The sequence below is a fragment of the Methanolobus sp. genome, assembly GCF_016278385.1.
Taxonomy (GTDB): domain Archaea; phylum Halobacteriota; class Methanosarcinia; order Methanosarcinales; family Methanosarcinaceae; genus Methanolobus.
Genome location: NZ_JADQBY010000019.1, coordinates 57,672 through 109,650 on the forward strand (window position 1 = coordinate 57,672; position 51,979 = coordinate 109,650).

Annotated in this window: 58 protein-coding genes and 3 tRNA genes (1 of these 61 running past the window's edge); 30 read left to right on the forward strand and 31 right to left on the reverse strand. The window is 39.8% G+C overall.

The window, feature by feature from the left end:
* The 3 genes from QZZ23_RS08455 to QZZ23_RS08465 form a co-directional block, all read right to left on the reverse strand.
* Positions 1 to 332 carry the 5' portion of a DUF4870 domain-containing protein gene (locus tag QZZ23_RS08455; protein WP_292468856.1) on the reverse strand. 19 nt of this gene lie to the left of the window's left edge, so the window shows 332 of its 351 coding nt (coding positions 1-332); its start codon is at positions 330 to 332; its stop codon lies beyond the left edge, outside the window.
* A 393-nt stretch (positions 333 to 725) separates the two neighbouring features.
* Positions 726 to 1,262 (reverse strand): hypothetical protein, encoded by a 537-nt coding sequence (locus QZZ23_RS08460; RefSeq protein WP_292468859.1) that lies wholly within the window; start codon positions 1,260 to 1,262, stop codon positions 726 to 728.
* Positions 1,263 to 1,389: 127 nt separating this feature from the next.
* On the reverse strand, positions 1,390 to 1,854 hold the full coding sequence (locus QZZ23_RS08465) for a type IV pilin N-terminal domain-containing protein (RefSeq protein WP_292468989.1): 465 nt from the start codon (positions 1,852 to 1,854) through the stop codon (positions 1,390 to 1,392).
* 91 nt (positions 1,855 to 1,945) lie between these two features.
* Here QZZ23_RS08465 and QZZ23_RS08470 point away from each other — a divergent pair, with 91 nt between their 5' ends.
* From QZZ23_RS08470 to QZZ23_RS08500, 7 genes are all read left to right on the forward strand, one after another.
* The gene (locus QZZ23_RS08470; protein ID WP_292468862.1) at positions 1,946 to 2,794 is read left to right on the forward strand and encodes a site-specific integrase; all 849 of its coding nucleotides are present in this window, start codon (positions 1,946 to 1,948) and stop codon (positions 2,792 to 2,794) included.
* Between the two features lie 294 nt (positions 2,795 to 3,088).
* A complete protein-coding gene (locus QZZ23_RS08475; RefSeq protein ID WP_292468864.1) occupies positions 3,089 to 3,295 on the forward strand; it encodes a hypothetical protein in 207 nt (68 codons plus the stop codon).
* A 45-nt stretch (positions 3,296 to 3,340) separates the two neighbouring features.
* Positions 3,341 to 3,553, forward strand: a complete 213-nt coding sequence (locus tag QZZ23_RS08480) for a hypothetical protein (RefSeq protein WP_292468866.1) — start codon at positions 3,341 to 3,343, stop codon at positions 3,551 to 3,553.
* 63 nt (positions 3,554 to 3,616) lie between these two features.
* Positions 3,617 to 5,452 carry a phage/plasmid primase, P4 family gene (locus tag QZZ23_RS08485; protein WP_292468868.1) on the forward strand — a complete coding sequence of 612 codons (1,836 nt, stop codon included), beginning with the start codon at positions 3,617 to 3,619 and terminating at the stop codon, positions 5,450 to 5,452.
* A 1,352-nt stretch (positions 5,453 to 6,804) separates the two neighbouring features.
* Positions 6,805 to 7,020 (forward strand): hypothetical protein, encoded by a 216-nt coding sequence (locus QZZ23_RS08490; RefSeq protein WP_292468871.1) that lies wholly within the window; start codon positions 6,805 to 6,807, stop codon positions 7,018 to 7,020.
* Position 7,021: 1 nt separating this feature from the next.
* Positions 7,022 to 7,840: a hypothetical protein gene (locus QZZ23_RS08495; RefSeq protein WP_292468874.1), complete on the forward strand. Its 819-nt coding sequence runs from the start codon at positions 7,022 to 7,024 to the stop codon at positions 7,838 to 7,840.
* Complete coding sequence (locus QZZ23_RS08500; RefSeq protein WP_292468876.1) at positions 7,837 to 8,064, forward strand: helix-turn-helix domain-containing protein; 228 nt, start codon at positions 7,837 to 7,839, stop codon at positions 8,062 to 8,064. The genes QZZ23_RS08495 and QZZ23_RS08500 overlap by 4 nt, the downstream gene beginning before the upstream one ends.
* Positions 8,065 to 8,107: 43 nt before the next feature.
* Here QZZ23_RS08500 and QZZ23_RS08505 read toward each other — a convergent pair whose 3' ends face one another.
* Complete coding sequence (locus tag QZZ23_RS08505) at positions 8,108 to 8,323, reverse strand: hypothetical protein (protein ID WP_292468879.1); 216 nt, start codon at positions 8,321 to 8,323, stop codon at positions 8,108 to 8,110.
* A gap of 49 nt (positions 8,324 to 8,372) precedes the next feature.
* Between QZZ23_RS08505 and QZZ23_RS08510 the strand changes: the two genes are divergently transcribed.
* Entirely contained in the window at positions 8,373 to 9,296 is a 924-nt protein-coding gene (locus QZZ23_RS08510) for a hypothetical protein (RefSeq protein WP_292468881.1), read from the forward strand.
* A 98-nt stretch (positions 9,297 to 9,394) separates the two neighbouring features.
* Here the strand turns inward: QZZ23_RS08510 and QZZ23_RS08515 are convergent, their stop codons facing one another.
* Together QZZ23_RS08515 and QZZ23_RS08520 are read right to left on the reverse strand one after the other, a co-directional pair.
* A complete protein-coding gene (locus QZZ23_RS08515; RefSeq protein WP_292468883.1) occupies positions 9,395 to 9,676 on the reverse strand; it encodes a hypothetical protein in 282 nt (93 codons plus the stop codon).
* A 127-nt stretch (positions 9,677 to 9,803) separates the two neighbouring features.
* Positions 9,804 to 10,526: a hypothetical protein gene (locus QZZ23_RS08520; protein ID WP_292468885.1), complete on the reverse strand. Its 723-nt coding sequence runs from the start codon at positions 10,524 to 10,526 to the stop codon at positions 9,804 to 9,806.
* A 268-nt stretch (positions 10,527 to 10,794) separates the two neighbouring features.
* Between QZZ23_RS08520 and QZZ23_RS08525 the strand changes: the two genes are divergently transcribed.
* Genes QZZ23_RS08525 through QZZ23_RS08535 form a run of 3 tightly spaced genes read left to right on the forward strand, consistent with a single transcriptional unit; the run spans position 10,795 to position 12,045 of the window.
* Positions 10,795 to 11,361, forward strand: coding sequence for a tyrosine-type recombinase/integrase (locus QZZ23_RS08525; protein WP_292468887.1), 567 nt, complete (start codon positions 10,795 to 10,797; stop codon positions 11,359 to 11,361).
* Between the two features lie 8 nt (positions 11,362 to 11,369).
* Positions 11,370 to 11,852, forward strand: a complete 483-nt coding sequence (locus QZZ23_RS08530) for a hypothetical protein (RefSeq protein ID WP_292468889.1) — start codon at positions 11,370 to 11,372, stop codon at positions 11,850 to 11,852.
* Entirely contained in the window at positions 11,833 to 12,045 is a 213-nt protein-coding gene (locus QZZ23_RS08535) for a hypothetical protein (RefSeq protein WP_292468892.1), read from the forward strand. Before QZZ23_RS08530 ends, QZZ23_RS08535 begins: the two co-directional genes overlap by 20 nt.
* A gap of 405 nt (positions 12,046 to 12,450) precedes the next feature.
* On the opposite strand, the gene QZZ23_RS08540 is transcribed toward QZZ23_RS08535, so the two are convergent.
* Positions 12,451 to 12,738: a hypothetical protein gene (locus QZZ23_RS08540; RefSeq protein ID WP_292468894.1), complete on the reverse strand. Its 288-nt coding sequence runs from the start codon at positions 12,736 to 12,738 to the stop codon at positions 12,451 to 12,453.
* A gap of 46 nt (positions 12,739 to 12,784) precedes the next feature.
* Positions 12,785 to 13,411, reverse strand: coding sequence for a Mov34/MPN/PAD-1 family protein (locus QZZ23_RS08545; RefSeq protein ID WP_292468896.1), 627 nt, complete (start codon positions 13,409 to 13,411; stop codon positions 12,785 to 12,787).
* 434 nt (positions 13,412 to 13,845) lie between these two features.
* Between QZZ23_RS08545 and QZZ23_RS08550 the strand changes: the two genes are divergently transcribed.
* Together QZZ23_RS08550 and QZZ23_RS08555 are read left to right on the forward strand one after the other, a co-directional pair.
* Positions 13,846 to 14,403, forward strand: a complete 558-nt coding sequence (locus QZZ23_RS08550; RefSeq protein ID WP_292468897.1) for a hypothetical protein — start codon at positions 13,846 to 13,848, stop codon at positions 14,401 to 14,403.
* A 102-nt stretch (positions 14,404 to 14,505) separates the two neighbouring features.
* Positions 14,506 to 15,156 carry an endonuclease/exonuclease/phosphatase family protein gene (locus QZZ23_RS08555; RefSeq protein ID WP_292468899.1) on the forward strand — a complete coding sequence of 217 codons (651 nt, stop codon included), beginning with the start codon at positions 14,506 to 14,508 and terminating at the stop codon, positions 15,154 to 15,156.
* 39 nt (positions 15,157 to 15,195) lie between these two features.
* Here QZZ23_RS08555 and QZZ23_RS08560 read toward each other — a convergent pair whose 3' ends face one another.
* The 3 genes from QZZ23_RS08560 to QZZ23_RS08570 form a co-directional block, all read right to left on the reverse strand.
* Positions 15,196 to 15,405 (reverse strand): hypothetical protein, encoded by a 210-nt coding sequence (locus QZZ23_RS08560; RefSeq protein ID WP_292468902.1) that lies wholly within the window; start codon positions 15,403 to 15,405, stop codon positions 15,196 to 15,198.
* Between the two features lie 719 nt (positions 15,406 to 16,124).
* Positions 16,125 to 16,616: a type IV pilin gene (locus QZZ23_RS08565; protein ID WP_292468904.1), complete on the reverse strand. Its 492-nt coding sequence runs from the start codon at positions 16,614 to 16,616 to the stop codon at positions 16,125 to 16,127.
* A gap of 25 nt (positions 16,617 to 16,641) precedes the next feature.
* Positions 16,642 to 16,848: a DUF5371 family protein gene (locus QZZ23_RS08570; RefSeq protein WP_292468906.1), complete on the reverse strand. Its 207-nt coding sequence runs from the start codon at positions 16,846 to 16,848 to the stop codon at positions 16,642 to 16,644.
* A gap of 437 nt (positions 16,849 to 17,285) precedes the next feature.
* On the opposite strand from QZZ23_RS08570, the gene QZZ23_RS08575 reads away from it, so the two are divergent.
* From QZZ23_RS08575 to QZZ23_RS08585, 3 genes are read left to right on the forward strand one after another with little or no spacing between them, the layout of a single operon-like run.
* Positions 17,286 to 17,564: an ACT domain-containing protein gene (locus QZZ23_RS08575; RefSeq protein WP_292468909.1), complete on the forward strand. Its 279-nt coding sequence runs from the start codon at positions 17,286 to 17,288 to the stop codon at positions 17,562 to 17,564.
* Positions 17,565 to 17,575: 11 nt separating this feature from the next.
* Positions 17,576 to 18,937 (forward strand): PFL family protein, encoded by a 1,362-nt coding sequence (locus tag QZZ23_RS08580; protein ID WP_292468912.1) that lies wholly within the window; start codon positions 17,576 to 17,578, stop codon positions 18,935 to 18,937.
* A gap of 29 nt (positions 18,938 to 18,966) precedes the next feature.
* Positions 18,967 to 19,500, forward strand: a complete 534-nt coding sequence (locus tag QZZ23_RS08585) for a shikimate kinase (RefSeq protein ID WP_292468915.1) — start codon at positions 18,967 to 18,969, stop codon at positions 19,498 to 19,500.
* 14 nt (positions 19,501 to 19,514) lie between these two features.
* Here the strand turns inward: QZZ23_RS08585 and QZZ23_RS08590 are convergent, their stop codons facing one another.
* The 4 genes from QZZ23_RS08590 to QZZ23_RS08605 all read right to left on the reverse strand — a co-directional run bounded on the left by QZZ23_RS08590 (position 19,515) and on the right by QZZ23_RS08605 (position 23,421).
* Complete coding sequence (locus QZZ23_RS08590; protein WP_292468918.1) at positions 19,515 to 20,312, reverse strand: class I SAM-dependent methyltransferase; 798 nt, start codon at positions 20,310 to 20,312, stop codon at positions 19,515 to 19,517.
* Positions 20,313 to 20,396: 84 nt separating this feature from the next.
* Positions 20,397 to 21,149 (reverse strand): ABC transporter ATP-binding protein, encoded by a 753-nt coding sequence (locus QZZ23_RS08595; protein WP_292468921.1) that lies wholly within the window; start codon positions 21,147 to 21,149, stop codon positions 20,397 to 20,399.
* Complete coding sequence (locus QZZ23_RS08600; RefSeq protein ID WP_292468924.1) at positions 21,146 to 22,216, reverse strand: iron ABC transporter permease; 1,071 nt, start codon at positions 22,214 to 22,216, stop codon at positions 21,146 to 21,148. Before QZZ23_RS08600 ends, QZZ23_RS08595 begins: the two co-directional genes overlap by 4 nt.
* A gap of 32 nt (positions 22,217 to 22,248) precedes the next feature.
* Positions 22,249 to 23,421 carry an iron ABC transporter substrate-binding protein gene (locus QZZ23_RS08605; RefSeq protein ID WP_292468926.1) on the reverse strand — a complete coding sequence of 391 codons (1,173 nt, stop codon included), beginning with the start codon at positions 23,419 to 23,421 and terminating at the stop codon, positions 22,249 to 22,251.
* Positions 23,422 to 23,692: 271 nt separating this feature from the next.
* Between QZZ23_RS08605 and QZZ23_RS08610 the strand changes: the two genes are divergently transcribed.
* From QZZ23_RS08610 to QZZ23_RS08620, 3 genes are all read left to right on the forward strand, one after another.
* Positions 23,693 to 23,878: a hypothetical protein gene (locus QZZ23_RS08610; protein ID WP_292468929.1), complete on the forward strand. Its 186-nt coding sequence runs from the start codon at positions 23,693 to 23,695 to the stop codon at positions 23,876 to 23,878.
* A complete protein-coding gene (locus QZZ23_RS08615; protein WP_292468991.1) occupies positions 23,875 to 24,981 on the forward strand; it encodes an S-layer protein domain-containing protein in 1,107 nt (368 codons plus the stop codon). The genes QZZ23_RS08610 and QZZ23_RS08615 overlap by 4 nt, the downstream gene beginning before the upstream one ends.
* Before the next feature lie 231 nt (positions 24,982 to 25,212).
* Positions 25,213 to 25,416 carry a hypothetical protein gene (locus QZZ23_RS08620; protein WP_292468932.1) on the forward strand — a complete coding sequence of 68 codons (204 nt, stop codon included), beginning with the start codon at positions 25,213 to 25,215 and terminating at the stop codon, positions 25,414 to 25,416.
* 71 nt (positions 25,417 to 25,487) lie between these two features.
* On the opposite strand, the gene QZZ23_RS08625 is transcribed toward QZZ23_RS08620, so the two are convergent.
* The 7 genes from QZZ23_RS08625 to QZZ23_RS08655 all read right to left on the reverse strand — a co-directional run bounded on the left by QZZ23_RS08625 (position 25,488) and on the right by QZZ23_RS08655 (position 33,126).
* Positions 25,488 to 26,138: an FmdE family protein gene (locus tag QZZ23_RS08625; RefSeq protein ID WP_292468934.1), complete on the reverse strand. Its 651-nt coding sequence runs from the start codon at positions 26,136 to 26,138 to the stop codon at positions 25,488 to 25,490.
* A 412-nt stretch (positions 26,139 to 26,550) separates the two neighbouring features.
* Positions 26,551 to 27,510: a glycosyltransferase family A protein gene (locus QZZ23_RS08630; RefSeq protein ID WP_292468937.1), complete on the reverse strand. Its 960-nt coding sequence runs from the start codon at positions 27,508 to 27,510 to the stop codon at positions 26,551 to 26,553.
* Positions 27,507 to 28,970 carry a lipopolysaccharide biosynthesis protein gene (locus QZZ23_RS08635; protein WP_292468939.1) on the reverse strand — a complete coding sequence of 488 codons (1,464 nt, stop codon included), beginning with the start codon at positions 28,968 to 28,970 and terminating at the stop codon, positions 27,507 to 27,509. The genes QZZ23_RS08630 and QZZ23_RS08635 overlap by 4 nt, the downstream gene beginning before the upstream one ends.
* 220 nt (positions 28,971 to 29,190) lie before the next feature.
* Entirely contained in the window at positions 29,191 to 30,045 is an 855-nt protein-coding gene (locus QZZ23_RS08640; RefSeq protein ID WP_292468941.1) for a hypothetical protein, read from the reverse strand.
* 227 nt (positions 30,046 to 30,272) lie between these two features.
* Complete coding sequence (gene aat / locus QZZ23_RS08645) at positions 30,273 to 31,154, reverse strand: leucyl/phenylalanyl-tRNA--protein transferase (protein WP_292468943.1); 882 nt, start codon at positions 31,152 to 31,154, stop codon at positions 30,273 to 30,275.
* A gap of 589 nt (positions 31,155 to 31,743) precedes the next feature.
* A tRNA-Glu gene (locus QZZ23_RS08650) sits at positions 31,744 to 31,818 on the reverse strand.
* Positions 31,819 to 31,902: 84 nt separating this feature from the next.
* Positions 31,903 to 33,126: a proteasome-activating nucleotidase gene (locus QZZ23_RS08655; protein ID WP_292468945.1), complete on the reverse strand. Its 1,224-nt coding sequence runs from the start codon at positions 33,124 to 33,126 to the stop codon at positions 31,903 to 31,905.
* A gap of 614 nt (positions 33,127 to 33,740) precedes the next feature.
* Here QZZ23_RS08655 and QZZ23_RS08660 point away from each other — a divergent pair.
* Positions 33,741 to 34,667: a hypothetical protein gene (locus tag QZZ23_RS08660; protein WP_292468947.1), complete on the forward strand. Its 927-nt coding sequence runs from the start codon at positions 33,741 to 33,743 to the stop codon at positions 34,665 to 34,667.
* A 288-nt stretch (positions 34,668 to 34,955) separates the two neighbouring features.
* Entirely contained in the window at positions 34,956 to 36,938 is a 1,983-nt protein-coding gene (gene uvrB / locus QZZ23_RS08665) for an excinuclease ABC subunit UvrB (RefSeq protein WP_292468949.1), read from the forward strand.
* Positions 36,939 to 36,948: 10 nt separating this feature from the next.
* Here the strand turns inward: uvrB and QZZ23_RS08670 are convergent, their stop codons facing one another.
* A complete protein-coding gene (locus QZZ23_RS08670; RefSeq protein WP_292468951.1) occupies positions 36,949 to 37,149 on the reverse strand; it encodes a hypothetical protein in 201 nt (66 codons plus the stop codon).
* Positions 37,150 to 37,253: 104 nt separating this feature from the next.
* On the opposite strand from QZZ23_RS08670, the gene QZZ23_RS08675 reads away from it, so the two are divergent.
* Positions 37,254 to 37,325, forward strand: a tRNA-Gly gene (locus QZZ23_RS08675).
* Between the two features lie 287 nt (positions 37,326 to 37,612).
* On the opposite strand, the gene QZZ23_RS08680 is transcribed toward QZZ23_RS08675, so the two are convergent.
* Positions 37,613 to 38,092, reverse strand: coding sequence for a hypothetical protein (locus QZZ23_RS08680; RefSeq protein WP_292468953.1), 480 nt, complete (start codon positions 38,090 to 38,092; stop codon positions 37,613 to 37,615).
* Positions 38,093 to 38,466: 374 nt separating this feature from the next.
* Positions 38,467 to 39,099 carry a hypothetical protein gene (locus QZZ23_RS08685; RefSeq protein ID WP_292468955.1) on the reverse strand — a complete coding sequence of 211 codons (633 nt, stop codon included), beginning with the start codon at positions 39,097 to 39,099 and terminating at the stop codon, positions 38,467 to 38,469.
* Positions 39,100 to 39,328: 229 nt separating this feature from the next.
* Between QZZ23_RS08685 and QZZ23_RS08690 the strand changes: the two genes are divergently transcribed.
* Positions 39,329 to 40,078 (forward strand): SIMPL domain-containing protein, encoded by a 750-nt coding sequence (locus QZZ23_RS08690; RefSeq protein WP_292468956.1) that lies wholly within the window; start codon positions 39,329 to 39,331, stop codon positions 40,076 to 40,078.
* A gap of 150 nt (positions 40,079 to 40,228) precedes the next feature.
* Entirely contained in the window at positions 40,229 to 40,822 is a 594-nt protein-coding gene (locus tag QZZ23_RS08695; RefSeq protein ID WP_292468958.1) for a DedA family protein, read from the forward strand.
* A gap of 36 nt (positions 40,823 to 40,858) precedes the next feature.
* On the opposite strand, the gene QZZ23_RS08700 is transcribed toward QZZ23_RS08695, so the two are convergent.
* The 4 genes from QZZ23_RS08700 to QZZ23_RS08715 all read right to left on the reverse strand — a co-directional run bounded on the left by QZZ23_RS08700 (position 40,859) and on the right by QZZ23_RS08715 (position 45,021).
* The gene (locus QZZ23_RS08700) at positions 40,859 to 42,133 is read right to left on the reverse strand and encodes a hypothetical protein (protein WP_292468960.1); all 1,275 of its coding nucleotides are present in this window, start codon (positions 42,131 to 42,133) and stop codon (positions 40,859 to 40,861) included.
* 201 nt (positions 42,134 to 42,334) lie between these two features.
* Positions 42,335 to 43,471 (reverse strand): UDP-N-acetylglucosamine--N-acetylmuramyl-(pentapeptide) pyrophosphoryl-undecaprenol N-acetylglucosamine transferase, encoded by a 1,137-nt coding sequence (locus QZZ23_RS08705; RefSeq protein ID WP_292468963.1) that lies wholly within the window; start codon positions 43,469 to 43,471, stop codon positions 42,335 to 42,337.
* A gap of 84 nt (positions 43,472 to 43,555) precedes the next feature.
* On the reverse strand, positions 43,556 to 44,692 hold the full coding sequence (locus tag QZZ23_RS08710) for a glycosyltransferase family protein (RefSeq protein WP_292468966.1): 1,137 nt from the start codon (positions 44,690 to 44,692) through the stop codon (positions 43,556 to 43,558).
* 140 nt (positions 44,693 to 44,832) lie between these two features.
* The gene (locus QZZ23_RS08715) at positions 44,833 to 45,021 is read right to left on the reverse strand and encodes an HAD hydrolase-like protein (protein WP_292468968.1); all 189 of its coding nucleotides are present in this window, start codon (positions 45,019 to 45,021) and stop codon (positions 44,833 to 44,835) included.
* Positions 45,022 to 45,141: 120 nt separating this feature from the next.
* On the opposite strand from QZZ23_RS08715, the gene QZZ23_RS08720 reads away from it, so the two are divergent.
* The 6 genes from QZZ23_RS08720 (at position 45,142) to QZZ23_RS08745 (ending at position 49,820) form a co-directional block, all read left to right on the forward strand.
* Complete coding sequence (locus QZZ23_RS08720; RefSeq protein ID WP_292468971.1) at positions 45,142 to 45,726, forward strand: heme-binding protein; 585 nt, start codon at positions 45,142 to 45,144, stop codon at positions 45,724 to 45,726.
* Positions 45,727 to 47,103: a deoxyribodipyrimidine photo-lyase gene (locus QZZ23_RS08725; RefSeq protein ID WP_292468973.1), complete on the forward strand. Its 1,377-nt coding sequence runs from the start codon at positions 45,727 to 45,729 to the stop codon at positions 47,101 to 47,103.
* A 67-nt stretch (positions 47,104 to 47,170) separates the two neighbouring features.
* Positions 47,171 to 47,620 carry a MarR family transcriptional regulator gene (locus tag QZZ23_RS08730; RefSeq protein ID WP_292468976.1) on the forward strand — a complete coding sequence of 150 codons (450 nt, stop codon included), beginning with the start codon at positions 47,171 to 47,173 and terminating at the stop codon, positions 47,618 to 47,620.
* Positions 47,610 to 48,980, forward strand: a complete 1,371-nt coding sequence (locus tag QZZ23_RS08735) for an MATE family efflux transporter (protein WP_292468977.1) — start codon at positions 47,610 to 47,612, stop codon at positions 48,978 to 48,980. Before QZZ23_RS08730 ends, QZZ23_RS08735 begins: the two co-directional genes overlap by 11 nt.
* A gap of 60 nt (positions 48,981 to 49,040) precedes the next feature.
* Positions 49,041 to 49,128 (forward strand) — tRNA-Leu (locus QZZ23_RS08740).
* A gap of 95 nt (positions 49,129 to 49,223) precedes the next feature.
* A complete protein-coding gene (locus QZZ23_RS08745) occupies positions 49,224 to 49,820 on the forward strand; it encodes a flavodoxin family protein (RefSeq protein WP_292468979.1) in 597 nt (198 codons plus the stop codon).
* Positions 49,821 to 49,868: 48 nt separating this feature from the next.
* Here the strand turns inward: QZZ23_RS08745 and QZZ23_RS08750 are convergent, their stop codons facing one another.
* Positions 49,869 to 51,062, reverse strand: coding sequence for a C39 family peptidase (locus QZZ23_RS08750; protein ID WP_292468981.1), 1,194 nt, complete (start codon positions 51,060 to 51,062; stop codon positions 49,869 to 49,871).
* A gap of 571 nt (positions 51,063 to 51,633) precedes the next feature.
* Positions 51,634 to 51,765 carry a hypothetical protein gene (locus QZZ23_RS08755; protein ID WP_292468984.1) on the reverse strand — a complete coding sequence of 44 codons (132 nt, stop codon included), beginning with the start codon at positions 51,763 to 51,765 and terminating at the stop codon, positions 51,634 to 51,636.
* Positions 51,766 to 51,979 lie beyond the last annotated feature (214 nt).

Below are 51,979 nucleotides of genomic sequence, written 5' to 3' on the forward strand. Positions count from 1 at the left end.
TGGTCAGCATACTCTGCAATTACTGGGAGCCTGTACATTTCACCTTTATAGGCTTTGTACATAAGGAAAAACCATAGTACTAATGAAACTAAGGTTATAAGCAATGATATTAACGCAAAGATAAATCCAATATAGTCTATGGAAGTAAGGAATCCTATAATAAAGTTCAAAACAAACAAACCTACATACAAAACAGTAGACTGGGCTGCATGGAAACGTACGAATTTGTTGTCTTTCTCAATGATCAATAGAATTATGCCGGAAATCCAGCCAAGTAAATAGGCTAATAATCCAGCTATATTTTCACTGACACCTAATTTTGTTTCGCTCATAATGACTCTCCTATAAATATCTATATTTATACTCTTGTCTTAGATACAAACGGTGCGATGGAAGTATGGATATAAAACCAAATATGGTTAATAAAACCAACAATGAATGCCACTTGTTTACCTTTAATGTCTTCAAGTAGTATAAAAATTCATAATCCAACACACCACATCCAGACTATAATTGTTTAATATATCTCTTTGAAATAATTAATTACAAAAGTAGTGGTCCCCTATATTATATAACAGTTTCTATAAAAAAGGTAGGGGCAGTGATATTGAAATGTTTAAATATCACGGCATTTCTGTTATTTTGGTCACTGGAATTATTCAACGTTTTCTAATTAAAAAAGAGAGCTGCAAACAAATGTTTACAGCTTTGATATTTGCTCTGTTTTATTCTGCAAGTTCGAGTGTTGCATACGCGAGAAGTACTGTGGCAATAGGTGCTGTCACTAGCATACCGATTCCCAGCAGTAATGCCCCTATCATGAAAAGGACAAGCATTATCACATATACTATTATACTTTCAACAGGCTTGGCCTTGATAATTTCAATGCTCTCTGTTATTGCCTCAATACCGCCGTATCCCTTTATTACAAGCAGGGGCAACGCAAACATGAACAATATTCCTACTATTGTTGAGAGTATGGATGCTATCTGTCCAAGTATTCCGGCGATGACCATGTAGATCAGCATATACACCCAGCTTCTGATGAAATCATCCTTGTTGAACCCTACAAAGACATCGCTGATCTCTATTTGCTCTCCTCTTGCTCCCTTTACAGTCATGGATGTAAATCCATAGGCTAGAGGTGCAATGGTAACTATAAATATTGAACCAAAAACGGTTATCAATAAACCAACAATAAATGTTACAAGATTATCTTTTACAACATTCCATGAATTCTTTAATAAAACTTCATAATCCAATATACCACACCCTGAATATAATTACTTATAAGAATGTGTGGTTCTGTATCGTATATAAGTTTATCTGAAAAGTCATGATTGGAAAAGAAAAAAAGAATGACGCCAAAAGCGTCATTTAAGTTTGAAATTAGAATCTAACGTCCATATCGCCAATCATCTGCTGGCTTGCAATATCAATTATCTTTACATTGATTGTTTCGCCAGATACGGCAATAGGTGTGTTATCTGTCTGTGTCATATTACTATTATCGACGAGTACCTGACCAGTTGCGTCTTCATAGTAAACGTACAGTGAATCTCCAGCGTCGAACTTAGCATCCTCTACAGATAAGTCTGTAAACAATGCAGATCCTTCTGTAGTTGCATTACCTGAAACTGTAACTCTTGTTGTAGTGCTGGAAAATACTATCTGATCTCCGCCCTGATGCTCAAGCTTTACGACATCAGTACTTGAGACGTCTGCTGCTGATGCTCTGATACTTGCCTGTGGTGCCTGTTCAGGCGGACCCATGCCGAATACGAATGCAGCGATAACTGCAGCAAGGATTACAGTGATTGCGACCATCAGGATTACACCGATGACCGGGGATATTACGGTGTAATAAGGCTTATTTTGCTGATTAAAGGTAGTTTAGACTCTATTTAGCTTATTAGGTACCTCTTATTTAATAGAGGTGTATATAATGGTATCGGAAGCAATGAAAAATCTCAGTACATTTGTCAGTTATGAGGACTTCCTTAAGCTGGAAAAGACTGCAAAAGAGTATGAAGTACGTGCTATTAGGAAGAAAGCAAGAAAGGGTGAATACTCTTTGTTTGTAAGGATGTTATTCTTTACAGGTGCTCGTATATCTGAGGTCGTGGGTAGTAATAGGAGAGTGTACACACAATGTCTTTTCCCCGGTTTCAAGAAAAGGAAGGGTAACTGTCCCAAGTGGGCTGCACAAAGGGACGATAAGGTCTGTATTGAAGCTGGCTGCAAATCTCTGACATCATATGTGCAAAAAGCCCATCATGGAATACGTGTCAAAGATATTGTCTTTAACGACAGGATTATCGCTGTATACGGTAAGAATGTCAAGTCTGATGAACTCAAAGCAAGGACTGTCATCATTGATTCTGAGACACTTGAGATGCTCCGGGAGCACATTGAAAGGTATTCATTGAGACCGAATGATAAAATTATTAGTCTGAATGAAAATGGTGCTAAGACACTGGTAAATAAACTCCGTGATATCACTGAACTGCACTGGTTGACTGCACATAAGTTCAGGCATGGACACGCCGTCTATTGCATTCAGCATGGTATGGATATTCGTACTTTACAACAGCAGCTTGGTCACTCTGATTTGGGTACTACTGCTGTGTATCTTCAGTTTGCTGTTAATGAGCGGAAAAAGGCGTACGATAAGGTCTTCTCTAAAAAGCCGGACCATGTCAAGGTGCAATGTCCTTCTTGTGGGTTCAACTTCCGTCTATGCAAAAATCACGAAATGGAATTAGAGGACCGGCTGAGTACAATGTTCCAATAGGATATGATTGACCATCATCCCCTCCAACCTTTCTTTTTTCCACCACCCCCCTATCACACCTGTTCTCTCATCGCAAACCTTCACCCACTCCGCCATGTGCTACGCAAACATTTAAACAGTGCTATAATAACAAGTAAACTTGTTTAGTTACAGATTGCGATTTTTGCTATATGCAATGACAGTGCCGAAAATTAAGTGGTATGTTGATATTGGTTTTTTTGTTACCTAAAGTTTAATTGTCAGACAATTTATATTGTTTTAGCGTGTAGTAGTACCAAATACGGAGTGAAAATCATGACAGTAGAAAAGAAGTCAGTATCATTTCAGGAAGATTTGTTCGAAGAAATGGAGTCAAGACGTGCTGAATTCGATATGAGTCGAAGCGGTTACATTGATTCCGTTCTCCGTGTGCACTTTGGACTTGACAGCACTGAAAAACAGACCAAAGTCACAGTGCATGAAAATGTATTCTCCGATGCAGAAATAACTTCTGCACTATGAGATGATGCGAGAACAGGCACAAGCTTCGCTCTGAGAGGCTGATACATGCCCGACAAAAACGAAATCATCCTGACACTGGACCCTGAGCTACTGCCTTATATTGACGTTCTCAGAGGCTATCAGAGCCGTTCTACGTACATCAAGAAGGTGCTCAGGGACCACATTAAGGGTTCAGACGTTCAGTTCGGAATAGTGGACGACACGCAGGAACAGAATGTATTCTCAGAGCATGATGATGATTTCTGTGTATTACAGTAATTGAAAATATTACATCAGGGCTGAGGTCCAAGTCAGCCCCAAGAAAAAGTTAACGTGATTTAAATGAACAAAGACATCAGTATTAAAATAGATTCCGGTACACCTTCCGAGGATACCGCAGAACAGAACAACGCAATCACTGATTTTGCAGAGCTTAATTCAGCCCTTGTTGAAAAGACCTATGAGACATCCAACTCTGACCTGTCATTCACCTTTAAGGAAGTGCTTAAGGGTGGAATGTACAAGATAACCGTGAAGGCTCTGTACAAACAGGTTGTAGTCACTGACAGGGACTTCGATTATGATATCATCCTGAAGGCTGACCACAGGTTCAAAAAGGAGTTCATCAACCAGATTGAACATGACACCGGCAAAGCAATCAAGAAAAACGATGTAAATAACCTGCTTAATGAAGCCGTCCTCAAGTTCAAGGATGAGCCTGACTTCAAGGCTCACCATGAAGCGTACCAGTGTCTTGAAAACTTGCGTATACAGGAACTCAAGAACAGGACATCATCATTCCTTAAGGTCGATGAGATGGGTCGTGCGTATGGGATATTCGTACACAACCTTGCAACATCATTGATGAAAGAGTACACTTTCCTGACACTTGATGACACACATGAGGTCTTATACTACGAAGATGGAAAGTACAGGCATGGTGGCGAAAATCTTATCCGACTACTTGTCCAGAGAGAGCTTCTGAATGAGAGCACTGAGAAGTATCAGAGGGAAGTACTGAACTACATCAAGCATGAGACCCTGATTGAACGTAAGCACTTCAATCTACCATGCAGGATAATCAACTTCAAAAATGGTCTCTATGAAGTTGAAACACGTACATTCCATAAACACACACCTGAGCACCTGAGCACCATGCAACTTAACGTGGACTATGACCCTGATGCTAAGTGTCCAAAGATAGAGAAGTTCATGTCAGAAATCCTACCTAAAGATGTTGACCGGGATGGTACTCTTGAGTTCACTGGATATGGTATGATTAATGAGAACAACATGCGTAAAGCCTTCATGGGTCTTGGAAATGGTAAGAACGGTAAAACCCAATTTTTCAAACTTGTCATGAAGCTCTTTGAAGGTCAGTTCAGCATGGAAGCCATACAGGACTTGGAGAAGGATAAGTTCGCTGCACATAACACATGTTGGAAGATGCTTAACATCATGCCTGACCTTCCATCAGAACCACTTGATGACAGCAAGGCTTACAAGACCATTGTTGGTAATGACGGTTTCATCAAGGGTGAAGCCAAGTACATGCCCGGATATCTTTTCAGACCAACCATCAGGATGATGTTCATGGCTAATCAGGCTCCTTGGGCGCACTTTGAGAACAATGATGCTTACTATGACCGCTGGCTCTTAGTTGAGTTCAAGCAGCGTTTCGAAGGTCAGAGCGATAACAAGAACCTGTTCAATGAGATATCCACTGATGAAGAGATGGAAGGTTTTGCACAACTGCTCATCAAACACCTTCACAACTTGCTGGAGCGTGGCGAATATGCCAATGAGAAAGATTTACAGGAGACCAAGAAGATATACTTAATACGTGCTGACCATGTAAGAGCATTCGTCATGGACCGTCTTGAAGAGGATGATGAAGGTGGTAGGTCAAGCACTGTCAAAGACGTGTACGACTGCTACAAGCAATGGTGTTCAGAAAACGACATTGCAGGTGTAAAGAGCGGTCCAGAACTCAAGAAAAGGTTTAAGAAGCTCTATGGATGGGAGTTCAAGCAGTTATGGGATAGTGTTAATAATGGCAAGGTCTGCTGGGTAGGTATCAGAATCAAGGGTGAACAGGGAAATTCTGGTTCATCATTCACACCATCATTCCCAAGAACACCTTCTCCACCTAAGATAGCATTACCACCTGTGAACTGACCCCACCCAAGATTTTACTTTTGGTGAAATTTCAAGACCCCTTGAAGGCTCACCCAAGTTTTTACTATTTTTTACCAAGAAAAAAAACTCGGCTTTTTCGTTATCCTGTTCCACTTTTGCTTGAAAACCCAAAGAAAAAACATATGTTCAAAAACCTTATTTTATATAGGGATTTTTTTTTCAGAAAAAAATTTCCCTATACTGGAGTACACTTTTTTTTTGTAAAATTTTCTTGGGGTTTTTCGTCAAACAATGATAATGCTATCGAATAAACAGAGTTTTTTTTCTTGGTGAAAACTTGGGTTTCGAGTCTCTGCATAACGAAAATTAAAATCTTGGTTCCAGTGGAAATATAGGTAATAATCTTGGGTTAAGATTGAAGTCCGTTTTAGAGCAGGTTTAAGCACTTGACGAGCTTCACAGATGGTATGACACTACTGAACCTGAGAACTCATTGTGACGGGAGTGTACACAGGCAAATTATGGATAATAAACCATGTATCAAAAGCAATACTGTATTCAGTCCTGAAACACACCTGAAACCCTGATACGAAGAAGATAATCCACCCATCTATCAATCAGCCTGTTCTTAAAACCCAGATACCTTGCAGGGACTCAAAAACACCTTCAACGTATAGCACTTTTTGAAACCGTGACAGCTTGAGCGGAAGCCCGAGCGAGTACCTGTAGCGCCATTGGAAACCACATCCCACTACCACTGAAATGCGTAACAGTGGACATGATTGTCACTCATGCCGAGTGCATGCAATGGACCTGAAATCACCGGAACGCCGTTTGATAATGGCGCCGGGAAAGAGCACCTTCTCAGAATCGCAAACACGTTCAGCCATGTTGCTTTCAATCCCTTAGTGGTATTCGTAATTTCACTATCGAGGGAATGTTTTTATGGATGAGAATCAATCTCATTTTGGCATCAACACCAACGGGCGGTCTAACCTTGCCGCCAAGGACGACATCTTCGAGCTTTTCATGTCGTCCGACCCCCACTGGCACAGGTCCATTGTCAACCTGTGCCGACCTCAATTATCGAATACCGTGAACTATAACCATATGTGATAACAATGACCCAGAAAGTGAAAACCCAAGTCTTGCAATCTCTTTTCTCTCACCAACCACAAACGGCATCAGAGTTATACCGGGAATCTAATCATCACTCATATCAAGGGTTCCACTCGGCTCTTCACCGCCTTGTGATTCTAGGACACCTTAACGTGGACCGGACACATACCCCTCGCCTTTTCACGTTGACCCTGAAGGGTGAACATGAAGCTCTTTCAATCCCGGCATGATGTGGTAAAAATGTTTTTATTATCTTATAATAACTTTCTATTATGTCAAAATTCTATGATTCTATGCTCAAGCACCTTGCAGACAATGGTCCACTAACTCTCAATCAACTCTTTCTTTTTTCGAAACGTCCAAGCATCATAGGGGTGAAAATCGCTATGAACAGCTACACTAAGTCCAAAATGGTGACTTATGATGATGGAACCTATGAAATCACTCAGAAGGGTGTCGAATACCTTGAATCACTGGAAGGTGACTGATATGGCACAGTACAAGGCAGTAGTCCTGTCACACCTTGAAGAACATGGTCCTGCATCCATAGAAGACCTTTTCACAATCACTGGGCATTATGATATTCGGATTTTCCGTAATATAATATATGCTAGTCGGAAGAGCTGCTGCATTGTGTCCGAGGGTAAACCGGCACAATATTCCATCACCGATAGTGGTATCGAATGGCTTGATGAATGGGAAGCACTGCAACAACGGAAAGCAGAAAAAGAAGCAAACCGTAGGGTGTTCTATCCCATTAAGGACGTGGTCCTTCCGGCACTACTTGAGAAATCGATGACGGTAGAAGCTCTCTTTGCAATTTCATCTCACCCGGATTTTTCGAGATTCCGAGGCGGTCTAACAAGATTAGAACAGCGTGGATTCCTGACCATCGACAGAACATCTGTACCGTGGTTGTATTCCCTTTCCGATACTGACCGTGCCAGAGCACATGCACTGGACAGTGGAAAAGGCATTCGTGAGGGTGTTGAAAAGAAACAGAAGATATTCTCAAATTATGGAAAAGGTGCTGATGGTACTAAGAAGACCGTCAAGGTCAATGTAACAGTTCGGAAAGTGCCAACACCTGTGAAAGTCGAACCTGAAAAAGTGAAAGTACCTGTGGCACTGGAAGCACAACTTAGACGGAAATTACAGAGTGGACCGTTGACCCTTGATGACATCAGACTCATGACACGAGAACACGATTATTTCACAATCCGGGACCATCTTCAGGGTTTCATCCGAGAAGGGACCGTTGTATTTGATATCGAAGCAGGTCCGGCATATCTGATGGTGACACAATGACCCGACCCATAGAAGAACGTGTATTAAGCATCATGTTGGACCGGGACGGTATGACCCTTGAGGAACTCCGTGCTGAACTTGACCATGATACAGCAATCCCCTATATCATTGAGCATTTCATCAGACTTGGATATGTGAGACGTGAAGAGGATACCTATTCCATGACCAAAACGGGACGAATCTGCATAGAATCCGTGAATCAAGCCTCCAAGGTATCTCGATAATATTATACATCGATTTTAAGCCCTTATTTTCTTTCAAGAGGTGTTATGACTCGGGGACAGTCCTGAAATGCTTGCTATGGACGAATTTGGACGGGTCCCTGAAGCCATCCATGACCTGATATCCTGACCATTCCATCAGTGACATTTCCCCATCCTGACAACGTTCACCACTTTCCACCTGTCCTATTCTGCAATACTTGATGACCGCAAAGGGATAGCAGTGGACTTGATGCAAAGCAAACATATTTATCCATTTCAAGACAATTTGAAACCACTCAACACCTATGCTGTTGATTAAGAGGGTTCAGATGAAGAAATTCAATGATTGCCAGTTGAAAGGATTGATATTGCAGTGTCTAATTGATGGTCCGAAAACATCGGAGCAGATTAATTCAGTCATCAATCTTCCAAACAATTATGACAAGCACAATCTGCACGCTGAATTATACGTCCTCAAACGCAGGGGCTACTTATCGAGAAATTCTGAAACCCGAAGCTATAGCCTCAATAAGAAAGGAGTCGTACACGCTCAGAATCCTTATCTTTCTATCATCAAACGCAGAGAATCGATAGCATCGAAGGTATCCGCAATCCTTGAGAATGAAGAGAGCTTCAAAGCAGCGGTAGATGAAGCTGTATCCCGGAAATCAGGCGGTACTATATCCAGTGGTTCAGGTGGTGTGATATCATCACCCACAAGCTCAGTGAATGACAGCAAGGTCATGGAAGAGCTTCAGAAGAAGGACCAATATATCACGAAGCTGGAAAAGTACATCCACCATCTACAAAAAACAACGCAATCGCAATCTACAGTACCACAACAACAATCACAACAGCAACCTGAACGTGTCCAACAACAGACCAAGACCACTGACCCAGAGAAAGCGAAATCAGAAGCACGACGGATTAAAAAACGCAAGCAATTGGCTCATGCATACTACTCGAAAGGCGTTTATTTAGACAGCCGCTTCTTTTCGCTATGGGGTGAAGTCGCACCCCATAAAATCAAGTTCAAGAGGTATACTTCATCTGATGGCACTGTCACTCCTGACTCAATCGAGATAATGAGCAGTAAGTCAAATTCCGAGATACGAAGGGGGCATGCACATAAAAAACCAATAAGTGAAGCCTTACTGAGGCGTTGTATGTTCCATATCGTGAAGATAGATGATACAGGAATCGACATCATAGGACATGGCTTACCTGACAATCGTGCTCGCTTGCGCTACTAGGGACATGAGTGTATGGGATAATATTCCCTTCACTATCCATCCAAGAAGCTGACAGTATTCATTCAACAATGAAAATCAATGCCTGTGTATGGAAAACTTTAATCTATCACAGCGAGCAATTTCACTGTAACAAATTTACCCTTATTCTTTTCCCACCATTTTTGGCTCTTGCTTGGTATTGTGTATGACAAGGTTATATCAGGATTTCCACCCTGCTCTGAGTGATAGAACGTTTGTTCGCCAAGTCCTTCAATGTCCACCTTAATAGCTGATTTACCTTCAATAAGAGGACGGAAGCTGCAATTATTATACCAAAATTGGTTATCTCTAATCTTATAGTTATTGTCTAATGCAATAGGTTTCTGTTCTTTGTCAGACATCTTGTATCTCCAAGGCAATGGGTTTGTAGCAGTTTTTATGAACTCTATTCATTATAAGCGTGAACTATCCATATTATTAAGTACTAAATCAAAAAAGAAAGTAAAAAATGGCTTTACGCCATTCACATCATGCTTTGGTAAGTGTAGCCCCCTGCACTTTTACTGAAAAGTCAGTGCTCTTGATTTCCACATATCCTTGATTTTGGAAAATTTCATTTGCAATTACATCATCCAGTTCCATAGATACGTCTGATTGTCTTTCTACATATCCCATATCCATAGTAGTGTCAGTAACTTCAACCTTGTAAGTTCCAGGTGCTATGTCAACCCCTACAAGGTATATGCCATCTTCAAACGTATCTCTGATATTCGTTTCTATGGTGTCTTCAGGATAAAGTGTCGCACCTTGAATCTTAACATAAGCATCACTAGCTTTTATTCTTACATAGCCCGAATTTTTTATGATACCATTTGCAATAATGGAGTCTAACTCCATACTAGCATCCCTTGACCTGTCAATATAAGCCATGTTCAGAAAAGACTTCTTTACTATAACTTTGTACAAACCCGGCTGAATGTCGGACCCGACCTTATATGTTCCTGAATGTATCGCATTAGATACTGATTCTTCAGGTTCTGGTGTAGAATCTTCAACATCAGCAGGTGTTACTGTATTTTGAACATCAGCATTATTTGTGCTAGTATCATCAGACCCTAGCCCGAACACAAAAGCAGCCAAAAACATACTTGCTATTAGTAATACACCAACAATTCCAACCAATTTTAATATTTTTTTAATAATATTACCACCTCTATCAATATACTCTAAAACAATTGATAATGTTGTCATAGGTGTGATTAAATTTAACAATATCGATTTGGTATCCCGATTTCATCAAATGATATCTTTTACAGGGATTATAATTTAAGCTGGACTTGTATCTATCTGAAGACTGGAAAACTCGAATTCATCAATACAACAAAAGGTATCTATTGTTGTATTTTTAAAACAATGATGAATTACCCACTATTTAGAAACACAGAGACCTTGAAGGGATTGAAATTTAAATTAAAGCCATTAGGAAACGTTTTTATTGAAATGGTTGCATTTTATAACTATGAAATATAGTAAAGTTTGGCTAACGCCTGATGAGGTGAAAGCACTTTTCGCAATCCCGGAATTACCGGAATCTTATGAAACATGGCTATACATGCTTTATTTTCCAGGACTTCGTGTGACAGAGGCGACATACGTGAGATTAATGGATTTGGATGAGAAAGCTGAATGCATCAACATATACAAAGGAAAGGGTCGCAATGGTGAACTCCAAAGGGTTCCGTGTGAGCCTCACGTACTCCGACGGATTAAGAGGTATTGCGAACATCACAACTTGAAACCAAAGGACTATGTTATGTTCTCGAACAAGGGCGAACGGGTCCATAGGTCTCATGTGTATCGAGTAGTGAACCAACTATGCAAGCAAGCCAAAATAGACAAGCGCATAGGAACCCACACTTTCCGTAGAAGTCGTGCTGAGCATTTGCTTGATAATGGATTGGAATTGACCTATGTCTCGAAATTCTTGCGACATAAGAACCTGAGTACCACGATGGCTTATTTAGATATCAGTGTTTCAGATATCCAACGTGAACTTGAGAAAATCGAAATGCCTGTTATTGTGTGAGGCGGTCCATGAGTGACCTTGAAGACATTGAGAAATCGTTGACCTCTTCAGAACAAGCTGCTGAAGACCTCTTATTCTATTGGTCAGAAATTTCTTGGTACGAGAGGGATTTGGTAATTTCGTCAATCATGTATCTTTTCCAACATGACCTATCTGATATCCCTGACAATATGAAAAACCGAATAGACACAATACTTGAACAGGTCATGGAATTCCAGATGCTCAATGCGCAGTCCAGACCATCCCGAATCCGATTATTATTCGATAGAAAGAATAAACTTCGCTATGATGGTCAGGAACGACCTAATCACATGGTTATGATGCAGGTCATAGAGACCCTTTCACATGCTCAACAATGTGAATTAGCGTCATATATTGGCATATCTGACCACTCGGATGTACTTGAATCACTAAGATGTGCCGGAAATGACACTCCACAGCAGGTGCGTTTCTATGCCTTACGTGGACGAGTTGGAAAGCTCTATATGTAATTCCACCGGTGAAGGTCAAATACCCGGACCCCTTGAGGCTAAATACAAACAGGGGTCATTGCCTCCGCTCCCACACCTGAAGGTGCTCTCCGTTCCAGTCATTGACGACAGTAGGTCGTCACTTCTTTCTCTTACACGTGTAGGTACAAATTTATTCTTGAATACAGCTATTCTCGAACAATATGTTATATAATCGAATAATAGTTCTAACGTTTGCTGATGGCGATTATCCGGGTTCCAGAATAGAAACCAGTATCATTATACATGAAATAAGACCACGGAACCGGACAGGACGGCAATGACACATGTCTTACTAAGTACCACACACAGAACCCCGGAAATATACGAATACCAATTAGCAGTATTAATTTATTTCTTAAGTATAAGTTTGCCGTGGTCCTGAGTATAGAACCAGATGATTATCATTCATGAAACCCGTCCATATCCTGCCTGAGACGGGAGATATTGGTCTGACCTTATACATTGGTCCAATGTCAATATATGTCCCCAGAAGCGAAATATGAAAATCAATAAGAAGTCAAAAGTCAGGTTAAAGTTTGGTGGTTGATGTAGATAATTAATTCAAGAATAAAAACGTTTATTCATTTTCCAGTTTTATTCTATCAATCAAAGTAATAGCTTCAGCTTCTGCTTTTCTAAATTCTAATTCATCCATCTCTATTTCTATATTTCTTAACTCTTCTTTTGCATAATTTCTTTTGCTTTTAATCTGGGAAATATATTTTTTTATTAGTCCAGGTGTCATATACTTAGTGTACTCCGCATATATTTCATCTTGTAGCTGCTTGATTTTTATCGTATTACTAGATTCTGCACTGATTTTTAGAATTAAACTAAGAATTAACCTTTCATTTTTTGTTAGCATATACAATCCCTACCTTTGTCATTCTTTCAATAATGGCATATAAAACTCATTCAGATATCCAAATCCAAGCTGATGGAAATTTTTTAGTTTTAAGTTCAAATATAGCAGGTTGCCTATTTGGATAATACCCTTCATCAAGTAGTTCAACAGGTTGTATCCAGTGTCCTTTTATATTAATATTCCAACCATTGTGTCCATGTTTTATTTTACCGGTTATTGAATAATCATCCGTTTTAAAAGAAAATGTGGGATTAAAATTATACTTGTAATCAATTTTTGAAATACCTATTATCATTTCAAGCCGCCAATCAAAGCTTGAAATGTCTTGTGAATCAAGGGTTATATGTTCCAATATAGAACATAAAATATCATCATCAGAAGGTGTGGGCGAGTCATTAGGATGGCTATGATAACATCCCACTACATTAAGTCCAAGCGAATTTATAACCTCTTTAGACAATTCAAATTTATCTGGATGATTGTTATAATGGACAGTATCATGTCCACGTTCAGCAGTCAATAACGGTGTTGCAAATAATTGTAATCCATTCCCTCTTAGTTCTCCACCAAGTAAACCCATGCATTCGTCATTATAACATTCCATAGAAGAAGACAGAACACTTATCAGCCATGCAAAATCAATGAAAATAGGTTTTTCATATATTAGTTTCATGATTCAATGTTGCTAGTGACTCTATATAAAAATATGAGATTTGGTTTTGTGAATATTCTTCTTCATCTTTATACGTTGGATAGGTTAAACTATGGTATGCTTGCAAAACAAACTGGGTTGAAATGGCGGCTTCTATGAAGAAATATTATCTCCGTTTATATAGTGTCCCATCCAAGAACTTCAGTTCGTTTTCGCCCAATGATAGAATTTTATAAATATTCTTCCTTTCCATGTAGCATCAACGCTCGTAGACGTTGTGAATGCTGTGGACTCAACTTCTTTGATTGCGTTGCAACAAGTCATTAGGGTGATGAATTACTTTTAAAAGCATGTGGTATTGAAAGATTATATGTGCATGAATTTATACTATAATATCAGCAAAAAATATACTAAATAGTTTAAACTCTTTTTACTGAATAAAATGGGTGAAATCAATGGTATCAAATAACAAACCAAAACTTAAGCAGATGTGGATTATCAGAGGAAGTATTGGAGAAAAAGGTCTGCAAGAAAATGCATTCTTAAATGAAGGTGTCGTTGCCATTGGATGGAACAGATATGGAGATTTATCCCGGTTTAAAGGCAATAAATTGGCTTTAAAAGAATATATGAGAGCTATTAATCCTGAATATGATGAACGTACTATCGGACAGGACGCTGGAACCATATCAAGGTTTATTGATAGTGTGGGAATAGGTGACTTTGTAGTATTACCTCAGCATGAAGAGCCGTTTGTTCATTTAGGTAGAATAACAAGTGAATACATGTTTTTAACAGATGGCATTGACTATGAAGGCAATCTTGACGAAGGGACCACACTGAAGAATATTCGTAAAGTCAAATGGATTAAGAAAATTCCAAGAGATAGGATTGAACCTTCACTTTATAAGTATCTGAATGTCAAACACACCCTATATTCAGTAAATGAAGACTTAAACAGGCACATTCAGAAGTTATCCCATGCTGAAATAAAGCAATTAATCGAAAATTAATACATTAATGAGAGTTTTGTGAATATGAAGTTCATCACTTGGAATTGTTGTAGAGCTTTCAAAAATAAACATGTTCATCTTCTATCTCATAACCCTGATTTATTGGTCATACCTGAATGCGAGAAACCCGAGAAAATTAAAAAGGAATTTTATCATCAATCTGTGTGGGTAGGGGATAATGAGAATAAAGGCTTAGGGATATTCAGTCTTAATAACATCGATATTCAAATACATGAATCATATTGTAATGAATACAGGTATGTTGTTCCTGTCGTGGTTAGCAATCCTGAGAGCAATAATAGTATAAACCTTATCGCCATCTGGTCACAAAACAACAAAGAAGACCGCAACAGGCGATATATTGGAGAGGTTTATAGTGCATTGAGCTACTATGAAAACCTGCTTAAATCCCCTGTAATAATCGCAGGGGATTTCAATTGGAACATAAGGATGGACTGTGATGCTGATGCTCCTTTAAGAGGCACATTTGCGAACGTCCGGGATTTACTTGAACAGCATAACATCCATAGCATGTATCATTCTTACAACAATCTGGACTTTGGTGCTGAAAAAAAAGACCCTACATTCTTTCTCACATTTAATGAACAGAAACCATATCACACTGATTACATGTTTGCATCAGCAGACATAATTGATAATATGAAATCCTTTTCAGTTGGCAAATATGCTTACTGGCGACCTCTCAAGAGTGACCATATGCCCCTTATAGCAGAACTTGATAATGTCATATAAGCTGCTTGTGTTTAAAGCAACCATTTCACGAATGAGTCCTTAGTGATATCGGTTACAAAGGTCCGTACATTCCTGCTCTATCAATCTACACACGTCCTTCTTATCACACTTACTGCATTTCCCGGTCTTCTGGACGGATGTGACCGGAACACTGGACCTGATTCTAGCATGTTGCTTCCTTTTCTCCCGTGTAGACTTCCTCAGCCTGTGCTTGTAGTTATCTGAGAATATCAGTTCATTTGAGTTCATGAATAGTAGTTGTACTTGGGAATATAAGGGAATCAGCCATGCAGAGTGAAAGTGATGTATAGTCCAGATGGTGGGAGTTCACTTTAGATGCAAAGAAGGTCTTCATAAATGACCTGTGTGGAACTTTCTTGACCGTAGCATTGACCCGTCTGGAAGACTTCGGCTCTCAAAACAAATATTCAGTTTTAATATATTTATCCCATTTGGACTCGTGCTACACCGGATGATGTTGTTGAATCCGGGCGAGTCAGTAGACGGCATTGCCTCAGGTCCACATGGTCCACGGGTGGTGTCTGTGTGGATGAGGTGGACTCAGGCTGATAGAGTGGAAGGATACTGAGGGTGTGGACCGTGTGGACTGAAACACAGAGGTATCAGAAAAGCGGTATCATGATTGCGAAAGTGAATTTAATATATTTTCAATATTTACAGGACCATCTATACACATATTATTAGTCACAATTCAATTGTGTATAAAAACTCGCATACCTTGAGGGGAAGATTTTTACCCATTGAAACCAGCTCTTCAATTATCACGGTTCAACTAAGATTGTCGTGATTCAGTTAGAGGTGGATAATAAGCAAATAATCTTTGAATTACCTAAAACATAGCGTCTGTCGATGCTATGGTATACGCAAAATAAGGCAAAATCCGTATTTACAAGGTTGAAGGCAGAAAAAAAGAAAAGATGACGCAAGCTGCGCCATTAAATTTGAGTTTAGAACCTGACGTCCATGTCAGCAATCATCTGCTGGCTAGCAGTGTCTACTACTTTGACGTTAATTGTTTCGCCTGCACTTGTAGCAGGGTCAATAGCAGCAGCACCAGCAGTTGTCACATTATCCATAACGCCTAATGTGAAACCGTCAGTAGTTTCGTTGAATACATAGATTGTGCTACCTGCGGTAAATTCATAATCATCAGGTAAATCACTGAATTCAACTGTTTCTCCGTCAACCACTACTTTGCTGTTTGAAGACGTAAGGTAGAAATTATCTCCGCCTTGGTGCTCAATCTTAATCATAGAGTCGCCACCGACGTCAGCAGCACTTGCCCTCAGACTTGCCTGTGGTGCCTGTTCTGGTGGTCCCATGCCGAATACGAATGCTGCGATAACTGCAGCAAGGATTACAGTGATTGCGACCATCAGGATAACGCCGATGACCGGGGATACTGCATCCTCATTAAGGAATTGGTTTGCTTTGCTCATAGTTTGTTCCTCTCTTGTCCAGAAGTTATAATTTCTTCTGTTTCTTTTTTAGGACCACTTTTTCAAGTTTTTTGGTCCACATTTTATCATCGAGGTCGGTATATTCGCACTCGAGATAATGTTGCACTGCCATACTCAGGGCTTCTTTTGTCGACGACTCATTACACTTCTTCTTCAAAGCCGCCAATTCATCTTCCGTGAGTACAGTTTGTGCGTGTACAATTTTGACCATTGTATCTCCTGATTGTTTGAATCATTTAATGAACTTAGCTGTTCAAACCATCATCATTATTATCATAATGAAAATTCTATATAAACCTTATTATAGTCTGCCTTTATGACTTGTTAGAATTCTTACTTTCAGCTAGGCTTATTATATATTTGCATTAATATTTTCTATATGAGAATATATTAGTCTACAACATCTCATTATGCTTATGTTTAGATGTATATGGCATCGTTTTGTGCAAACTGCTAAGTTCATTGGAACTATTTTGTTTCAGAATCTTCACGCTTTTGAAGAGTCTGTATCTGACAAATCTTCTATTTCATTAGCATACTTTTTATATGTACCTTTTTATCATGGTGTGTAGCAGCAAAGTCAAAATAGCATCTAATCTATTATGGTACCTGATAGCTGCCTAAAAATAATATATGAAGGAATAATTCATGTCATCCAGTCGTTTTATAATCACTGTTATTGGTATTGATAAAGTTGGTATCGTTGCGGGCATCACGCAAATCATGGCACAGTACAATGTCAACATTGTAGACATCAGTCAGACCATTATGGATGACCTGTTCACTATGATCATGCTTGCTCAGGTTAAAGAAGAAAACTTTGATCTAGCGGCTTTCCAGCAGGCAATGTTTGGAAAAGGTTCAGAGCTTGGTGTTGAAGTAAAAGTCCAGCATGAAGATGTTTTCCATTTTATGCATAGGATCTGAGGTGTCTGTCTATGATGATCCATCCGGAAGAAATCCTTGAAACTATTAAGATGGTGAGCAATGAGAACCTTGATATCAGAACTGTCACCATGGGCATCAACCTGCGCGGCTGCAGTCATCCAGATATTGATATTTTCAATAAGAATATCTATAACAGGATAATGTACTATGCAGAAGATCTCGTAAAAACAACCGATGATATTCAAAATCTCTACGGAATCCCAATTATCAATAAAAGGATATCTGTAACTCCTATTGCAATCGTGGCAGAAAGTTGCGACGCCACAGACTTCACCTCAATTGCGCAAACCCTTGACAGGGCCGCTGAAGATGCAGGTGTTGACTTTATTGGTGGGTTTAGTGCCCTGGTTCAAAAGGGTATGACCCCTGGCGATCTCAAACTGATCAACTCCATTCCCAGAGCTCTTGCGAGTACTAACAAGGTCTGTTCATCTGTAAACGTGGCAACAACCAAAGCTGGCATCAATATGGATGCTGTTGCCTTGATGGGGAAAATCATCAAAGAAACGGCAGAGATGACAAAAGAGAATTCCGGAATAGGTTGCGCCAAACTTGTTGTGTTTGCGAATGCTCCTGATGATAATCCCTTCATGGCAGGCGCTTTTCATGGAATTGGTGAACCTGATTGTGTAATAAATGTTGGCGTAAGCGGTCCCGGTGTGGTCAACTCTGCAGTGCGTGCGCTCAAAGACCCAACCCTTGGTGATATATCCGAGTGCATTAAAAAGACAGCATTCAAGATAACCAGAATGGGTGAGGTCGTGGGTAAAGAAGTCGCACGCAGGCTTCATGTACAATTTGGTGTGCTTGACCTGTCTCTTGCACCAACTCCTGCTGTAGGTGACAGCGTTGCTGCTATCCTGGAGGCAATGGGTCTGGAAAGCTGTGGTACCCATGGCACAACTGCCGCACTTGCTCTTCTTAATGATGCAGTCAAAAAAGGTGGAGCTATGGCATCTTCTTCGGTTGGTGGACTCAGTGGTGCTTTCATTCCTGTAAGTGAGGATGAAGGCATGATAAGGGCCGTACAGAGAGGTTCCCTGTCACTGGATAAACTTGAAGCTATGACGAGTGTATGTTCTGTCGGTCTTGACATGATAGCAATCCCCGGAGATACTCCGTCTTCAACGATTTCTGCGATAATTGCAGATGAGATGGCAATAGGGATGATCAATAAGAAAACAACCGCTGTAAGGGTGATACCTGCTCCGGGTACAAAAGTGGGAGATATGATAGAGTTCGGTGGCCTACTTGGAACTGCTCCTGTGATGCCGGTTCACAAATTCAGTTCGGAAAAATTCATTTCAAGAGGCGGTCGAATACCTGCTCCGATACAATCTCTTACAAACTGAACTCTTTATGGTAAATACGGAATGGTTGTATGATTATAACTTTGATTGGTATGCCGGGTGCAGGCAAGAGTTCTGCCGGGCAGAAATTAGCATTTCTGTTGGGTTATGAATTTATCGATACTGATAAGCTTGTAATAAATGGGTCAGGAACGGGCCTTCAGAACATCGTAAATGACCTGGGCGACATGGCTCTCATAAGGGCAGAGGAACAAAGCATACTCGACCTTAAATTAAAGGATAACTGCATCATCGCAACAGGTGGAAGTGTTGTATATTCTAATAACGCAATGCAATTCCTGAAAGCAAGATCAGTGGTAGTATATCTGGATGTTCCTTATGGTGTCATTGTCACAAGACTTTCGAATCTTACTACAAGAGGTGTAGTGGGATTAAAAGAGAAAGGTCTTCATGGTTTGTACAAAGAAAGAACTATCCTTTACAGGTCATTTGCCGATCATATTATTGAAGTTGGCAGAAAAGACAAATTAGTGGATGTTACAAAAAAAATAATGGTGAAGGTTCTGCCGGAACAAGATGCAGATATTGATGCAAATATCCGGTGAATATCAGATGAATATTAGTCATCCTGTGTGTTCCACCACATTTTCACCCTTGTTGAATGAGCATCATAAATATAGTTTTCATTTTCCTTTCTAAGGGTATTTTCCATATATTGTTCAAGTGTTTTCTGCTGCTTGTCTGTTGACACAGAGAAATGGTTTGAAACGTTATTTATTACTTCATCCATAGATGTGTATATTTCAGTTCTTCCCAGTGTGAAAGTTTCCATGTTGGGGTAGATTCCCATCTGGTACAGTAAGTTATAGATAATATCGCACTTTGGTGTGGGGTAGTATTCTTTTCCATGCAGTTGTGGCCAGATTTTCCGAGAATGTATGTCCCATGATGTTTCACCGGCGAACCAGTATAGGTAGATGTATCCTGAAGCTACTGCCTTCATATCTTCTACTGATTTGCGGATGTCTGGCATGCCCAGGGAGAATGATGCGATTATCACGTCATAAGGCCCATCAAGGTCATTTTCAACATCGATGTCTTCCCATCTCTTTTTGACAATGGATATATTGTTGCACCCATGATTAGCCATATTTTCTTCAAAGACTTCGATCATTCCCGTTGAAGGTTCCACAGCTGTGACATGTTTTACTTTTTCTGAAAGCGGGATTGCAAGTGTCCCTGGTCCTGCTCCAATGTCAAGTACTCTGGATTGCGGCGTAATGTTCAGAGTTCTGATTGTTTCTCTGGCTCTTTTTTGATTGTCCTTCTGTGACATTTCCCAGAATCTTTTTGCACTCTCTTTATCCTCCCATATGGACTTCTTTTTTTTATTACCACTTTGAAAATGTTTTTCCATTTGCTCAATCCATACGTTGCTCCAATCTATATTTTGATAGTCCATGATCATTACCTTATGGTTTTTTTTGTTAGTGATTTTCTATTAAACTGGTATTACTACTGAAACATCCATGTAGTTCTGTATTGTCACAGGTACTCCGTATACCTCATGGATTATCTGGGGTGTGATATCACTTATACTGCCTGCTGCAAAAATGGTTCCATTTTTCAGGAACAGGAACTTGTCAGAGTATCTGAAAGCAAGATTCAGGTCGTGCATTGTCATAATTGCAGATACATTCTCTTTACTGACCACGTCCCTTATAGTGTCCAGTATTTCAAGCTGGTTTTTAAGGTCAAGGCTGCTTGTGGGCTCATCCAGCAAGAGAAGCTTTGGGTTTTGGGCTATTGCGCGTGCGATGCCCACTTTCTGAAGTTCTCCACCGCTGAGTTCGTCTATGTATCTAAGAGCCATATCCTCAAGATGTAGTTTCTTGATGGTTGATTCCACAAGCATCACATCTTTCGTGGATATGTTCCATTTCATGTGTGGCATCCTGCCAAGAAGGATTGCATCAAAGGCTGTCAGCCTGGCAGGTTCACATCTCTGTGGCACATATCCCATACGTCTTGCAATTTCTATTTGCTCCAGTTTGAGAACGTCCTCATTTTCGATTAGCACAGCTCCTTTTTTTGGTTTGAGAATAGCGTTCATACATTTGAGCAGTGTGGTTTTTCCCACACCATTAGGTCCGAGTATTGATAATATTTCATTCCTTTTCAGCTCAAATTTTATATCCTTTAGCACTTCCTTGCTTTTGTATTGGAATTCCACTCCCTCTACTTCAAGTATCATATCCTTCTTCCTCCCAGTATAAGGTAAATGAATGTAGGCGCGCCTAAAAATGATGTGAGTACGGCAACAGGTAACTGATAAGGCTCCATCATCACTCTTGCTGCTGTATCTGCACAAAGCAGGAGCAATGCACCTATTATCAGGCTTCCTGTGATCAGGAAACGATGATCATCGCCAATCATTCGGCGTGCCATATGTGGGCATATCAGTCCGACAAAACCGATCACTCCGAGGAATGAGACAATGATGGCGGTTACAAGGGATGCGCACATCATTCCCCTGAGCCGGACCTGCTCTACGTTAACACCCAGGCCCTTTGCAGTTTCATCTCCGGCATCTATGGCATTGTATTTCCATCGGTTCAATGTGAAATAGATTATCGAAGCTACCACTATCGCAGTAATAAGTGCCAGTTCTTCCCAGCTTGCCCTTGAAGCGTCACCAAAGGTCCAGAAGACCATGGATGCGAGCTGTACATCATCAGCAAAATATTGAAGGAACATTGTTCCCGCCGTAAACAGTGAACCCATGGCAACTCCTACAAGTATCATTACTTCAGGCGTGTTTCTCCTGATCCTGGAGAATGCCAGGATGATGACTGTAACAAGGAGGGCGAACACAAATGCAACAGCAGTGGTGGTGTATGGGTTGCTGATGGTCACTGCATCACCAACCTGGCTGTGTGTGGCACCTGTTCCAAGTACCATCACTGAAAAAGCAGCACCAAAGGCTGCAGCATTTGATATTCCCAGTGTGAATGGAGATCCAAGGGGATTTCTCAGTATGGACTGCATGACCACTCCCGCGATGGACAGGCCTGCACCGGCAACAATGGCTGTGAGCACCTGTGGCAGGCGAATGTTCCATATGATGTTGTCCCATCTTACTGAAACACTGTGTCCTGTGAGTGTTTGTATAACTTCCAATGGAGGGATGTCTACGGGTCCAACCGAGATGGATATTATTGTCATCACAAGCAGAAGCACGATTCCTGACAGAATGTATGTATACTTTCGGCCAGTATGCTCTTTGTAACGCCGGGCAATTTCACCGTCTGTTCCATGCATTCATTTCACCGTTCTACTCGTTCCATGAATCTTCAGACGTCCAGTTTTGTGAATGCAGGGGTTCCAAAGGCGTTAATCATTTGATCATATACTTCTCTGCCAAGCTCTTCATTGCCCTGACATACAAGAAATGTGTATATCTCTACGGTCTTATCTTCAAGATCAACGTCCTCGAATCTGTCAGGATAAAGTAACTTTCCTGCAAAATAGGAATCTGCAAGAACTGAACCGAAGTTTTGAGTGTACCAGTTGTAAGGCAACACTCCGTATACGTTCCCTGATTGAACTGCCTGCAGTTGCTGGTAGGATTCGTCATTCTGCAACTGGTGGAGTGCGCTATTCTCATCTTCTGATTGTAGTGTTGAAAGATCTACAAATATGATATCGGGGTCCCACTCTATGAGCTTTTCTTTAGCAACTTCTGCTGTGCTGAGGTCCATGTCGGCATAGGCAGCGTTCAGTGCATTAGTGAAAAGGAATGGTGGGTATGTTGGTTCGGTAGACTGAAGTCCATGTGGTCCTGCACGTGCAATACCTCCTACATAACATGTGGTTTTCTCATCTGCCGGTACATTCGAAGTACGTTCATTGAGGTCTGCAATGGTTTCATCAAAGAATGATATGACTTCTTCAGCACGCTCTTCCTTATCCATGACCTCTCCCATTATTCTGAGGCTCTGGTACATGCTCTCTCTGTTGCTGGCCATGTCTCCATAATTAAGAACAATTACGGGAATGCCTGTTTTCTCCTGGAGTTCTGCAGGGTCGTAGCCAGAAGTAGAATAGGTCTTGAGTATGACATCAGGCTGTGGGTCAAGGGCAAGTATTTTTTCGGGGTCATCGTTTCCCCTGATTTCTCCAAATACAGTGTAATTGGTTCTGAACTGGGGGTTCGCAAGAGCATAAGGCCTTGCATCATATGGTGATTCTCTCGTTTCGATACTGTCAACAGCGATTATTTTATCCTGCTCTTCAAGGTATGTTAGAAGCCTGAGTGCTCCTGAACCAGAACAAATGACGTGTTCACGTGATTCTGGAATTTCCACATTTCTTCCAAGGGCATCTGTGACGGTGATAGTAGTTGTTTCTTCCTGTTTATGGATGCTCTGGGAAGTTGATGAACTGTCTACACATCCCGAAATTAATGTTGATATAACAATCAGTATGAGTAAAAAAGTGAGGTGATCTGTTTTCATAATTTTCATTTTGCAATCTCCATCAATCATAAGATGCTGTAAAATAGAGTTAATTAGTATTAAAAGATTACCATTTAGTAACACGAGACGATACAATAATCTACTTATATTATAACTGCAGTTAGTGCACATTACTGCGTAACACTATTGGCAATAAAATTCACACTGGAATTGGGCTTATGAGGATAATGTTGCTTCTGTTTCAGAAAAGATATTATCCGGCATTTACGCAGGGTTCAAACACGAATTTAGAGTGATTTTCTTGTCAGGGGATATTCATATGAAAAGAATGACATGGCTAATAATTGCATTTTCAGCAATCCTTATTATAACAATGATGCCCGTAAACGCATCGTATGCAACGTATAAGATCAGAAGTTCCGTATATGATAGCACAGACTCATCTACGTCTGCGGGTGATTTCTACTGGGATGCGAATAGTTTTCCGGATTCTGGTTCCAGATAAAACCAGGCTTTTCAAGTGAAGTACTTTACTTTCATAATAGTGTGAATTCCTCTTCCACTATCCAGTCAGGGGATAAGATTGTTAAAGGTGATCTCTACTATGTGAGCAAGCCTCAGATGAAAAAGACAAAGATAGGTGGTTCTGATGATGGAGCTACTTTTATTGTGGATGACGTTGACCTGAAAAAATACTATCTTATGGGTTTCTTTGGTTCTCAGTATGTTGTAATGCCTGAAGAGTCGTCTGACCTTTCAGCCGGTTGCAAACCAGATAAGATTGCAAAGATTCTGCTGGAAACAGATGATAATGTAAAAAAACAGATGTTCTCCGGGGAAGAATGGGAGCTTGCAGGTGGCTGGTCACTTGTTGTACAGCAGGTTGATGTGGAAGGTAACAAGGTATGGGTGCAGTTGAACAAGGGTGGCGAGGAAATAGACACTTCTATAGTATCCGGTGATATGCATCTGACAAAACAGGAAAGAACGTATCTCTACAAAGATGCAGATGATAATCCTGTGTTCTATTGCTATGTGGATTCTATTTTCAAGGGAATGGATATTGACTTTGTAGTTTTCAGATATGCTTTCCTCAGGGGTGATGTCACTACAATTGAGGACGGGGGTAGTTATGGCGCTTTCGATGTGGATAGCTTTAAGGTTCCTGTTGTTATGAACGGTATCGATTATGCCGGAAGTGGAAGTGGAACAGTTCTCCATACGGGTGATGACGCACTGGTAATGTCCAGTAATGCTGCTATCACACTGAACCCGAACAAGATTCTAGACCTTTATGGTGATTTTTATCTCAAGACTGAGGACACATCAGCTCCATGTCTGAAAATGACGCTATGGAAAACATGCACCATCACTGTGCCAGATGTAGTTTTAGAAGATGAAAATGAAGGTGTATATGAGGACATTATTATTGTAGACCTGGCAGAAGAGGATAATGAAGCTCAGATCTTGTCCAGCACAAAAGACGAAAGTGATGTTTCATCTGATATTAATGATGGGAATGAAGATATTGTTCAGAGTTCAGTTGTCGCACCGGGATTCGAGTTACTTGTCGGTCTGGTGGGATTATATTGTGCATCAAGATTTTGAAGAGGATTAGTGATATTCATTATTCTTTGTTGATTGGGGGTCCACATCAGTTATGGTATGGACCTTAGTTTTATGTTTTGATAATGTCATTGTGTTTTTGATGGTGTTTATCTGTTGATATATTTTAATGTCATGCTCTAGCTATAAACTGTTTTCAGAAATACTAAATAGCATTAGCTGTTTTACTATCGTGGCCTTATGGTCAAAGAAAAAGATAGGAGCTAAAAAAATATGTTATGGGGATTTTCCGTACTCAAAGATGAGCAAATGAAAGCCATTGCAGAACTCGAAGAAAAAATGGATGTGACTTTACTTTCATTTTCAGGAATCAACATCAAGAATGCTGAGCTCACAAAGGATGATCTTGAGCAGATTGAAAAGCTGGAATCTGAGCTGGGAATTTCTCTTGTTGCTGTGAAAGTGGAGCAGGATTAGATACTTTTCCTTTCATTTCAGTTTTTAGTTGTAAAAGAGCAGGTGATATTTTCATCTGCTTTTGTATCACTTCACCATCCTCTTGTGTATTCTTCATAGCATGGGATACAGACATATTCTCCGTTCTGAACTTTAGCCCGGGATTCTGCCATCATTTCTCCACATTTCACACATTGGACTGAGTTGAATATCCTCGCCTTTCCGGGAATCTTCGCATCAACAAATTTTATGTCAAACATCTCTTCAACAGGTGTGTTCCTCATGGTTACGGATATTCCGTCCATGCGTTTCCTGAATTCTTTTGTTTCTTCTTCTGTGGCTGTACCACCCATAACTTTAGGGCGTAGTTTGCCGACCTCGGGGTCTATGGCATCGATGTTGAAACTTGCTTTCAGTGCAACTCTAACTGCTTTGCCGCTGTCCCTGCAAATGAATGTGAAGACCTGCTTTGCATGATCTTTGTAGATGAGATTGCCCTTGCCTAGTGTACATCCTGTCAGGACCTGCACCGCATCCACACCACAGGCATCATTCTCGACAATTGTGACGAGTTCCTCATCTATGTCTCTCTCTGTTTCCAGTTTTTCAATTCCTGCTTTTGCAGCGATGTAGCCAATGGTAAGGCCAGGGCAGACGTGTCCGTGGAATTTTGCAGCATCTTCAAAGGTGGGGATTTGTCTGGTTGTGATTTCGTTTGAACTATCGGATGACATGATAATCATGGAGTGTAAAAGAACGTAATACTTTTAATAGCTTTCGTGTTATCTGGGTGTGGGGAGTTAACTGTGAGATGTTTGTTTATGGTAAGGATTAAGGGTGTTTGTTGATTGAAAACGCATTTCATTTATTGTATATTGTAACCTGTAGGGCAACTAACATGCAGTCTATAGTGTCTAAGTTTAGGTTGGCGCTAGAAATGATGAGATACTAAAGGACTCAGATGCGGAAGGGTAGTGACAAAAGGGTAAATTCTGTATCTTCAAACATGAATGAGAAACGATTAAATCTTTCAACGAATTCATTAGTTTGATACATTTGGATTGTTGTCATGTTCTCTGTTCTAAAAAAAAGATAGAGAAGAAATAAAAGGCAAAACGGTATTGGTATCAACTAAATGAAGTTAAACTCAAAATATTAGTGCATAACCTTGAAAGGCATGTCAAAGTCAGATTTATTATTTAAACGAGTATTTCTACCGAGCCGTTTCTTTTTGAAATTTTGAAATGGACTTACTGTATAACGAATAGATATTCTGGCAAATATTTTTATCAGGCGAATTGGAGGTACAGATGACATAGATCCAATAATATATCGCATTCTGAATTGATCTTCTATTTTTGTATTACCTATTCTTGCATAGTATTCAGCAATCCAGAACCAGGTATTCATAGACATTGCTTTTTGTTCGGTTCTTCTTTTCATAGACCATATTCCGCCTTCATGAACGCGATATACAGCTGGTTCTATGTTTGGTAGATACATGCCTGATCCGTACTGTCCCAGGATGGAAAAAAGGAAAGTATCGTCATTTCTAATGAAGGTACATTCAAGGGGATAATCTTTTAATATATCATGGTTTCTATAAAATACTGTGAGGGTGGATATATGAACTTGAGCCGTCATCATTTCATAACTGGTATATGATCTCTGAAACTCAGGCGGTATTCTGGATTCTTTAGTAAGGCCATTTTTATTTAATACATAGTCTCCGTGGTAACAACACACAACATCCGGGTTATTTTCAAGGCAATCGAATTGAATTTGTAATTTTTTAGGATCAGTCCAGTAGTCGTCTCCATCACAAATAGCAAAATATTTTCCTTTAGCTCTTTGGCAGTTATAGGAGAATACATTTTTACCTTTTGAACACTGATTCACAGTTTGATATATTGGTTTGATCAAATCGGGATATTTTTGTTCATAAGACCGGATAATATCTGCGGTTCTATCTTCTGATGCGTCATCATGCAGAAGGACCTCATATTTGAAGTTAACTTCCTGCATCAGGAATCCTTCAATTGCATCAGCTATGAATCTTTCGTGGTTGTATGCAAGGCAGCAGATGCTAACCATAATTTCTTCTTCTTTTTTCATTTATGTCCCTTTTTTAGTGCTTTTTTTATTATATTAATAGTAATATAACATGCATCTAATTTAAAGATATAGCTTGCTCCAATGTATGCAATTACTGCAAGGGCACCAAAAAGGAAAAGTTCTATGTATGCTGGCAATACTAACGTATTTATAGCAAAATAAACGGCAGTTGCAATCGTTCCAGATAACACCAAGTTTGGTATAAAGTCTGATATCTGTTCATTGGCGGGATAGTTTATCATTTTTTTAGAAAAATAACTATTCGGAATATAAGACAAAACACTATCCACTATCTGTCCAATAAGAATACCTATGATCCCATACTTTATAGTAAAGTAAAGAATGGATACAGTGCTGATTTTTTTGAAAATTCCAATATAAAGTACAAGGTCTGAACGTCCTTTAACCTGCAGCATATTCAAATTAATCGAATGTAATGGATACATTAACCCTCCTATACACAAAAGCTGAAGGTATGGAACAGCTGGAATCCACTTTTCGTTTAGAATTAAAACAAAGAACGGTTCTGCTAATACTGCTAAAAAACTCATTCCAGGGAAAACCAGATAAGTAGTAATCTTTATAATTTTTCTGTATCCTGACTTTAAAGCTACTTCGTCATTCTGCAATGTTGCCAGTGCAGGATATGTAACTACCTGTATGGTGTTGACAAATTGATTTAAAGTCATATCTCTTATTTTCCTGGCAAAGAAATACTGTCCTGCTATGGTTACAGCAAATATTTTTGCTATTACTATGACGTATATATTCTGAAAAACTATGCTCAACAGGTTGGAAAGGAAAATTTTTGATCCAAAACCATACATCTCATTGAATGATTCACGGCTGACTTCTCTTGTTGGTCTCCATAGTTTAAGTGACCAGATGGAGAATGTAGTAACTATTGAAGAAACTATCAATTGTGCTATCAATGCCCATACGCCAAAGCCTTGATATGCCATGAACACTGCGATTATTCCGGAGATAATAGTTGCAGGAATGGTTACTTGAAGCTGTGCTTTGAATTTGAGTTCACGGCTTAGGGTAGCACTCTGGACGACCTGTAGGGAACTTATAAGGATTGTGATACCTACAACCCGGATCAGAAGGGTAAGCCTTGGTTCTCCATAGAAAGTCGAAATTAAAGGGGCTGAAGCAAATAAAGCAAGATAAGCTAGAATAGCCAGTCCAATATTGGTATAGAAGGCTGTATTGAAATCGACCTGTGTGGCATCTGACTTACGGATGAGTGCCTGTCTGAATCCAGATTCCATGAGTTCACTTGCCACAGTTGTGAACACACTCATCATGGCAATAAGTCCATAGTCATCCGGTGTAAGGAAGCGTGCGAGAAGCAAAGTTATTACTATGCTGATGCCTCTTTTACTTATCGTTTCAGCAAAATTCCAGATGACTCCAACGGTTGTTCTTTTGGCAAGTGACATATTGTAATTTCCCATAGTTTTCTTTTTAGCTGACTGTTGAACCACCTTTGTAAAATGAGTTTACGGTGTGTCGGATGCAATATATTTGCGGGAGGGCTTCATATAAATTTATGTGTATAGATTTGTCATTCTTGCATACAAAAAGGATACATTTTTTTGAGTTCCTTTTAATAATATAACATTAAAGTATCCGGATTTCTTCTTGAGAAACATTTGCCAAATAATACTCTTTTTCCTATCTGATGTTTCTATATTTATCATCAGTAAACTCTTGGCTCTGTGGAAATCCTATTTTATCTATGAATGAAATAATTTGAGGGACATTCTCTTCATTACTTTTTGTCATATCAATTTCTAATATAGGCACATCTAAATCATGCATAAGTTCGATTACACGGGCTGTATCTGCACATGATTCTTTACATAATTCTATCAGTTCATCTTCATTGAAATTTAGTTCAAGAGATGTTATTTTTCCATTTGCAATTCTTTTTTTTCTTCGCAATATGTTTTCTTCTAAAGAAATATTACAATAAATTATTCCACTTGGGATAATTTGTTTTCGTTTTTCAGGACTTAAATGTAATATCTTTTCATATGCATTGGCATTTTCCATCCCAAGGCTATTATGTATGATTCCATCTTCGTATACAACAACACCGTTATAATCGAAAAAATTTAAAAGTGCTAAGTCTCTGATAAGAAGTAATTCATAAAAATGAAAAAAATGAATTATATTATAAGGTCTTAGATGGTTTGTTTTCATACACGCAGAATCTAACAGCAGCTCAAAGAGACAATTATAATCAGCAACATCATTTTTAAATGTTTTAGTATATTTGTCTATTAAATTTTTTTCCAATGCAACTCTTAAAAAACGTGGATTTCTTTTATACAAAGAATATATGTTATAGCTAATAAAACGTAAAAGATCATCTTTTATCAACGTATATTTTTGTTGCATTGCAATTTCAATTCTTGCCTCTTGTGGTGTACTCCATCCCTTATTGTCATTTCTCTCTAACAACAGTTCTTTAAATAAAGTAGTTTTACCTGCTCCTGATGCCCCAATAAACTCAATTTTTTCCATAATTATACATCCCAAGATTAGTTCCAAATGTTTATAGAGACAAACTTTAAATTTTATTGTTCTGTAGAAAAACTATCACGATAGTGATCAATCGAATGAACCGATAAATTCCATGGAGAGGAATTTCAGCTTCAGTATGGTGGCATTAAGATAATTTGTTCAAGAATACTGCATAATCAACATGTAGCTTAAGACAAGTAATATATTATTGAAGCCCTCCAATGAGGCTACTGTTCTTCTTTCATATAGTTCTGTTTTTCCAAATACTTCCTGACGGCATCAGAAGGACTCCAATCTGCAAACAAACCGGACCAGTCAAGTACCACATCCGAATCATTCATTGCAGTGTGTACACGAGTCAGAAATTCATCTCTTGGAATCATCACTGCTCCGGTACTTTCAATATGTTTTGTAGGCCAGATTCCTTCATCGAAAAACTCAAAACCTAATTCATATAATCGCAAGGCTACTGCTAAAAAGCAATACTTTGAGGCATTTGCCTCCAGTGTAAACATAGACTCTGCGTAAAAATAATACCCTCTCTGAATTCCGAAAAGTCCGCCGACAAGAGTGTCCTCTTTCCACACTTCAACAGAATGGACGTATCCTGCCTCATGCAGACGATGAATTGCACGGATTCTATCTTGATTCAGCCATTGATATCCATTGTGCATGGATCTGCATTTTTCAACAACTTCCGGAAAAGCTTGGTCCGAAGTTAATGCGAATTCGGATTTCTTGAGAAGCTTTCTCATACTGCGTTCAATATGCAAATTGCCTAGATTCAAGACGCAACGCTCTTCGGCAGTCCACCATAAATATGGCTCATCGGGCTTAAAAAAAGGTATGATTCCAAGTTGAAATGCCTGTAACATGCGAGGCACTGACAAATCTCCTCCATATGCCAGCAAGTAAGCTATGGGTCCAAATTGAAAATCTCGGTTTGCCATTTCGAAAGGCGGAAAATCTACACTATTGGTAAGCTTGACCACTTTGCCTGCATACTTGTATGATTTGGGAAGAACGGAACACATGAGTGTATTTAGTTTCCTGGTTACTTTTGACTGAACTATATTCTTCTTTATCATCTGCTCCTCTCCTTCTCTCATTTTTGAAATAAAAACACTTGACATACTTGCATATTATGCTTTTTTATTAGATCACGAAAAGAATACAGCTATAAATATTGTATTTTGATAGAGAGATATTTTTATTTGAAGCAGTCATCTCTTGTTACTTTTCGTTGATTGACGAAGCCATGACTGTTAGTACTGTGGCATTTATGTTCGTACTGTTATACTAGTATATTGTTATATTTATATTTATCGTATTTAGAAAAATTGGGGGTAAGCTTGTGTATGTTGCAAAACATGGAATGCATTGCTGAAGCAATGCCATAAAACACGCAGATCGAAAGGTTATTGATGCCAATTCCATTCTATTTGTGTTATCCAAAAACAGTAGAAAGAGCGATGATATCATAGAATTGGTTTACAGTCAGAATGGTTCCGATAGGAAAGCATATATCATCATTTGTAATATATATCCTATAATTGTTATTTTTTATTGTATGTTTGTCGACTACAACAAGATTAAGGACACATTTATTATTTTTGATGTCAAAGTGGGGTTATTAAAAAAGTTGCATTAGCTGCGAGTATTAGCTCATCAATCAAAAATATCTGAAAAGTAGAATAGTGCTCCGATGGGGATTCGAACCCCAGTCGCAGGAGTGAGAGTCCTGCATGATTGGCCGTGCTACACTATCGGAGCAAGTTGAATTACCTAACGGCACCCTTGAAGGTCACTTAAAATATATATAGCTTTCGTTTAGGATGAAAGAGGTATGTTTGTGATTTACACAAACATGTTATGTGGACTTGTAACTTCCTCTTCTTCTGAGACTACCTTGTCGTAGGCTTCCAGCATATCTTTCATTGTGATGCTTTCGTCACGTCTTCTCAGGACAAACATTCCCGCTTCCTTAACTATTACATTTATATCTGCACCGCTAAGGTCGCTGGTAATCCTTGCCAGTCTTTCAAAGTCTACGTCATCGGCAAGATTCATCTTGCGGGTGTGTATTTTGAAAATCTCTTTACGGCCTTTCTCATCAGGGAGTGGGACCTCTATAATACGGTCAAAACGTCCCGGACGAAGCAGGGCAGGGTCCAGCAGATCTATCCTGTTGGTTGCGGCAATAACCTTTACATTTCTGGTTGCGTCAAAACCATCCATTTCAGCAAGCAGCTGGAGCATGGTTCGGTTGACTTCCGCAGAACCAGTCGTGCCGTCGTGTGTGCGCATGCCTCCCACCGCATCGATCTCATCAATGAAAAGAATGGATGGTGACTTGTCGCGGGCCATCTGGAATACGTCCTTCACAAGGCGCGCACCTTCTCCTACAAACTTCTGTACAAGATCAGAACCGGACATTCGTATAAACGTTGCATTCGCCCTTGAGGCAACTGCTTTTGCAATAAGTGTCTTGCCCGTTCCTGGTGCGCCGTACATAAGTACGCCAGTTGGTGGTTCAATACCGATCTTCTCAAAAAGCTCAGGTTCAATAAGCGGCAGTTCCACAGACTCAATAACCTCTTTTAGCACATCATCCAGACCGCCGATCATATCATAATCAATTCCCGGGGAGTTGATCAGTTCCATAATCTGTGCGCGCACATCTGCAGCCCTGGATATTATAGATATAATAGAGAATGCGGCATTCACGCAAACTCTCATCCCTGCCTCAACATTAATATTAGCAGGTATCTTTGTCACAACTTCCTGGTTGTTTCCATGCTGCCTGATAAGTGCCCGTCCATTATCAACTTCCATGACCGTGGCAATAAAAAGTGGTGGAGTGGTAAGCTGCTCTATCTGTCTTTTGAGCTTATTAGTTTCTTCAAGATAATTATTTGCCAGCATGCTTGCTTCAAGAAGCTTAGCTCGCATGTTCTCATTGTTGATCTTAAGTAACTCCATCTCATGAATCATGGACTCCATATCTTTTTCAGAGTCTATCTGCGTCTTGATCTTTGAGTTATTGGTGTCAACTGGAGATTCAGCACTACTATTTGACATAAGGACTTAATATGGGTATCATCGGATATAAAACCAACTGAAAAAGGGCATTGTGTTTTTGTTTGCAGCATGGTGTTTTTTCTTATAATTTTTCAGAAATATGTTAGAATCATGCAAAAATAATAATTTTTTGCCAAATCACTAAAAACACTTAATTTCCTTTGAATATGTCTCTATTTTCAAAAAAGGGTGTAATTATCGCTTTATTTTCAAAAAAATAGATTATAATCTGTTTTTAACAGATATATACTACTAATAGTTGCTAAAAATCGACAAAAGACGAAATATTTATCTACCATAATTTCAATTCTTATATTGTAAGCATGTGCTGAAAGATGCTTATTCTGTGCTAAATGCTTTAATTGCTAAAAAAAAGTCAAATAAGGCTTTGATTTAGCATTATACATTTGCATACTAATATTAGAGGGAATATTTATATAATATTAGGCACATGTATGTAATTGTGAAGCACATAGTAACAGTGTGTTCCTGATGTGTTCACAAAACAACGGATCAAAATTAAAAAGAGCAACACCATATGTCTGAGGGGATAAATGGTTTGTGAATCCATCAATATCTGAGGGGATGAATGGATCCGCAAAGAGGCAAAAAGGATGAAGGTTCGGCTTGAGATCATCGATGACGATGGCATGGAAAGCGCAAATGTCAATTTTGCGGGAAGGCACTGGAAAAGGCGCCTTCTGGCATTCTTGGACACAGTCGAAGACGAGACTGAACATATTTCCGAACCTTCATCCAATTCATCTAATTCTAAGGTAAATGTGATTGAACAGAGTACATACCAACCGCAATTTGTTCAGCAACAGGTACCTTCTATTCAACAACCTGGTCAGCAGACTGCTTCGCCGCAACAGTTCCAGCCTGTACAGCAACAACAGGCTCACTCACAGTATCCGCAGCAGTTCCAGCAACCAATGCAACAGGCAACCGATCATCAGTACCAACAACAGCAACAGCAACCGGTTCAACAATCTCAGATGCCTGTAATGCAACAGCAATTCCAACAGGCATATTCGCAACAGCCTGCTAATCAAAATTATCAATCGCTGCAATACGTGCAGCCAAATCTACCTCCTGTGGGGCTGCAACAGTATGGATATGGGCAGCCGGTACAAGCTATGGCATCTACGGTCCACCCATCTGTAATCTCTAATTCCCATGCTCAACCGGCTGTTTCACATCTAAACCAGACTGCACGCCGCAGGACTCCGATGCTTCAGGAAAGGTTGAATGACATGTCGCTGACGATTAGCGAGCGGCTTGAACTATTCCTTAAATACGAGTATCCTCGTGTGTGGTTCTCTTCACAGGATGTGCAGAGGCACTATGAAAGAGTGTACGGTGACATTAAACAGAGTACCGTATCAACATACCTGTCCCGTATGTATCGAAAGAATCTTCTTGATCGTAGGGGCAACAGGACTCAACGTGAATATCACTACATAGCTGATGAGCCTGAATTTTCTGCCCGGATGGAAGAGATGTCTGATGTACCTGTTCATCACAGGTTTCAGTACTAAGTAGATTTAAACCTCTTAAATAATGTTTTAATTTAAATCTACTATATCTGTTTCCATACGGTCTCAGGTTTTTTAATTCAGGACTTATTCTTAGTATTCTGGTTTTTGTTCTCGTATTTGTTATGGTGGTGCTGCATTTCCAGGTACTTTGATATTTTGCTGACAATCCTGTTAATTGTGGTGACGCCGTGATTATGTGAACATGTAATTTGTATTTGTCACAAGCAGAATCCGCACGCATCTAAGTTGTGAATACGTTTATACACGTTTGGTTCAATACCTACATTGATGCGTCCTTTCAAACTAGTTTCAGAGTATAGTCCAAAGGGTGACCAGCCTAAAGCAATATCCCTGCTGACTGAGGGTCTGCTGTCTGGGAAAAAACACCAGACACTGCTTGGTGTGACCGGTTCCGGAAAGACATTCACAATAGCCAATGTTATACAGAATGTGCAGAAGCCAACTCTTGTGATAGCCCACAACAAAACACTTGCAGCACAATTGTTCTCTGAGTTCAGGGATTTCTTCCCTGATAACGCAGTGGAATATTTTGTCAGTTATTATGATTACTACCAGCCAGAAGCTTACATTCCCACAACTGATACCTATATAGAGAAGGATTCATCCGTTAATGAAGAAATTGACAGGTTGAGGCTTTCTGCAACAAAATCCTTGCTTGAACGCAAAGATGTTATTGTTGTTGCCAGTGTTTCCTGTATCTATAACCTTGGTTCTCCTGATGAGTGGAGGGCAATGTCGGTGATGATAACTCCGGGTATGGAAATTGACAGGCCGTCTTTTCTTGAATCGCTGATCAACATACAATACGAAAGGAATGATATCGCTTTCACTCAGGGGACTTTCCGTTTGAGGGGTGATACTATTGAGATATTCCCTGCTCAGGAGAAACATGGTATCCGAATCGAATTGTTCGGTGATGAGGTGGACAGGGTTGCTTACTTTGACCCGGTCAGCGGGAAGGTGCTGGAAGAGGTGCTTCCGGGCGAGTCCATTGGTATCTATCCTGCAAAGCATTTTGTTATGCCTGAGGAGTATATTGAAAGTGCGCTTAAGACTATTGAGGCAGAATCCCACGACAGGTTGACTGTGCTAAGGTCGGAGAACAAACTTCTTGAGGCTCAGAGGCTTGAGCAGAGGGTCAAGTTTGATATGGAGATGATAAGGGAACTTGGTTTTTGTAGTGGTATTGAGAATTATTCCCGTCACTTTGACGGCCGCCGTCCCGGCGAGGCTCCATCTTCATTGCTGAATTTCTTTCCGGAGGACTATCTTGTTGTTATCGATGAGTCACATGTAAGCATCCCGCAGATACGTGGGATGCATAATGGTGACAGGGCCAGGAAGCAATCTCTGGTTGAGTATGGTTTCCGTTTGCCTTCGGCTCTTGATAATCGTCCACTGCGTTATGATGAATTTGAGAATAGGCTTAATGATGTGATCTATGTTTCAGCAACGCCTGCTGAGTATGAGCTTGAAAAGAGCAGGGCAGTTGTGGAGCAGATCATCCGTCCTACTGGGCTTATTGATCCTGAGGTTACTATCAGGCCGGTTGAGACTCAGGTGGATGACCTCATTGGTGAAATTCGTAAGGTGACTGCCCAGGGTTTCAGGACTCTGGTGACAACCCTGACCAAAAGGATGTCGGAAGACCTCACAGACTATCTGCTGGAACTTGGAATTAAGGTAAGATACATGCACTCCGATATTGATACTCTCGAACGGGCGCAGATAGTCAGGGGGCTGAGGAAAGGGGATTTCGACGTGCTTGTAGGCATCAACCTCCTGCGAGAGGGACTTGATATCCCTGAGGTTGCTTTTGTTGCTATTCTGGATGCAGACAAGGAAGGTTTCCTGCGTTCGGAACGTTCTCTTATCCAGACCATGGGTCGCGCTTCCAGAAATTTGGAAGGTCGTGTTATACTCTATGCGGACAGGATAACAGGTTCTATGGAACGTGCAATCAATGAGACTGAAAGGCGTCGCAAGATCCAGACTGAATTTAACGAAAAGCATGGTATTACTCCGACAACCATTCGCAAGGCTTTGCAGAAGGAGCTTGTGGAGGGTGATAAATATCAGCCTGCTTCTGGTGTTATGGCAATTGCTGAGGATGCGTCAGTGAGGGAAATCGCTGATATTATCATTGACCTTGAGGCTGATATGCACCTTGCCGCCAAGAATCTTGAATTTGAGATGGCAGCGGAACTTCGTGACAGGATAAAAGAGCTTAAGGATCAGTATTCTCTGTGATTTTATGTTATTATCTGGCATTGCGGCTCATGCGCCGGATGCCGCGTCTTCTTTTTCGGTCATCGGGGCCGAAGTACCTGATGTTCTTGCCTGTGTGATGAAGGAATACGGCATCAAGTATTAGTTTTCTCAGGCTGACTGATTCGATGTGAAGGTCCATGTCGGTGCTGCTCTCTGTCAGGATTGCTATGTCTGCAGTTTCCTGTTCCATCCGACATTGTGAATGTCGTTCTGATTTATATACGATTCCTTGCAATATTCATTATCAGGCGAAAACGTTATATCTGAAAAAAGACTGTATTGGTTGTCCATCGTGCGCTGGTGGTTTAGTGGCTATGACTGAGGCCTTCCAAGCCTTAAACCCGGGTTCGAATCCCGGTCGGCGCACTTAACTTTTTTGTTTAACTGTCATTTTCAAGAGTTTGCACTTTTTGTAGAATATTAATTATCCCTACTTATGTTTAGTTTTCTTTGCTGTATAGTTGCAGGGATGCAGGAAGTTTACATTAAATGGCTCAGAGGAGATTCTCTGAAAAAGAAGACATGGCGAATAATTATCTGGAATTTGACCCGGAATTAGTGAGGAAAGAGTATCTTTCGTGTGTTCCTCAGTTAATTATGTAAAACAGACAACGGATACAGGAATAAGGCATTATCAAATACTTTAATCAAATTTAAAAATCAAATAATCCATCAGACATGATCTTTTTTGCCTTTGCAGAAGATTCATAAGGTTTGAATCTGCTTTTTTGTCCCGTAACTTTCTCTAAAACCTTTAAATCAAGGTGAGTGAACATTTCACCATTTTTAATACGGGGTGTAGTTATATATTTTAAATAATCCCTTGATCCAGGAGATTTTACCATATTCAAGGCCATAAATAGATAAGCTTCTTTTGAACCATTAAAATGCTTTCTTTCGACGCCAAATTTCTTAATACAACAGTTACCAATCTCCAGTTTTTTTTTATTAGAACGATTCCTTACAATCCTAATATCTCTTATTACATGGCCACATATGCATCTGGAATCAGACTCATCTTCTTCTAACAGGTGCTGCTCACCAAAATATGTCCATTCTTTTATAGCTTGTTTATAAGTATCTGCCAATGAATTTAATAATATTACTGAGGTAAAATTTGCGGTGTAACTCATATGCTACCTCTATAATTTATCGAAATATGCTCATTTTACATTTAGAGCTTTATATTGTTCTTGTGTCTACACTAACCATTTTGAAAATGATAAATAGAAATAGCTCTTACACTATTTATAAGAAATGTAAGCATGGTGAAAGTATTTTATGATTTTGAAAAACATATAAATGGATAATTTAATGGAACTTAACTACACATTTTCAGTATTTTTTTTAATAGTGAAAGTAAAAATCAGCTTTCATCAGCATTTTAGATGTAGCATTATCCTTCGGTATAAGGCGCATAGGGGAGCTCACCTATTGTTTTGCACCCTTATAAGCTTCAACGATATAGGAACTAAAAAATCAGTACCATATTATGTAGTTAGAACCATCAAAAGATAACGTTTTCTTTTTCAGTAGAACTCTTAGCTAACACTTCATCAATCCTGTTTTTTAAATTACTGAACTTAACTGGTTCACAGATTTTTTGAATTCTGGACAATGCAATGCTCTTTTGATCTTTGAACTTGCTTTCCAAATCGTTAGTTAAAACCACATAAAAGTCCCATTTGCCAGTATCAAGGACATTTGCTGAATTCTTATCCCTTTCTGTGTAAAGGCAGAAAACAAAACAGTCAGAAAAACGGGTGAAGTCTTTGCTGTATTCATTGGTAAAAGCATCCCATGCTTTCTTTTTGGATATATCGAATCTTATGTTTGAAACCTTTTTTTGTTCCCAACTTTGCAGATATGCAGCCGATTTTACTTCTATCTTAAAAGTCTTATATCGTAAATCGATTGCATCCCACTCGATACGGGAATTATCTGTAATTCCAAGTGCCAGGCCAGCAAGAAACTCTGCAAAAATAGACCTGTTCCGGTTGCTTAAAATGTCGGAATACGCCCAAGCCCAGAAGTCGCAGACAGTTACATCATTGAGTCCTTCTATTCTGTGATCAGGACTGAGTTTAGGAAGCATTAAAAACAATCTATTTTGATTGCAGATAAATGTAATGAAAACCATCTCAATTGTATCGGTATTTTAGAGGTGCTAAGTAGCCTATATTTACTATTATCGATTCTCATTAATTTCCATTTTATTCTACAAATTCCTTAACACACTTCCCACCACCACACATAACTACAACTCAATCTGAAGTTTAGCCAATTCTTTAATATGTGCAAGTCCTTCTATAACATGTAATACCGGTCATAATTGCCGGTTAAAAGCACCAAAAGTGGAGGATATGTAAATGTCACCTGAAATTAAAAGCGATAAATCATATTTGGCAATAATCGCACTATCAATTGTACTGGTAGTGATGTCGTTAACGATATACGCCATCTCTCAGAGTGGGTCCGAACAGAACGCAGTAGACACAATAACCATGAGCGGGTACGCTGAACAGAAAGTTGTACCTGACACAGCCACCGTGAGCATTGGTGTTGTGATCCAGGCCGAGACGGCAAAGGAAGCATCTGACGAGAATGCCGCCCTTATGAGTGCTGTCCTGGCAGAACTCAAAGCTCTCGGTCTGGAAGACAGGGAAATGCAGACATCCTATGTTTCCGTGTACCCAGTCTATGACTATGAAAAGGGACAGACCATCACAGGTTATTCCGCATCCAACAGCGTGCAGGTCACAACCACCAATCTCGACAAGCTGAGCGATATCGTCGACAAGTCCACAGCCGCAGGAGCCAATCAGATCGGAAGCATCTCCTTCTCTGTATCTAACGACATGCAGAAGCAGCTTCGTGAAGACATCATGGATGAAGCAGTAGCCGATGCAAAGTCGAAGGCAGATTCACTTGCCAGCAGTCTGGGTCTTAAGATCGCAGGCGTACAGACAGCATCCGTAAGTGACAGTAGTGATTCCAGAGTATACTATGCAATGGATGTGGAAGAAGCAGCAATGGATACCGGAGGAGTTTCCACACCGATTCAGCCGGGAGAGTCCACAGTCTCAATGTCCGTGCAGGTCACATACTACATTGGCTAAGAACACTGGACCAAGCAGTTTGAATACCGGGGTTTAGAAAAGATAAGAAGTTGCAGAATGACCTATGTGTCGTATGCAACTTCTCATGCTAATTTTTTACAGTTTCTTGTCTATGAGACTTTTTAAACATTCAGTTACTTATTAATTACAATGAGCAATTGGGAATTCTTAGTACCTTATCTGGAGCATTTATCGTATGCCGGAATTTTCATAACTCTTGCTTTTTTAGGACATTTTATACCATTGCCGGAAGAAGTTCTTCTTCTTACTGTAGGGTACATTGTTAGCCTGGGGTTTGGAAACCTGTGGATCGTTATTATTGTTAGCTTGATAGCTGGTTCTTTCGGCGATCTGGTATTATACTGGCTCAGTAGACATGGCAACAAATTGCTCTTGCATCTTGATCGTACTGCTGATAAAAAAAAGATTGCCAGGTATGAAAATTTAATGCAAAACCATGGTGGAAAAACCATTTTTACATTACGTTTAATCGTAGGTCTCCGTGTTCTTGGTCCGGTTGTCGCAGGATCTGCAAAAGTATCATGGCGTAAATTTGTTCTTTATGATCTATTGGCTTTATTGGTTTATTATCCCGCTCTTATAATAATTGGGTATCATTTTCACAATAATCTTAGAAATCTGGTATCTGATGTTAGTATCCTTAGTCACATTATATTTTTTGTCGTAGTAGGATTATTTGGGATAGCTATAAGCATTCACTACAAGAAGAATTACGGACGCTGATTAATTATATTATGACTGCAGGGGACGATTATCATATCATGATCTGGGATTTTCCACGAGGTTGTTTCTCTGATCATATTTATTTTGCAGTATATCGAGAACTTTCTTTTTAGCGCATGCCATTCTGCTATTCTCGATTCTTTTAAAGTTTTCAGCTTTATACTCAAAACTAACCCATTTGAACAGAACAGAAACATCGCCAATGATCTTCTTAGAGACAAGATTCACTCCAGCATTTGTCAGTTCTTTACTATCTACATTTATCAGGCTACTTGATGCAAGTATCTTGAAATGGTTTTCGTAGAGTGGAAGGGGTATATCAAGGAGTCTCAATACATCCGGTTCTATCGTATAACCGAGATAGAAACAGAAAAGAATGCGTATCTGAATATCTTCTTCCTTGTTCAGGATCCCGTAGAGTGCAATAAGAATCGAATAGTCTCGTGATCTCAGTAATATTTTAGAACCATCTGTAATAGTCATATCAAGGTCCATGGTAGAAGTGTTCTCTGGATTTTTCAATCTGATTTCCTTGATAAATGTACAACTAATAAATCTTTTAATATCTTCTATGGCCAGATCTCCGTATAATGCTGAGCCACCACATTTCCACATTGTTCTGATTGTTTCTTCATTACCTACTTTCATAGTGTCCAGACAGTTCCACATGGTGGAAACATCCTCATAATCTTCCAGAACATTTGAACCAAGATTCTTTTTTTCAATACCTTTCATCCTGTCTATCATTTCAGTTCCAAGGGAGGTAACGGTGGCATATTCGTCAACAAGTTTCTTTGTTTTTAGGGATGCGAAGGTTTTGTTTATTAGTTCCTGGTTTCCATCACAAATGGGTAACAGCATCTCCATACTATTTATTCCTGAAGCTAAAAGGAATAGCAAACGTATATCCTGTGGATTCATGTTTCCTATCAGCGGATCAGCCTTCACTCCTAAAAGACTCATCAACAGGTATTTCAAATTGAAAATATTCGATTTTTTGCCGGCAAGTATCATGGAATCAACTACTTTGCCTGTGCCAAAGGTTGCATCTTTCTTGTAATCAATGGCTATAACTGAACTATACTTGCTGGAGTTCTGGATCTTACTGAGAATAGCCTGTGGCAATATGCGGTCAACAATTAGTATATCTTCAAACTTAATAGTGAGGATGTTGCAGGATGTCTGTATTTCCAGATACTCGTCATTAAGGGTGACTTTCCACTGATTCCAGCGTGCATTATTGATACAGAACATCGTATTGATGCGTGGAATATCAATAATTCCTAGAAAATCCATTTCACCATAAATCATTGAGACCCTCTTTTTTGCATAATTTTAATCCCCGAAAATGCTATCTTTTATGCTAAATAAATTAAAGAATTAGTAAGTAAATAATTATTATATAAAACACCATATATTATATATTCCTCTCGGTATATATGCAATATTTGACTCTACAAAAGAAATGTTATTATTTTCTGCCTAATATGGGTATCAGAGACTTTGTAAACTCTAATAATGTTCTTCCACTATCATCCTTACAGCCACAGGTCCGTTCAATTTCACTGCCAGCTCCCGCATCTCAATGAGTTTGTTTCTATACCTTTCATCATCAATAAGAATCCTGATGTTTTTGAGTAGGTCTTCGGGAGATGCGGAGTAGTCCAGTTTCTTTCCCAAGCCATCTTTCTCGATAATAAAAGCATTGTTCTGCTGTTCGCTATGGTTTTTGTCGGGGATGGTGATCATGGGGACAGCGAAGCTCAGGGCTTCCATCATGGTGCTGTGGCCACCGGGGGCGATAATCACGTCAGAAGCTTTCATGTACGGGAACTGGTCCTCTATGAACTCGTGAATATGCACATTATCGGGTATGGTGTCGAAGTCTGAAGGATCAACGCTTGGTCCGGAAAGCAGGGTATAGTTGATACTGTTATCCATGCTAGCGGCTTCAATAACGTTTCTGAAAATAGGTTTTCTGTGCCCAAAACCACCGATGGTGCAGAGCACATGGGGACGTTTTAGTTCTTTGGCAGTAGTTTCTTCAAATGTCTTACTAATGAGTGGACCGCTGAAGAATACTTTTTTCTGTATATTTTCCTTAAATTCCAAATTTTTCCTGCATACTGTATGTGGGAGCGGGTAATCCGGAATGATCACGCCATCTGCCACCTTGAACATGCCTGTGCAGAACAGTTTAACGATCTCAGCCAGGATTTTGCTCGACAAACTTTTTCCTTTAAAGAATTCTTCCATATCTGACTGGTTTACTATTATGTAGCAAGGTATGGTATGTAATCTTGCGCTCAGTATTCCCATGAAATAACTATCTGATATAACAACATCCGGCTTTATTTCTTTGAGTAGTTTCCTGAGTTTGATCAGGCCCCATCTTGAAGGCATATACTCCCAGTTCTTAAAAGTTGCAAGAATGGACTTCTTTACATTCAGGAAACCTGCCTTGCCTATAAGCGTAATCTCTGGTGGTATCTTATGCGCGATGAAATCCTTGCGTTCAATAAAATCCATGGAATATCCGTAAGCAGCAAAATAAACCTCATGCCCGGAAGATATCATTTCTTTTCCTATTGAGATGCATCTGCTTGTATGGCCTAATCCCTCTCCGCAGACAAATATCATCACTTTCATTGACTACTCCAAAAAGATGCATATCCTGAAAAATCTCCATCAGCCACAGTATGAACTCTGCCTTTCCTTTCTGTATTGCTTTTTTTATTTAACTGTGTCTGGCTTTTCTTCCACCATCATCCTTACAGCCACCGGTCCATTCAGCTTCACTGCCTGCTCCCGCATCTCAGTAAGCTTGTTCCTGTACTTCTCATCATCAATAAGCAGCCTGATGTTCCTGAGTATATCTTCAGGAGATGCGGAATATTCCAGTTTCTTTCCCAAACCATCCTCTTCGATAACCAGAGCATTGTTCTGCTGTTCACTATGTTTTTTGTCGGGTACGGATATCATGGGTATTCCAAAGCTCAGGGCTTCCATCATGGTGCTGTGACCTCCCGGGGCGATGATGACATCTGAGGCTTTCATATATGGGAATTGGTCATCAATGAACTTCAGGACAGTCACATTTTCCGGCAGAGTTCCAAGGCTGGCAGGGTCAATGCTGGGGCCTGAAAGCAGGGTATAGTTGATACTGCTGTCCATGCCCGCAGCCTCGATAACCTTTCTGAATATCGGTTCCCTGTATCCAAAACCACCGATAGTGCAGAGCACATGCGGGCGGTTAAGTTCCTTTGCCGTGGTTTCCTCAAAAGTTTTTCCGATAAGGGGGCCGCTGAAAAACACCTTTTTCCATGTCTTATCCTTAAATTCCAGATTCTTTCTGCACACCGTATGTGGCAGGGGATAATCTGGGATGATCACCTTATCAGTCATTTTGAACAAGCCGGTGTAAAACTTCTTCACTACCTCAGCCAGAATTTTGCTGGACACTCCCTTTCCCTTGAAGAACTCCTCCATGTTAGACTGGTTAACTATCAGGTAGCAGGGGATGCTACGTGTTCTGGCACTTATCATTCCCATGAAATAACTGTCCGATATAACAACATCCGGTCTTGTCCTCTTGAGCAGTTTGCGTATCTTGATAATGCCAAGGAACTGGCCTCTCTTGAAAGTTGCAAGAATGGACTTCTTCATATTCAGGGAACCTGCCATTCCCACAAGCGTGATCTCAGAGGGAATCTCATGTGTCTTGAAACCCTTACGCTGGATTAGCTCCATGGAATAACCGTAAGCACCAAAATGGACATCATGTCCTGCATTCACAAGCTCCTTGCCAATTGAGATGCACCTGCTGGTATGTCCCAGTCCTTCTCCGCAGACAAATATCATAACTTTCATCTTAACACCAAAAAATAGCCACAACAAAAAAATTGACTGGTATCCATACGTTTTTATCTTTTAAAAATACTTTCATTGTACTGTGTATGTCTGCATATTCTGTTTTACAAAAAAGTAATGCTGCCTTGTAGCATACTTAACTATTCACAATACGCTCGATCATCGATCCCTGCGTCATTTTCACCTTCCATAGCAAATATCTCTCTCTCATCAATGCTTATGCCTGATTCCATAAAAGCAGTTTTCCAGGCTTTTGCGTGCAGGTGCATCGAATCTATAAGCACACCGTCCATGTCAAATATCAAGGCTTCGATCACAGGTGAGAACATGGTTGTTGCATATATCTAATTAATCTAGGTTTTTCCCATAGATTACACAAACTATATAGTACATTTTCAATCTTCAGGCTGAACCAAATACTCTTTTAACTTTCAAAGTAATCTACTTTAATGGATAAAGCAGGAGTCATTTTTGCTTTATTGACAGTGCTTGCTGTCATGGTAGTTTCATGGTTTTTTGCAGGGGTGCATGTTTTAATGGTAACTGAGCAGTTTGAATACAAGGTTCTTTATGAACTGGACAATAACGTTGAGGTCCGGCAGTATGGGGAAATGACAGTTATATCCACATCATTAAAAGATTCAGGTGCTGTTTTCTCATCACTTGCATCTTATATTTCAGGCAAGAATGGTGAAAACCTGAAAATAAGCATGACTTCTCCGGTAATCACATCTGATCAGGGTACTACTCTTAACATGTCATTTATACTACCATCTGGCTATGATGTAAACAATGCTCCTGAGCCCGATGCTCCGAATATCTCAATAAAGACTGTACCTGCCAGGAAGCTGGCTGCAATAAGATTTTCAGGATATGTCAATGACAAAGTTGTTGAACAGCAGCGTTATATTCTTAGTTCACAACTAAATGTGAATGGTGTTGCTACAAAAGGAGAGTTTTTCCTAATGCGGTACAATCCTCCGTGGGTCCCACCTGCCTTGAAGCGTAATGAAGTTGCTATCGAGGTGGACTGATTGGCAAAACCTTATACAAGATCCCTTTTCATATTCAGGCGTGATCTGCGTGTTGATGATAACACTGCCCTAAGCCTGGCAATGGAAAACTCGGATGAGGTAATTCCATGTTTTATTTTTGACCCGAGGATTGCAGATGAGCAAAGGAAGCATTTCAACTATAATTCCTTTCAGCTCCTGCTGGAATGTCTTGAAGACCTGAAACAGCAATTAAATTCAAAAAGTGGAAGTCTTTTCTTATTCTCTGAACTTCCTGAAAATGTAATAATAAACCTGAAAGATGAACTGGATATAAATGCTGTTTTTTTCAATAAGGACTATACTCCCTTCAGCAAGAAGCGTGATAGTACTATTCAGGAAATATGCAAAGATGCTGATATTGAAGTTTTCACATGTCATGATTCCCTTCTTCACGAGCCGGGTACTGTGCTCACTAATGAGGGCAAACCCTATAAGGTGTTCTCCCAGTTCTTCAAAAAAGCTTCACAAAAAGAGATACCTCTTCCTGTAATGCAGGAAGGCGGGGTTTTTTATTCCGGATCTATAAACGCAAAACAGGTTAAGCCTTCTGATTTTATAAGTGAAAGAAATCAATCTATTTTCACAAAAGGTGGCAGAAACTATGCACTGTCTGTTCTTCAGGAATTGGAACACTTCAGGAACTATGATAATGAACGTGACTATCCTTCAATACGTGGAACTACCGGACTTTCCGCTCATAACAAATTAGGCACGATATCGATACGTGAATTCTATCACTACGTGAGAAATGAACTTGATGGAGGGCATACTCTGATAAATGAACTTCACTGGCGTGATTTCTTCACTCATATTGCTGTTGCTTTTCCATATGTTTTCACTCATGCTTTCAAGGAAAAATTCGATGCTTTGTCGTGGTCTGATGATAAAATACTTTTTGATACATGGTGTAAAGAGCAAACCGGTTTTCCAATAGTTGATGCAGGCATGAGGGAACTGAACACAACTGGTTACATGCATAACCGTGTAAGGATGATTGTTGCTTCCTTCCTTGTGAAAGACTTGCATATTGACTGGAAATGGGGAGAGCGCTATTTTGCCAGCAAACTTGTGGACTATGATTCTTGTGTGAATAATGGTAACTGGCAGTGGGCAGCATCTACTGGTGCAGACTCACAACCGTACTTCCGCATTTTTAATCCCTGGACTCAGCAGAAGAGGTTTGATCCGAAATGCCTGTATATTAAAGAATGGATTCCTGAGCTTGCAGAAGTAGATCCAAAAGTCATTCATTCTCTTGAGAAAGGGCAGCAGCTTCTTGGAGTCGATTATCTTCAAGCCGTAGTTGATCATAAGCAGGAGCGTAACCGGGCTCTTTCAATGTTTAAATCAGTTTAATGTTTGGGACTATATTTTATAATTTTAACCATATATATTATATAGTTAGTTAGGCTTACTAACCAGCATGATTGAAAAAACAGAAATGGCATTTTCCTTTGAGAAAATCGATGATTATTACAATCGTCTTTTAAAAGAGTTCGAGTTTTCGGGGGAATATGGGGATTTGAGCCTCAATGCTTACATGTATCTTAAGAATGTACATACTCTGGGTACTCCCTCTCTGTCGGAACTTGCCCGCACAATGGATGTAAGCAAGCCTTCTGCAAGTGCTATGGTTCATAAACTTGCCAACAAAGGACTTTTGATTATCAATTCGTCTCCTGGTGATAAAAGAGTGACTTTGCTGAGTCTGACTGAAAAAGGGTTACAGATCATCAAGTTCCAGGACTTTGCCGATGCAAGGTTATACGCAAAAATAAAGGATATCCTTGATGATGATGATGAATTCTCTCTTTTTGTAAAACTCTGGCAGAAGATCGACGCTAATCTTGAGGGTGGTGAGGATGGTAAATGATCACCAATTGCGTAACGACAGTGTCTGGTCTCTCTTTTGCCGTTTCACATTCCCGGCTATTGCTGGCATCATAGTTGCTGGTATACAGACTATAGTGGATGGTTTTTTTATTGGAAATGTAATGGGTAGCCAGGGGCTTGCAGCAATTACACTTTCATTTCCTCTAATAATGCTGATAGTTGCTATTGGTATTATGGCTGGTGTTGGGTCTTCAACTCTTGTGGCACTTGAACTTGGAAGGTCTGATCGTGAAAGGGCTGTCAGAATAGTGTCTAATGTTTTCTCTATGTTAATTGTAATCGGTGTTCTCATTACGGTTCTGGGTATTCTCTTTACAGATTCTTTGATCCATATCCTTGGAGCACAGGGTGTTGTAAGTGTAATGATGAAAGATTATCTGCAAATTATTTTTGCGGGAGCTATCTTCATACTCTTTTCCCTTGCCCTTGACCCTCTTGTCAGGAATGATGGCAGGCCTGTGTTTGCAATGAAAGTAATGATTGTGTCAGTTCTGACAAATATACTTCTAGATTATGTTTTCATCGTGAAACTGGGAATGGGGATGACCGGTGCAGCTATTGCTACAATAATCGCTTTTGCAATGATAGCTATAATGCTGGCTTCTCATCTCTTGAGCAGTCGGGCAAATTTGCGTGTACTGCCTGGTACTATGGGGTTGGATTATGGTATAATATGTCATATACTGAGAAGTGGTGTTCCTTCATTTGCAATGCAGTTTTCCATATCTCTGTTGCTGCTGGCTCATAACTTTGTATTACTTAAGTATGGGTCTGAACTTGCAGTATCAGCTTTTGGAATTATCGATTATTCCTTCTCCATGTTCTACATGCTTTTTGAGGGTATAGCCATGGGAGTGCAGCCGATAATAGGTTTCAATTACGGTGCGGGTCTTTATGGCAGAGTCCATAAGGCATTGAAACTTGCCATGATTACAGGTTTTGTGGTAGGACTCATCGGTTTTATAATTGTTTTCCTTTTCCCGGAGCGAGTTGTCGGCATCTTTAACCCGAATGATGCGGAACTGCTTGAGATCACTGTGGAGGCCATGAGGATATTTATGGCATCGCTACTTGTGCAGGGCATTATAGTTGTTAATGCTACATACTACCAGTCAGTGAATAAGATATGGCATGCCCTTTTCATACATATTGGGAAAGTATTGGTGTTCCTACTGCCTTTATTGTTTACTCTGCCTGTTATTTTCGGGCAGACAGGGATCTGGTTTGCAACACCACTTGCAGATGGCATGATGTTTTTGGTAGTAATGGTAATGATCTTTGGTGAAATGCGAATTCTCAGGGAGAAGAAGATTTCAAAAAGTAGTGTCCGGGGAAAATAGTAAAATCATCACTCCGCAATATTAATAAGTAAAGGGTATATTTATCCAATACTTCTTTTTGCGGGGGTTGCCCAGCCTGGCCAAAGGCGCAGGGCTTAGGACCCTGTCTCGTAGGAGTTCGTGCGTTCGAATCGCACCTCCCGCACCAATTTTATGTTTGTTAATAACTTTGTTTTTGCGAAGGGATGAGCAGCAATCGCACTAATGGCAAAGTATAATATGGTTAAAATATAAGATTATAAGATGAGCAAAATAAAAATTATTGGGGTTGGTGGAAGTCCTCGAAAAAATGGGAACACCGATCTACTGCTTGACAGTTTTTTGAAAGGAGCTGAATCAGCAGGTGCTAATATAAAAAAAGTTCAGTTAAGGGACTATTCTATTGAATTCTGTATTGGTTGCGAAGCCTGCAGAAAAACCGGTGTATGCACACAGTTTCATGATGGTATGAGCTTACTCTATCCTGAGATAAATGAATCTAAGGGTATAATCCTTGGTTCTCCTACTTACAACTATAACGTTACTGCTTTGATGAAAGCATTCATCGATAGACTCTATCCGTATTACAATTTCACAAACGAACATCCTCGGAATTATTCAAGTAATCTCGCTGGTCAGGGGCGAAAAGCAATTGTATTTTCAGTTTGTGAGCAACTGGATATTAAAGAAATGGGGTTTGCGCTCGAAGCCTTAGAAATGCCTCTTGAAGCCCTGGGTTATGATGTGTTGGAAAAGTTTCCTGTAACTGGGTACTTTTCCAGAGGATCAGTTTCAAAGAATGAACTTCTTCTAAAGAAAGCGTTTGAAGCAGGTAAAAAAATGGTACTAACTCTTCGTTGATCTAATAGTACAAAAGTTAGTGTACTTTTTTTGTTCCAACCTTACAGTTTATTCAACACATAGATCAATACAAACTGAATCCACGATGCTCATACTCTCATTCTGGAGAGTTAAGACGATTCTGTAATCGTTTGCAGGGATAAATTCAAGCTGATTTGAATAATTGATGCCTTTTGAAACATCATCAAAAGGAGCAACATTCACATCTATTTTGAAATAAAAACTTTCCATTACTTCACCAGTATTTGTGTTAATCACGTTACTTTTGACAGTGTATTCTTTTTGGGTTGCCGTAGGATTTGAAACTGTAAAATGGACTGACATGTAATCCTGTGTGGAAGGTTTCCTTTCTGCAGTTACATCTTCTTTACTGACTACAGTGTATCCGTTTTCATATTTTCCGTCAAATCTCAGTAAACCTACATCATTGATGTTGTTCTTGTCTGTAAAGCTCAAGCAACTAAAACCACTGTTACTGTGGTCAGTTATGTAAAGCGATCCTTCTGTTGAGCTGTCTGGTGCATCATTTAAGGTCTCAATGGTAAAGGCCATGTTTCCTGGGTTTATCTTACTGGAAAATATCTCTTTGAACTCATCCCACGTGATGGGCACTGCAATATGTCCATCAGTGTTTTTGAAAAGACCTGCAGTGATTGCTCCGCTTGGGTCTGTCAGGTAGATATATTCGTCATCATAACCTACTGCAAGTATTGCGTGTCCTTCTTTAGTACCATCGGCTACCTTATACTGGAAAGCCATTAGGATGGGTTGTCCCCTGTCAATACTGTTTCGTATAACCTCATTGAAATTATCAGCATCGAACTGTCCCAGATTATATCCCCAGATTGTTTTTTTCATGTTGAGGTTAGCTGTTCTTTTTGCATGCTCTTGCAGTGAATTATCATATGGGATATATTGTTCTGTGAAAGTTTCACTATGTCCCGAGCCAAAAGATTCCGCTATTTCCCAGGGTTTTACAGAACAGTTATTGAGGTCATACATCATTGCAAGACAATAGTAAAGGCACCAGTTTGTATCTCCCTGATTGTAGTATGGTACGGAAAGGATGTTCTTCTCCGCCAGATCTTCTCCAGTATCGTCGGGCATATTTCCAGACGATCCTCCGCTTAGTGCAGCACTACCTGTGAGGATTATCAGAATAAAGGCAACTGCAGCTATTACGTTGGTTTTTAAAGCAAGGCTACTTCTCCGAATGGTCTTAGGATCCCCTGATCCGCTCATACTCCATTAACTCCGTTTTGCTTTTTCAGGGTGCATTTCAGTTTCATCACGGGGATGATTTGCGACCATCACACATTAATATAAATTTTATGCAATGGTATTGCACACATTACTCTATTTTTTTTAATATGTTCTTTGGTATATATAGGTTGCCGATATCGAAAAAGTGCTCATTGTCATTATGATGAGGTTTGCGTTGTTTAATGTGTTACTGTTACACATCATTTTGGGTTACTATATGGGGCATTATTTAGAATGTGCATTTTTAAACAGATGTGCCAGATGACGGCTGTATTCATTTCAGGTACTATTCATAGCATTTGAAGGATACGAGATAATTTCCTGGTTGGTGAATAGGTTAAAAATCCGGAAAATAATATACATGGGGCTCTTTCCAGAATCAATGAAAAGAGAAGAATGCCTCACTGTACTATTCTTTTCAGTTATTCTCTTCATTCTGGTAATTCCGTATTTACTATATTACGGTTTAGACGACCTGATCTTAAAAGAGCTTTTAAGGTGTGGGGTACGCAGAGAAATTCACTGCATCATCTAAATATTAAAAAAAGGTCTATTTAATGAAGCAAAGACGCAGGATTTGGTGTCCATAGGTGCCAATGCCAGGTATTTTCTTAAGAATTTCTTCAGGTGTGTCTTCCCTGAGAAGATTGTCAGCAATACTGATACTACTTTCATATGGCAAGGAAATAGGTTAAGCTGGTGGATGCTATTGAGAGGTAAAGATTATCTCTTTCTTTTGCATCTATTTGTTGGTCACCCTATTTCATTTATTACCTAGTATCTTAAACTTCTCTAGCATGTGTTCCTTATATTGGGTGATTTATCCGCAACGTTTTTATATCAAGCCTGTTATGTAAGGGTGCTCGCGAGGAGCTCACTGGTGCGGTATCCGCAGC

What these genes read in the sequence shown, in the direction of transcription:
- QZZ23_RS08470 (WP_292468862.1), top strand. Translation starts at nt 1,946, where the DNA reads ATGGTATCGGAAGCAATGAAAAATCTCAGTACATTTGTCAGTTATGAG.
- QZZ23_RS08475 (WP_292468864.1), top strand. Translation starts at nt 3,089, where the DNA reads ATGACAGTAGAAAAGAAGTCAGTATCATTTCAGGAAGATTTGTTCGAA.
- QZZ23_RS08480 (WP_292468866.1), top strand. Translation starts at nt 3,341, where the DNA reads ATGCCCGACAAAAACGAAATCATCCTGACACTGGACCCTGAGCTACTG.
- QZZ23_RS08485 (WP_292468868.1), top strand. Translation starts at nt 3,617, where the DNA reads ATGAACAAAGACATCAGTATTAAAATAGATTCCGGTACACCTTCCGAG.
- QZZ23_RS08490 (WP_292468871.1), top strand. Translation starts at nt 6,805, where the DNA reads ATGTCAAAATTCTATGATTCTATGCTCAAGCACCTTGCAGACAATGGT.
- QZZ23_RS08495 (WP_292468874.1), top strand. Translation starts at nt 7,022, where the DNA reads ATGGCACAGTACAAGGCAGTAGTCCTGTCACACCTTGAAGAACATGGT.
- QZZ23_RS08500 (WP_292468876.1), top strand. Translation starts at nt 7,837, where the DNA reads ATGACCCGACCCATAGAAGAACGTGTATTAAGCATCATGTTGGACCGG.
- QZZ23_RS08510 (WP_292468881.1), top strand. Translation starts at nt 8,373, where the DNA reads ATGAAGAAATTCAATGATTGCCAGTTGAAAGGATTGATATTGCAGTGT.
- QZZ23_RS08515 (WP_292468883.1), bottom strand. Translation starts at nt 9,676, where the DNA reads ATGTCTGACAAAGAACAGAAACCTATTGCATTAGACAATAACTATAAG.
- QZZ23_RS08520 (WP_292468885.1), bottom strand. Translation starts at nt 10,526, where the DNA reads ATGACAACATTATCAATTGTTTTAGAGTATATTGATAGAGGTGGTAAT.
- QZZ23_RS08525 (WP_292468887.1), top strand. Translation starts at nt 10,795, where the DNA reads ATGAAATATAGTAAAGTTTGGCTAACGCCTGATGAGGTGAAAGCACTT.
- QZZ23_RS08530 (WP_292468889.1), top strand. Translation starts at nt 11,370, where the DNA reads ATGAGTGACCTTGAAGACATTGAGAAATCGTTGACCTCTTCAGAACAA.
- QZZ23_RS08540 (WP_292468894.1), bottom strand. Translation starts at nt 12,738, where the DNA reads ATGCTAACAAAAAATGAAAGGTTAATTCTTAGTTTAATTCTAAAAATC.
- QZZ23_RS08545 (WP_292468896.1), bottom strand. Translation starts at nt 13,411, where the DNA reads ATGAAACTAATATATGAAAAACCTATTTTCATTGATTTTGCATGGCTG.
- QZZ23_RS08550 (WP_292468897.1), top strand. Translation starts at nt 13,846, where the DNA reads ATGGTATCAAATAACAAACCAAAACTTAAGCAGATGTGGATTATCAGA.
- QZZ23_RS08560 (WP_292468902.1), bottom strand. Translation starts at nt 15,405, where the DNA reads ATGAACTCAAATGAACTGATATTCTCAGATAACTACAAGCACAGGCTG.
- QZZ23_RS08565 (WP_292468904.1), bottom strand. Translation starts at nt 16,616, where the DNA reads ATGAGCAAAGCAAACCAATTCCTTAATGAGGATGCAGTATCCCCGGTC.
- QZZ23_RS08570 (WP_292468906.1), bottom strand. Translation starts at nt 16,848, where the DNA reads ATGGTCAAAATTGTACACGCACAAACTGTACTCACGGAAGATGAATTG.
- QZZ23_RS08575 (WP_292468909.1), top strand. Translation starts at nt 17,286, where the DNA reads ATGTCATCCAGTCGTTTTATAATCACTGTTATTGGTATTGATAAAGTT.
- QZZ23_RS08580 (WP_292468912.1), top strand. Translation starts at nt 17,576, where the DNA reads ATGATGATCCATCCGGAAGAAATCCTTGAAACTATTAAGATGGTGAGC.
- QZZ23_RS08585 (WP_292468915.1), top strand. Translation starts at nt 18,967, where the DNA reads ATGATTATAACTTTGATTGGTATGCCGGGTGCAGGCAAGAGTTCTGCC.
- QZZ23_RS08590 (WP_292468918.1), bottom strand. Translation starts at nt 20,312, where the DNA reads ATGGAAAAACATTTTCAAAGTGGTAATAAAAAAAAGAAGTCCATATGG.
- QZZ23_RS08595 (WP_292468921.1), bottom strand. Translation starts at nt 21,149, where the DNA reads ATGATACTTGAAGTAGAGGGAGTGGAATTCCAATACAAAAGCAAGGAA.
- QZZ23_RS08600 (WP_292468924.1), bottom strand. Translation starts at nt 22,216, where the DNA reads ATGCATGGAACAGACGGTGAAATTGCCCGGCGTTACAAAGAGCATACT.
- QZZ23_RS08605 (WP_292468926.1), bottom strand. Translation starts at nt 23,421, where the DNA reads ATGAAAATTATGAAAACAGATCACCTCACTTTTTTACTCATACTGATT.
- QZZ23_RS08610 (WP_292468929.1), top strand. Translation starts at nt 23,693, where the DNA reads ATGAAAAGAATGACATGGCTAATAATTGCATTTTCAGCAATCCTTATT.
- QZZ23_RS08620 (WP_292468932.1), top strand. Translation starts at nt 25,213, where the DNA reads ATGTTATGGGGATTTTCCGTACTCAAAGATGAGCAAATGAAAGCCATT.
- QZZ23_RS08625 (WP_292468934.1), bottom strand. Translation starts at nt 26,138, where the DNA reads ATGATTATCATGTCATCCGATAGTTCAAACGAAATCACAACCAGACAA.
- QZZ23_RS08630 (WP_292468937.1), bottom strand. Translation starts at nt 27,510, where the DNA reads ATGAAAAAAGAAGAAGAAATTATGGTTAGCATCTGCTGCCTTGCATAC.
- QZZ23_RS08635 (WP_292468939.1), bottom strand. Translation starts at nt 28,970, where the DNA reads ATGGGAAATTACAATATGTCACTTGCCAAAAGAACAACCGTTGGAGTC.
- QZZ23_RS08640 (WP_292468941.1), bottom strand. Translation starts at nt 30,045, where the DNA reads ATGGAAAAAATTGAGTTTATTGGGGCATCAGGAGCAGGTAAAACTACT.
- aat (WP_292468943.1), bottom strand. Translation starts at nt 31,154, where the DNA reads ATGAGAGAAGGAGAGGAGCAGATGATAAAGAAGAATATAGTTCAGTCA.
- QZZ23_RS08655 (WP_292468945.1), bottom strand. Translation starts at nt 33,126, where the DNA reads ATGTCAAATAGTAGTGCTGAATCTCCAGTTGACACCAATAACTCAAAG.
- QZZ23_RS08660 (WP_292468947.1), top strand. Translation starts at nt 33,741, where the DNA reads ATGAAGGTTCGGCTTGAGATCATCGATGACGATGGCATGGAAAGCGCA.
- uvrB (WP_292468949.1), top strand. Translation starts at nt 34,956, where the DNA reads ATGCGTCCTTTCAAACTAGTTTCAGAGTATAGTCCAAAGGGTGACCAG.
- QZZ23_RS08670 (WP_292468951.1), bottom strand. Translation starts at nt 37,149, where the DNA reads ATGGAACAGGAAACTGCAGACATAGCAATCCTGACAGAGAGCAGCACC.
- QZZ23_RS08680 (WP_292468953.1), bottom strand. Translation starts at nt 38,092, where the DNA reads ATGAGTTACACCGCAAATTTTACCTCAGTAATATTATTAAATTCATTG.
- QZZ23_RS08685 (WP_292468955.1), bottom strand. Translation starts at nt 39,099, where the DNA reads ATGGTTTTCATTACATTTATCTGCAATCAAAATAGATTGTTTTTAATG.
- QZZ23_RS08690 (WP_292468956.1), top strand. Translation starts at nt 39,329, where the DNA reads ATGTCACCTGAAATTAAAAGCGATAAATCATATTTGGCAATAATCGCA.
- QZZ23_RS08695 (WP_292468958.1), top strand. Translation starts at nt 40,229, where the DNA reads ATGAGCAATTGGGAATTCTTAGTACCTTATCTGGAGCATTTATCGTAT.
- QZZ23_RS08700 (WP_292468960.1), bottom strand. Translation starts at nt 42,133, where the DNA reads ATGATTTATGGTGAAATGGATTTTCTAGGAATTATTGATATTCCACGC.
- QZZ23_RS08705 (WP_292468963.1), bottom strand. Translation starts at nt 43,471, where the DNA reads ATGAAAGTGATGATATTTGTCTGCGGAGAGGGATTAGGCCATACAAGC.
- QZZ23_RS08710 (WP_292468966.1), bottom strand. Translation starts at nt 44,692, where the DNA reads ATGAAAGTTATGATATTTGTCTGCGGAGAAGGACTGGGACATACCAGC.
- QZZ23_RS08715 (WP_292468968.1), bottom strand. Translation starts at nt 45,021, where the DNA reads ATGTTCTCACCTGTGATCGAAGCCTTGATATTTGACATGGACGGTGTG.
- QZZ23_RS08720 (WP_292468971.1), top strand. Translation starts at nt 45,142, where the DNA reads ATGGATAAAGCAGGAGTCATTTTTGCTTTATTGACAGTGCTTGCTGTC.
- QZZ23_RS08730 (WP_292468976.1), top strand. Translation starts at nt 47,171, where the DNA reads ATGATTGAAAAAACAGAAATGGCATTTTCCTTTGAGAAAATCGATGAT.
- QZZ23_RS08735 (WP_292468977.1), top strand. Translation starts at nt 47,610, where the DNA reads ATGGTAAATGATCACCAATTGCGTAACGACAGTGTCTGGTCTCTCTTT.
- QZZ23_RS08745 (WP_292468979.1), top strand. Translation starts at nt 49,224, where the DNA reads ATGAGCAAAATAAAAATTATTGGGGTTGGTGGAAGTCCTCGAAAAAAT.
- QZZ23_RS08750 (WP_292468981.1), bottom strand. Translation starts at nt 51,062, where the DNA reads ATGAGCGGATCAGGGGATCCTAAGACCATTCGGAGAAGTAGCCTTGCT.